Origin of the sequence: Xanthomonas indica (genome assembly GCF_040529045.1) — a bacterium.
Taxonomy (GTDB): Bacteria; Pseudomonadota; Gammaproteobacteria; order Xanthomonadales; family Xanthomonadaceae; genus Xanthomonas_A; species Xanthomonas_A indica.
In genome coordinates this window covers 3,904,922-3,962,087 of record NZ_CP131914.1, presented here as the reverse complement: position 1 = coordinate 3,962,087, position 57,166 = coordinate 3,904,922, and the positions used below count along the sequence as shown (strand labels likewise).

Sequence of the window (57,166 nt, the reverse complement as noted above, 5' to 3'; positions counted from 1 at the left end):
TGCGCGCGCTCTGCAGGTTGTCCAGGTACATCCAGCCGGCCGGCGCCAGCACCACGTCGTGGCCTTGCTTGGCGGCGGCGACTGCGCCGTCCACACCGCGCCAGGACATCACCGACGCGCTGGCCGGCAGCCCGCCTTCCAGGATCTCGTCCCAGCCGATCAGGCGCCGCTGGTGCTGGGTCAGGTAGTCGGCCAGCTGCTGGTTGAACCAACCCTGCAGCGCGTGCGCATCCTTGATGCCGAGCTTGCGCATCTGCGCGCGCACCGCCGGCGAGCGTTCCCACTGGTCCTTGACCGCTTCGTCGCCGCCGATGTGGATGTACGGCGAGGGGAACAGCTGCAGCACTTCGTCCAGCACGCCGCGGATGAAGGTCATGCTCTTGTCGTTGGTGTTGAACAGGTACGGATTGACGCCCCAGTCCACCGACACCTTGGGCCGCTGCCGGGTCACCCCGACCAGTTCCGGGTACGCGGCCACCGCGGCCTGCGCGTGCCCGGGCATGTCCAGCTCCGGCACGATGGTGATATGGCGCTCGGCGGCGTAGGCCACCAGGTCGCGGATCTGGTCTTGGGTGTAGAAGCCGCCGTAGCGATCGGGCAGGCCATGGGTGCCGGCGCCGGGCGGGGTGCGCCAGGCGCCGATCTCGGTGAGCTTGGGATAGCGCTTGATCTCGATGCGCCAGCCCTGGTCGTCGGTCAGGTGCAGATGCAGCACGTTGAGCTTGTGCTGGGCCATCGCGTCGAGCAGGCGCTTGACCGTGTCAGGGCCATGGAAGTGCCGCGCCACGTCGAGCAGCACGCCACGCCAGCCGAAGCGCGGCCAGTCGCGGATGTGCACCTGCGGCACGTCCACCTCGCCCTTGCCGGCATCGGGGGTCATCAGCTGCCAGGCGCTGATCGCGCCGTAGAACAGGCCGCGTTCCTCGCGCGCCTGGATCAGCATGGTGCGCGGGTCCACGTCCAGCGTGTAGCCCTCGGCCTGCGCCACCTCGGTATTGGGATTGAGCTGCAGGCGGATGCTGCCGTCGGCGGGGATGGTCTCCGCACGCACTTCCAGCGACAGCCCGCGGGTCTTGCTCAGCAATTGCGACAGTTGCTCGGCCACGCGCTGCGCGCCGGGGTCGTCGAGGGGCACCGACAGCACGGCGCCGGTGCCGATGGTCAGGGTGCCGCCGTCGCGCTCGGCCTTGGCCGGCGCCGGGATCAGCGGCAGCGGCGTCTTGTCGTCGTCGTCATCGTGTTTGGGAGCCGGCGGCGGCGCCGCGGCGGGCTTGGCCGCGGGCGCAGGCGCCGGCGGCGGCGCGCGGTCGCAGCCGCCGAGCAGGCTGCCACAGGCGAGCAGGGACAACCCCAGCCAGGCGTTGCGGGAGGCCGCCGCGATGCGCGCGGCGGCGAGCATCGGGCGGTGCGGCAATCGGGGGTGTGCACCCACTGCAGTCATCGGTCTACCTCAAGCGATCGAGATGCGTATCGTAGAGGCTGCGGGGTAGCCTGAGGTGAGCGCGGCGCGTTCGGCGCGCGCCGCATGCCTCCTGTGTCGCATCGCGATCGTGCGACCGCTCAGCGCGCCGCGGTCGGCAGTTCGTCCCAGACCTTGGGATCTTCGGCGCCCAGCACCCAGCAACTGAAGCCTTCCAGGCCGTACTGTTTGACCAGGTCGTAGCGGGCGCGGAAGCTGCGCGCGTCCGGGCGGAACACCCATTCGCGCATGTCGTCGCGGTAGAAATAGAACCACGACTCCTGCTCCACCGGATCCCATTGCACGGTGGCGTTCTGCTCCACCGCCAGCGGGAACGACTCGTCGGCGTCGATGTAGTCGGCGGTGATGTTGGAGGCTTCGGTGCCGTCGGGCTTGACCGGATTGCCGGTGTACCAGCGGTAGCCATAGGTGGCGATGCCCAGCGACAGCTTGTCCTTCGGCACCTGGGTCAGCGCGTAGTCCAGGTGCTTCTTCATCCACACCATGCCGTCCACCGGGCCGGGCGTGGTCCAGCGGGTGTGCTGGTCGTAGGTCATCAGGCTGATCAGGTCGGCCGAGGCGCTCAGCGCCTTGAGGTCGTAGGCGCCGCGCCAGTACTCCCACATCCACTTGGCGAATGCGCCGCCCTCGGCATAGCCCGGTGCGTTCGGCACCACCGCCACCGACAGCTTGAAACCGGCCTTGTGCAGCGCCTCGGCGGTCTGCTTGACCATCAGCGAGTAGGCGTCGCGGTCGGTCCAGGCGATGCTCTCGAAATCGAACTGGAAGCCGTAATAGCCGTGCTTGCGGCCGTGGATCAGCAGCGCGGCGATCATGCGCTGCTTGGCGTCCTCGTCGTGCAGCAGCTTGTGGAAGCCGTCGCGGCCGGCGGTCATCGACAGGATCGGCATCACCCGCAGCTTGTGCTGCTTGGCGATCTCGTACAGGTACAGGTTCGGGGTGCCGTTGACCAGGCCGCTCTGGTCCACGCCGTACCAGGTCGGCACCACCACATCGATCTTGTCGAGGTGGGCCAGGAACGAATTGGTCGATTTCTGCGTGTTCATCAGATAGAACAGCGCAGTCGGGTTCTTGGCCATGGCCGGGGCGCAGGCCAGGGCGAGGGCGAACAGCAGCCCTGCGAAACGCTTCATCATCGGGAGGGATCCGTTGGCGGGGTGGGGGAGGACAGGTCGATGCGGAACACGTAGGCGTGTTCGCCTGCCGGCTTGGCCGGCAGGCGCAGGTGCAGGCCGTCGGCGCGCTGCTCGAACGGCACCGGCTTGCCGCTGGCGAGCAGGGTGACGCCACGCACGCCGTCGGCCGGCTTGAGCGAGCGGATAACGGCCTGGCCGTCGGCCGGCCAGCCCAGCTCGATCGCATACAGCGCGCCGTGGCCGGTGGTGAAGCGGAAATCCTCGGGCGTGTAGGGCTTGGTCTTGGTGTCCTGGAAGGTGCCGCCGACCACTTCGGTGGGGCCTTCGCCGTAGGTGCGCCACGGCGTGCTGTCGTAGATCGCCTCGCCGTTGGTCTTGAGCCACGTGCCGATCGACAGCAGGATCGCGCGTTCGGTGTCCGGGATCGAACCGTCGGCGCGCGGCCCGATGTTGAGCATCAGGTTGCCGTTCTTGCTGACCACGTCCACCAGCATGTGGATGATGAAGGTCGGCGTCTTGTAGGTGTCGTTCTCGACATAGCCCCACGAGGCGTTGCTGACCGAGGTATCGGTCTGCCAGTGGGTGGGATGGATGCCGGTGAGCTGGCCGCGCTCGATATCGAGCGTGCCGGCACCTTCGGGGAAGGCACCGAGCTTGTAGTTCACCACCACGCCGCCCTTGGCGGCGCCATGGTTGTAGTAGTACGAGAGCATGGTCGGCAGCGTGCCGCGGAAGGTCGGGTGCGCGATCCACCAGTCGAAATAGATCAGGTCCGGGTCGTAGCGGTCGATCAGCTCGGTGGTGCGCGCCAGCCAGTCGTCCAGCCAGGCCTGCGACACCGGCGTCCAGTCGTTGGTGACGTCGGCGTCGTCCTTGCCCGGCAGGCGGACCTGTGCCGGGCCGTACAGGCCGGCGTAGCGCGGGTCGTTGACGTCGGAGTCGAACTGGCGACCGCCGTCGAAGAACCAGTCGTGCTCGGCGCGGTGCGAGGACAGGCCGAAATGCAGGCCCTGCGCGCGGATCGCCTTGGACAGCTCGCCGATCACGTCGCGCTTGGGACCCATCTTGACCGCGGTCCAGTCCGACAGCTGCGAGTCGTACATCGCGAAGCCGTCGTGGTGCTCGGCCACCGGCACCACGTAACGGGCGCCGGATTCGCGGAACAGCGTGGCCCAGGCCTGCGGATCGAACTTGGGCGCGGTGAACAGCGGGATCAGGTCCTTGTAGCCGAAGCGCGACTGCGGGCCGTAGGTCTCGCGGTGATGCAGGTAGTCCTTGCTGCCCTGCTGGTACATGTTGCGCGAGTACCACTCGTTGCCGAAGGCCGGCACCGAGAACACGCCCCAATGGATGAAGATGCCGAACTTGGCGTTGTCGTACCAGGACGGCGAGCGGTACTGCTTGAGCGAGGTCCAGTCGGGTCGGAACGGTCCGCCGCGCGCGCCATCGTTGGCTTCGCGCACCAGGCGCGCGCGTTCGGGCGCGTACTTGGCGGTGGCCTGCAGCCACTGCTGGTCGATCTGTTCCGGACTGAGGGTGGTGGCGGTGGGCGCGGTTGGCGACGGCGCGTCCGCGGCGCCGGCGGGCAGGGCCGTCAGCGCAAGAATGAGGGCCAGCGCGCTGGCCAGGGTCTGGCGTGCGGCTCCGGCGTGGCGGGGTCGGTCCGCACGGGGGCGGGTCTCGGTCGTCATGGAACGGCACTCCTTGTTGCAGAAGACGATGCCGGCGCCGCCGCGCCGGACACGAAACAGCGCGCCACCGTGGAGGGACGGTGGCGCGCCGGTGCTACATCAGAACTTGAAGTTCAGCTGCGCCTGGTAGCCGCGGCCGTTCTTGTACATGCCGATCGGCGCGTACTTGACCTCGTTGTACCAGTAGTAGGTCGAGTCGAGCAGGTTGGTCGCGCTGAAGCTCACGCTCATCCAGTCGTTGACCTCGTACGAGGCGGTCAGATCCAACTGCTTGTACTCGTCGGTGAACACCTGCGAGTTCAGGCGGCCGACCTGGGTGAAGTACTTGGAGCGGTAGCTGTAGTTCAGGCGCACCATCCACGGACCGTTTTCCCAGTAGGGGATCACGTTGTAGGTGTTCTTCGACAGGTACGGCAGGTTCAGGCCGGTGCTGGCGTCGGCGGTGGCGTAGGTGTAGTTCGCCTGCAGGCCGAAGCCGTAGCCGAACGCCTGCTGGTAGTTCAGCGAGGCGCCCTTGACCTTGGCGTCGGAAGCGTTGATCGGCGAGCTCACCGAGTACAGGCCGCTCACCCCGGACACCGCGTCGGTCAGCTGCTGCTGCGTGGTGGTGGTGACGATGTACGAGCTGATGTCGCGGTAGAACAGTTCCGCCGACAGCATGCTGGACGGCGCGAAGTACCACTCGGCGGCCAGATCGTAGTTGGTCGACTCGTAGGGCTTCAGGTCCGGATTGCCGCCGCTGGCGGTCAGGTTGCCGTTGCTGCTGTTGATGGTGAACGAACCGGCCAGGTCGCCGTAGCGCGGACGTGCCATCACCTTGGCCACGGAGAAGCGCAGCACCTTGTCGGTGTCCAGATCGTAGGCCAGGTTGAAGCTCGGCAGCGGCTTGTAGTACTGCTTGGTCACCTGCGTCTGATTGTAGGTGGCGCCGCCGTCATTGCTCTGCCAGTACAGCGACTTGTCCTTGGTGTCCACATAGCGCACACCCAGGTTGCCGCGCCACGCGCCCGACTCGAAGTTCAACTGCGCGTACAGGTCGCTGGTGATTTCCTTGACGTCGAACGAGGAGCCGTAGTCGATCTTGTATGGACCCTGCGGCTGGCCGCGCAGGTAGCTGATCACCGAGTTGAGGTTGGCGGTCGACCAGTTGGTCAGGTCGCCGCTGGCACCCAGACCGTCGTACAGGCCGCTCGGGGTGGTGCCGGGGCTGAAGTCGGTCAGCGAGATCGCATCGGTGGTGTTGATGCGGTTGCCGCGGGCGTCGACGCCGTTGTCGTGGTTGATGTACTTGTAGCCGACCTGCAGCTTGTTCAGCGGACCCCAGTCCAGATCGCGCGCGGCATCGAACTGGAAGTACTTCTCCTTGTCCGTGCTCTTGGCGTAATAGATGCCGCCGGCCTGCATCGCCGACGCATCGGTGGAGCCGGCGTCCAGGCCGGCCGGCGAACCGACCAGGCCCCAGTTGGCGGCGCTGCCGTTGTCGTAGTTGACGTCGGTGTGGCTGCCGTCGTAACCGAAGTTGTAGCCACCGTCCTTCAGCAGGAACTTCATCAGGTACTCGGGGTTCTTGCCGCCGGTGGCCTCGGTGGTGCCGGCCTGGGTGGTGAACACCCACTTGTCGCCATAGAAGTCGTGGCGCAGGTTCAGGCTCTTGGTGGTGACGGTGCTTTCGCGGTAGTTGGTATCCAGCTGCGCATACGGCTGCTTGCCGTTGCCGGCGCCATCGGTGACCGTGGCCTGGGTGATGTAGCCGTTCTGCACCGTGGCGCTGGTGATCTTGTCCTGATCGCCGCAGCCCGGGCAGACGTAGCGCGATTCGCTGAAGTTGTTGTACTTGCCCTTGATGTAGATGCCGGTCAGGTTGAACTCGTTCTGATCGTTCGGCTTCCACTGCAGCGCGCCCTGCAGGCCGTTGCGCTCGCGGGTCTGCTGGAAGAAGGCGCTGTTGATGCCGACCGGGATCTTGGCGGTCGCGACGTTACCACCGTCGCCGGAGATGTTGGCGGTCGGCGAGATGCCCGAGCCGGTGTTGTAGCCGAAGAACTCGATGCCGGCGCGCGACAGGTCCTGCTTGTCGTGGGTGGCGGAGATCAACGCGCCGAAGGTCTCGTCGTCGTTCTTCCAGCTCCACAGCGCCGAGCCGCGCGGATTGCCTTCTTCCGAACGGTCGTTGTAGTTGTAGCCGATCGAGCCGCGGATGGTGTTCTTCGGCAGGTCCAGCGGCTTGCGGGTGTGCACGATCACGGTGCCGCCGATCGAGCCTTCGTCGATGCGCGCTTCCGGGGTCTTGTAGACCTCCATCAGGCCGATGATTTCCGGCGACAGCAGGGTGTAGTTGAAGGTACGGCCGCTGGTGTCGGTCGGGTTGCCGCCCCAGTCGCCCGAGGCGATGGTCTGGCCATTGAGCAGCACGCGGTTCAGCGCCGGGTCGGTGCCGTTGATGCTGACCTTCTCGCCTTCGCCGAACTGGCGGTCCACGCTGATGCCCGGCAGGTGCGCCAGCGACTCGGCGGCGTTGGTGTCCGGGAACTTGCCGATGTCTTCGGCGCTGATCGCATCGACGATGGAGTTGGCCGAGCGCTTCACCGACTGGCTCTTCTCCAGCGAGGCGCGGTAGCCGGTGACGGTGATGGCATCCAACTGCTGGACGTTCTTGGAATCCGCGTTGGCGGGAGCGGGCGCTTCCTGCGCGGCGGCGTTACCGGACAGGTACAGCGCGGCCATGATGCTGATGGCTAAGGTCGTGGTGCGGCTATTCATTGGCTAAACCTCTGGGTGAGTACTTGGGCATGAGGTGCCAACCGATGTTCCGGCGTGCTGGCCGCTGCCCGGCCTTGTGGATGGGCGCCGCGCCTGGTGGCGCTGCGCGGATCGCATCTCGATGCGCGTCGTCCGGTCGCTGACGCGGAAGTAGCCAACCGGCGGCATCGAGGGCGCCGGTTCTTCCTGTGTTCCTGCAGGTAACAACCAAGTCCAGCAATGAAGCAGTGCACCTGCTGCCTGGTCCGGGCGCGGCTGCGTCCGTGCCCGGCGCGGGCGTGGTCTCGCGATTCGGGGGATGCCGATTGCGGCGTCAGCGCGCGTCCTGCCACTTGGCGCGGGAGGAGCGGCGATGCGTCGCTGTATCTGAATCCCCTGAACGTGGCATGTCTTGAAGTTGTAAAACTTGTGTGAGCCGAGTCTGTCGTAGCGCTGACAGCGTTGTCAACACCCGTTTCACGCGGTTTTGACGATTGCAAGCAAGGCTCGCCGCGGCATCTTTCTGCTGGCTTTCACAGGGTGTCCGCGGGCTGGTCTAGGTGCTTGTCTACAAAAGAAAACATGCCGGAAGCTGGTGGCGCCACCGTCGTTGTGGCCGACAGGCCCCGGCGCGGCGAGGTCTGCGGGCTTGCCCCGCATGTGGCAAAAATTTGTGCGATGCGGCGAAATTTTGCGACGGATGTTCACCCATGCAACGGGCAACGCGACCGACCCTCCGGAGCGCCAGGCGATCACCCACAAGAAAGCGACGTGGTGAAGACAAAACGACGAACCGGTGAATTTCACCTTGACAACGTTGTCAAGGTGGTCGGACACTCGATCGATCAATCGGCCGAATCGGCGCGCGCCTGCTCTGGCGCAACGGGAGAAGACGTGTCCGCAAGCAGTTCATCAGTGGCAGCGGCCGTGCCGCGCGCCGAGCCTTTCATTGCTGCCGATGTCGGCGGAACCCATGTCCGGATCGGCCTGGTCGCACGCGCTGCCGGCGCCGACTCTGCGCCGGCCGTCGATGTACTGGACTACCGCAAATACCGCTGCGCCGACTATCCCGGTCTGGCCGAGATCATTGGCGAATTCCTCGATCAGGTGCAGGGGCCGAAGCCGACCCGCGGCGTGATCGCCAGCGCCGGTTATGCACTCGAGGACGGGCGCGTCATCACCACCAATTTGCCGTGGACGCTGTCGCCGCCGGAGATTCGTGAACGCCTGGGACTGACGGCGCTGCCCCTGGTCAACGATTTCGAAGCGGTGGCGTATGCGGCGGCGTCGATGGACGCCAGCGAAGTGCTGCATCTGGCCGGGCCGCGCAAGGCGCAGCGTGGGCCGGCCTTGGTGATCGGCCCGGGCACCGGCCTCGGTGCCGCGGTGTGGATTCCGACCCACGGCGGCGCGGTGGTGCTGGCCACCGAGGCCGGCCATGCCGCGCTGCCGGTCGGCAACGATCTGGAACTGGCGTTGGCGCAGCGCTTGTTGCGCGACCGTTCCTATGTGCCGGTGGAGCATTTCCTGTCCGGCCCCGGTCTGCTCAATCTGTATCGCGTGCTGTGCGACCTGCGTGGTGCCACGCCCACGCATGCCGCGCCGAGCGACATCACCGCGGCGGCGCTGGCCGGCGACGATCCGCTCGCGCACGAGGCGCTGTCGGCGTTCTGCGGCCTGCTTGGCAGCGTGGTCGGCGACATGGCGCTGCTGTACGGCGTGCAGGGCGGCATCTACCTGGCCGGCGGCTTCCTGCCGCAGATCGGCGCGTTCCTGTCCGCGAGCAGTTTCGTCGAGCGCTACTTGAACAAGGGTGCGATGCGGCCGGCGCTGGAGCAGATCCCGGTGAAGCTGGTCGAACACGGCCAGCTTGGGGTGATCGGCGCGGCGAACTGGTTCCTGCAGCAGCGCGACTGAGGCGCTGGGTCCGGTCGCGCCGGCACAGGCCGCGTCCTGCGGTCGGCGTGCGTGCGAGTGCATCCCGCAGGCTTTGATCTCTAGTGCATGCCGGCGCTTGCGCTGCCGCATCGCGCCTACAGGGCGTGCCTGGCAGCAACGGGAAGTGTCCTGTAGGAGCGGCTTCAGCCGCGGCGGACTTCCTGGGAAGCCTGGTCGCGGCTGAAGCCGCTCCTACGTGTGTGCGCTGGCCGTGGTGATGAAAGGCGCCCGACGCATCGCCCCGCAGGGCAGGCTAGCTTCGGCATGAGCCGATGATTCGCCGTTCTTGACTGGGTGGGCTGCAGTCCAGGTGGGCGGCTGCGCCCGTGTCGCTACATATAAGAAGGAAGGACGCCGACGGAGGTCCGATGGCATCGCGTCGCGTCCGGTGGCACGCCAATGCCTGTGGCGCCTCCGGCGCGGCGTCGCCGCCTACATTGCGGCGTGCGCGAACTCACAAGTCGCCGTGATGCGCCTGCAGCGCCGCGATCGCGGCCAGGCCGGCGGTTTCGGTGCGCAGGATGCGCGGCCCCAGGCGCAGGCCGACGAAGCCGGCCGCCTCCAGCGTGGCGCGGTCGCGCGGCGACCAGCCGCCTTCCGGGCCGATCGCGATCGTTGCCGCGTCGCCGCTGATCTCCAGCGTGCGCAGGCGGTGTTCGCCCTGCGGGTCGAGGGTCAGCCGGCATGGGCTGTGCGCGGCGGCGCGCGCGGCGTCGGCCAGGGCCAGCGGCGCGCTCAGTTGCGGCACGCGCGCGCGACCGGACTGTTCGCAGGCCGCGATCACCACGCTGCGCCAGTGCGCCACGCGCTTGTCCACTCGCGCCGCGTCCAGCTTTACTTCGGTGCGCTCGGCCCACACCGGCACGATCGCGGCGACGCCGAGCTCGGTGGCCTTCTGCAGGATCAGGTCCATCTTCTCGCCGCGCGCGACGCCCTGCAGCAAGGTGATCGCCAGCGGCGACTCGTTGTCGGCCGGCCGCGCCGCACCGATGCGCACGCTGGCGTTGCGCTTGCCGGCCTGCAGCAGTTCGGCGTGGTAATCGCTGCCGTCGCCGTTGAACAGCACGCAGGGGTCGCCTTCGCGCAGCCGCAGCACGCGCAGCAGATGGTTGGCGACGTCCTCCGGCAGGCTCAGCTCGGCGCCGGCATGCAGCGGCAGGTCCACATGGCAGCGGGTCAGGCGCATGCCACCGCCTCGTCGATCGCCGCCAGCGTGGTCTCGGCCAGCAGCGCCAGCTGCGCGGCATCCACGCAGTAGGGCGGCATCCAGTACAGCACGTCGCCCAGCGGGCGCAGCACCACGCCGCGCGCCAGCGCGGCACGGTAGGCATGCAGGCCCACGCGCGCCGCCGCCGGGAAGGGCGTGCGCTTGTCGCCGTTACGGGTGAGTTCGAACGCCACCACCATGCCGGCTTGGCGCACGTCGGCCACGTGCGCATGCTCGGCGAATGGCGCCGACAGCGCACGCATGGTTTCGGCGGTGCTGCGGTTGCGCGCGATCACATCGTCCTCCTGCAGGATCCGCAGCGACGCCAGCGCCGCCGCGCAGGCCAGCGGGTTGCCGGTGTAGCTGTGCGAATGCAGGAAGGCGCGCTCGCGGCTGTCGTCGAGGAAGGCGTCATAGAGATGCTGGGTGGCCAGCACCGCCGACAGCGGCAGGAAGCCGCCGGTCAGGCCCTTGGACAGGCACAGCAGGTCCGGCATCACCCCGGCCTGCTCGCAGGCGAACAGGGTGCCGGTGCGGCCGAAGCCGGTGGCGATCTCGTCGGCGATCAGGAAGGCGCCGTTGGCGTCGCACAGTTCGCGCGCCCGGCGCAGATAGGCCGGGTCGTGCATGCGCATGCCACCGGCGCACTGCAGGCGCGGCTCCAGGATCACCGCGCAGATCTCGCCGGGATGGCGGTCGAACAGGTCGGCCAGCGCATCGGCGGCGGCATCGGCGCGTTCGCGCGCGCTCTGCCCGGGCGCGGCCTGGTAGGCGTCGGGCGAGGGCGCGAACAGCGCCTCGGCCAGCAGCGGCGCATACACCCGCCGGTACAGCGGGATGTCGCCGACCGCCAGTGCGCCGATGGTCTCGCCGTGGTAGCCGTTCTCCAGCGCGACGAAGCGGGTGCGCCCGGGTTCGCCGCGGTTCTGGAAATAATGGAAGGCCATCTTCAGCGCCACTTCCACGCCGGCCGAGCCGTTGTCGGCATAGAACACCTTGGCCAGCGGCGCGCGGCCCTCCTGGCGCGGCGCCAGTGCCAGCAACTGTTCGGCCAGCAGCACCGCCGGTTCGTGGCTGAAACCGGCCAGCATCACCTGTTCCAGCTGCGTGGCCTGGGCGGCGATGGCCGCGGCGATGCGCGGTTCGCCGTGGCCGAACAGGTTGGTCCACCAGCTGCTCACCGCATCCAGGTAGCGGCGGCCGCCGTGGTCGATCAGCCAGGCGCCTTCACCGCGTGTGATCGGGATCAGGGGCAGGGTGTCGGGGTGCTCGCGCATCTGCGTGCACGGGTGCCAGAGCACGGCCAGGTCGCGCTGGCGCCACGCGTCGGCCATCTGTGCTGCGGTCAGGTCTGATAGCATTTCGCGCTCATGAACAGGTTCTTCGCTCCGCGCATTCTATCGATCGACGCCGCCCGGCGCCGCAGGGTGCCGGCGTGACCCGTCCGTTGCCGGTCATCCATGCCGTGCGCGAGCGCAGCGAATCGGCCACCGAGCGCCGGGTCGAGGAACTGGACCTGGAGTTCAGCAACGGCGAACGCCGCGTGTTCCACCGGCTCAAGGCGCCGGGCCACGGCGCGGTGGTGGTGGTGCCGATGCTGGATGCGCAGACCGTGCTGCTGGTGCGCGAGTACGCCGCCGGCGTGCACCGCTACGAGCTAGGCCTGGTCAAGGGCCGTATCGACGCCGGCGAGACGCCGCTGCAGGCGGCCGACCGCGAGCTCAAGGAAGAGGCCGGTTATGGTGCGCGGCAACTGCGCGTGCTGCGCGCGATGACCCTGGCGCCGACCTACATGAGCCACCAGTCGTGGCTGGTGCTGGCGCAAGATCTCTATCCCGAACGACTAGCCGGCGACGAGCCGGAGGAATTGGAAGTGGTGCCCTGGAAACTGGCTGAACTGGATCAACTGATGTTGCGTGAGGATTTTTCCGAGGGGCGTTCGCTGGCGGCGCTGTTCATCGCCCGCGAGTGGCTGGGTCGCGCCGAATGATCCGTCTGACCAGTGATTTGCGCGAAACCGTGATCGCCATCGCCATCGATGCCGCCGCGGCGATCATGTCCGTCTACGCCACCGGCTTCGAGGTGGAGCACAAGGCCGATACCAGTCCGTTGACCCAGGCCGACCTGGCCGCGCACCAGATCATCGTCGAAGGCCTGGAACGGCTGACCCCGGACCTGCCCGTGCTGTCCGAGGAATCGGCACAGATTCCGTGGGAGGTGCGCCAGCACTGGACCACCTACTGGCTGGTCGACCCGCTCGACGGCACCCGCGAGTTCGTCAAGCGCAATGGCGAGTTCAGCGTCAACATCGCCCTCATCCACCAGGGCGCGCCGGTGTTCGGCGTGGTCCAGGCGCCGGTCGATGGCCGCGTCTGGCACGCGGTGCGCGGCGAGCAGGCGTACCGCCGCGAAGGCTTTCGCGATACCGCGTTGAACACCCGACGGCCGGCCACCGCGCCGCTGCGGGTGGCGGCGAGCCGCTCGCACCGCGACGCGCGCACCGACGCGCTGCTGCAGCGCATGGGCGAGATCGAACTGGTCGCGCAGGGCTCCTCGCTGAAGTTCTGCCGCATCGCCGACGGCGACCTGGACGTGTATCCGCGCTTCGGCCCGACCTCCGAGTGGGATACCGCCGCCGGGCAGTGCGTGCTGCAATCCGCCGGCGGTGCGCTGCTGGCCGCCGCGACCGGCAAGCCGTTCCGCTACAACCGCCGCGAATCGCTGCTCAATGGCGACTTCGTGGCGCTCGGCGATCCGGCGCAGCCCTGGCGCGACTGGCTGGGCTGAGCCGCACCGCACGCGCGCGCCGCATGGCGCGCGCTCTGCCACACTAGGGGGCAGGCGGCAGCGGTGCCGTCGCACCGGAACCCGCCCGTGACCCCAGCCCGCTACGACCTTCCCGCCCTGCTCGACATCATGGCGCGCCTGCGCGATCCCGCGCAGGGCTGCCCCTGGGACCTCGAGCAGGACTTCGCCAGCATCGCCGCCTACACGGTCGAAGAGGCCTACGAAGTGGCCGACGCGATCGACCGCCAGGACCTGGCCGGGCTGAAGGACGAACTCGGCGATCTGCTGCTGCAGGTGGTGTTCCATGCGCAGATGGCGCGCGAGCAGGGCGCGTTCGGCTTCGACGACGTGGTCGCGGCGATCTGCGACAAGATGGTGCGCCGCCACCCGCACGTGTTCGGCGACAGCCAGGTGGCCGATGCCCAGCAGCAGACGCTGAAGTGGGAAGAGATCAAGCGCGCCGAGCGTGCCGCCGCCGGCGAGCGCGACGGCTCGGCGCTGGCCGGCATCGCCCGTGGCCTGCCGGAATGGCAGCGCGCGCTGAAGCTGCAGTCGCGCGCGGCGCGGGTCGGCTTCGACTGGCCCGGCCCGGCGCCGGTGCTGGACAAGGTGCAGGAAGAACTGGAAGAAGTGCGCGCGGAACTGGCGCATGGCGCCGCGGCCGACCCGGCCCGCCTGCAGGACGAGATCGGCGACCTGCTGTTCGTCTGTGCCAACCTGGCGCGGCATGCCAAGGTCGACGTCGGCGCCGCGCTGCGCCATGCCAACCTCAAGTTCGAGCGCCGCTTCCGCGCCATGGAACGGCTGGCGCAGCAGGACGGCGGCGCGCTGGACGGTCTGGCCCTGGTGGAGCAGGAGGCGTACTGGCAGCGCGCCAAGGACGAAGAGCGCGCCGCGGCCGGATGAAGACGCTGCTGCTGTTCGTGCTGACCGCCGTCGCGGAAATCGTCGGCTGCTACCTTCCTTATCTCTGGCTGCGCGAACAACGCAGCGCCTGGCTGCTGGTGCCGGCCGCAGGCAGCCTGGCGGTCTTCGTCTGGCTGCTGACCCTGCACCCGGCCGCCAGCGGCCGCGTCTATGCGGCCTACGGCGGCGTCTATGTCGCTGTCGCCTTGCTGTGGCTATGGGCGGTGCAGGGCATGCGCCCCACGCGCTGGGACCTGCTCGGTGCCGGCCTGTGTCTGGCCGGCATGGCCGTGATCATGTTCGCGCCGCGGCAGGGTTGAGGCCGCTCCCGCAGGAGCTTGCGACGAACTCGGCGGATGCACAGTGGCAGGGACGTCAGTCCCGACGCATTGCGTCATCTGAAAGCGCGCCACGTTGCGCGTCGTGGCCGTATGACAGCTGAGCCCCCACAGGACTCGTCCCGGCGTGATGGGCGGTGCCTTGAGGCCGCGAGACATGGCTTCGTCGCACCGCGGCGGGGCTGAGGCAGCTCCCATAGGGACTTGCGGCGAACTCGGCCTGTGCACTGTGGGAGGGACTTCAGTCCCGACGCATTGCGTCATCGGAAGCGCGCCACGTTGCGCGTCGTGGCCGCATGACAGCTGAGCCCCGCAGGACTCGTCCCGGCGTGATGGGCGGTGCCTTGAGGCCGCGAGACATGGCCTCGTCGCACCGCGGCGGGGCTGAGGCAGCTCCCATAGGGACTTGCGGCGAACTCGGCCTGTGCACTGTGGGAGGGACTTCAGTCCCGATGCATTGCGTCATAGGAAAGCACGCCACGTTGCGTGTTTTGGCCGGATGACACCTGCGCGTCGCGTCCGTGCGCAGTGCGCCACGCCCGCGCGCACGCGTATGCTGGTGTCCTGCGTCGCCTCGGGAGGGCCATCGCATGCGCCGCTTCGCCAGTTTCCGCGAGTTCTATCCGTTCTATCTGAGCGAGCACCGCCATCCGCTGTCGCGTCGGCTGCATTTCGTCGGCAGTGTCGGCGTACTGGCGAGCGTGTTGCTGGCGCTGTGCACCGGCCAGCCGCGCTGGTTGTGGGCGGCGCCGCTGTGCGGCTACGGCTGTGCCTGGATCGGCCATTTCGTGTTCGAGAAGAACCGGCCGGCGACCTTCAAACACCCGCTGTACTCGCTGGCCGGCGACTGGGTGATGTTCAAGGACATGCTGCTGGGCCGCATCCGCTGGTGACCGGCATGTGCGCGTGCGCTGGCTATACTGCGGATTCGATTCCTTTTCTGGTTAATGGAGCAACCTGATGCCGTCCACTTTTTTCTTCGCGGTGGTGCTGCTGGCCGCCGGCGTGATCATTCTGTTCAAGACCGTGCGCATGGTGCCGCAGGGATTCCAGTGGACGGTGGAGCGCTTCGGCCGCTACACCCACACCCTGTCGCCCGGCCTGCATTTCCTGATTCCGGTGGTGTACGGGGTAGGCCGCAAGGTCAACATGATGGAGCAGGTGCTGGACGTGCCCAGCCAGGACGTCATTACCAAGGACAACGCGGTGGTGCGCGTGGACGGGGTGGTGTTCTTCCAGGTGCTGGATGCGGCCAAGGCTGCCTATGAAGTGTCCAATCTGGAGATCGCCACCATCGCCCTGGTACAGACCAACATCCGTACCGTGATCGGCTCGATGGACCTGGACGAATCGCTGAGCCAGCGCGAGACCATCAACGCGCAGCTGTTGAACGTGGTCGACCATGCCACCAATCCGTGGGGCATCAAGGTCACCCGCATCGAGATCCGCGACATCCAGCCGCCGCGCGACCTGGTCGATGCGATGGCCCGGCAGATGAAGGCCGAGCGCGAGAAGCGCGCGCAGATCCTCGAGGCGGAGGGTTCGCGGCAGTCGGAGATCCTGCGCGCCGATGGCGAGAAGCAGGCCGCGGTGCTGGAGGCCGAAGGCCGCAAGGAGGCCGCGTTCCGCGACGCCGAGGCGCGCGAGCGCCTGGCCGAGGCCGAAGCGCGGGCGACGGCGATGGTGTCCAAGGCCATCGCCGAAGGCGACGTGCAGGCGATCAACTACTTCATCGCGCAGAAGTACGTGGAGGCGTTCAAGGAGCTGGCCACCGCGCCGAACCAGAAGTTCGTGCTGATGCCGATGGAGTCCAGCGGCATCATCGGCTCGATCGCCGGCATCGCCGAACTGGCGCGCGAGGCGCTGAACAAGCAGGCCACCCCGCCGGCAGTGCCGCGCGTGCCGCCGCGCAGCGGAGTCTGAGCCATGCGCATTGAGGTAGTGGCCTGGGGTGCCCTGACCTTGTTGCTGTTCGCTGCCGAGTCGCTCGCGCCGGGCGCCTTCATGCTGTGGATGGGCTTTGCCGCGGCGGCGGTGTTCCTCGCGGTGCTGGTGCTGCCGGACATCTCCCTGCTGCTGCAGGTCGGCGCGTTCGTGGTGCTGAGTTTCGTCTCGATCCAGGTGTACCGCACCTGGTTCCGCAACCGCGGCCGGACCAGCGACCAGCCGCTGCTCAACCGCCGTGCCGAGCAACTGATCGGCCGCGTGGTGACCCTGGACCAGCCGATCCACGGCGGCCGCGGCCGCGCCAAGGTCGACGACGCCTTCTGGGTCGTCGGCGGCCCCGACCTGCCGGCCGGCAGCACCGTGCGCATCGTCGGCGTGGACGGGATGACGCTGCTGGTCCAGGCGGCTTGAAAGCGGGGATTGGGGATTCGGGATTGGGGATTCGTAGGAGCGGCTTCAGCCGCGACCTGAGACCGGTGACGGGTCGCGGCTGAAGCCGCTCCTACGGCGCTGCGCGATCAAGCGCCAACGTTCCGGCTCAAGGCGGCCGCTCCTGCGAATCCCCAATCCCGACTCCCCAATCCTGGCTCACAGCCAGCGATAATGGGGGACTTTTCTCACGGACCCGCGCCATGACCCAGAAGACCATCCTCAACGACAGCCACCGCGCCCTCGGCGCCAAGATGGTCGACTTCGGCGGCTGGGACATGCCGATCCACTACGGCTCGCAGATCGACGAGCACCACCAGGTGCGCCGCGACGCCGGCATGTTCGACGTCAGCCACATGACCGTGGTCGATCTGCACGGCGAGCAGGTCCGCGCGTTCCTGCGCCACCTGCTGGCCAATTCGGTGGACAAGCTGAAGGTGCCGGGCAAGGCGCTGTACACCTGCATGCTCAACCCGCAGGGCGGGGTGATCGACGATCTGATCGTCTATTACATGTCCGATGCGTTCTTCCGCCTGGTGGTCAACGCCGCCACCCGCGCCAAGGACCTGGCCTGGATCGGCGAGCAGGCGCAGGCGTTCGGCGTGCAAGTGCGCGAGCGCGACGACTTCGCGATGATCGCGGTGCAGGGGCCGAACGCGCGCGCCAAGGCGATCGGCCTGCTGCGCGAGCAGGACCGTGCCGCCGCCCAGAAGCTCGGCCGTTTCGCCGCGCTCGAGGCGACCTCGGTCGACGGCGTGCCGCTGTTCGTCGCGCGCACCGGCTACACCGGCGAGGACGGCTTCGAGATCGTGCTGCCGCAGCAGCAGGCGCCGGCGTTCTGGGAGGCGTTGATCGGCGCCGGGGTCAAGCCGGCCGGCCTGGGCGCGCGCGACACGCTGCGCCTGGAGGCGGGCATGAACCTGTACGGCCAGGACATGGACGACAGCGTGTCGCCCTACGAGGCCGCGCTGGCCTGGACCGTAACCCTCGACGAGGGCCGCGACTTCATCGGCCGCGCCGTGCTCGAGGCGCAGAAGGCCGGCGGCGCGCCGCGGCAGATGATCGGCCTGGTGATGGACGAGAAGGGCGTGCTGCGCCACGGGCAGAAGGTGCTGACCGCGAACGGCGACGGCGAGATCCTGTCCGGCACCTTCTCGCCGACGCTGGGCAAGGCGATCGCCTTCGCGCGGGTGCCGGCCGGCGAGCCGGGCGCGGTGCGCGTGGACATCCGCGGCAAGGAGGTACCGGTGCGCGTGGTCAAGTTCCCGTTCGTGCGCGAAGGCCAGGTCCAGCCCGGCGTGCTCGGCTGAGTCCCGTCCGCCGCGCGCGCGACTTCTTCCCCACGCGCGCGGTTCGCTACACTAGCCTCCCATCCTCGATACCGTCTTCTTCCGGAGCAGCCCCATGAGCGAGATCCCTGGCGACCTCAAATTCCTCAAGTCCCACGAGTGGGCCCGCGTCGAGGGCAACGGTCGCGTGACCATCGGCATCTCCGACCACGCCCAGGGCCTGCTCGGCGACCTGGTCTACGTCGAGCTGCCGAACGTCGGCGATCACGTCGAAGCCGGCAACGGCGTGGCCGTGGTCGAGTCGGTCAAGGCCGCCTCGGACGTGTACAGCCCGCTGAGCGGCAAGGTGGTCGAGGTCAACACCGCGCTGAGCGACAAGCCGGAAACGATCAACGAAGACGCCTACGGCGAAGGCTGGATCCTGGTGCTGGAAGCGGACGATGCCGAGCAGTTGAACGAGCTGCTGTCGCCGGACGAGTACGCCGAACTGCTCGAGGACGACGGCCACTGAGCCGACCACCCGTCGCGACACCCGAACCGGCCGCCTCATGCGGCCGGTTTCTTTTTGGGCGGCGCGCAGCGGCCACGTCGTCCGCATCGGTGTCGCCCTCCTCGGCATGGCCGTCGCGGCAACCCGTGGCGCTGGCGTCGCGGCGTGCGCGATGCGAAGACGGCGTGAGGTTGTGGACGGGCTGCACCGCGAGTGCAGCGCGGTTGCCGCGCGTGGCCGCGTCCGCTGCATGCGACCCGCGCGCCGCGCGGCGCCGGTTTTCCGACGCGGCACGGTGTGGATCAGGGGGGAACAGGCAGCGGCGACGTGGAGTGCGTCTCGCATGTCGTCGCTGCGCGCAGGCGAGGTGCACGCCGGCGCCAGTCGGCGACCTGGGCGATCGGTGTCGCTCGACGCACCCGCGCGAAGGTGTCTGCGATGGCATGGCGTGGAGGTGGGCGAGGGTGGTCGCCTGCGTTGTGGCATGGCGGCGACGTGCGTGCAGGTCGCGTCGCAGTGGCGCGACGCGCCACGTCTCTGCGGCGCCTCGCGCGACGCATCGCGTGCGTCGCGACCGGCGCACGACGCAAAAAAGTTTGCGCACTTTTGCGCATTTGCACTTGTGCGATGCCGGAACCGCACGCGGTCGCGAAATTTTTTTTCAGCTAGCGGACAGCCTGGCGTCTACTCCCGCGATTGCTGCCGACGCGTCGTCGCGCCCCGTCCGCAATGCGATGGCGGCGTCGTGTCGTTACAGAAAACACGGAAATTTCCCTGCTTTTTTTGCACGCGCCGTTTTCCTTGTGGTGCCGGCATCGGCGATCGGTGGCGTCGGCAAGGCGGCTGGCGCGGCATGCGGCGGTCGCGGCGCGCGCGCCAGCGAAAAAAAAATTGCGCGGAAGTGTTGACAGTAAAAAAAACCGTGATTAGGTTTCGCCCAGCAGACGTTGCTGCGCAAGCGAGTGAATCGGATCGACATCAAAACGCGAAGCACAACTTGGACATCCGCCAGGAACCCGAAGATGGTGGGGTTGGAGTCGCTTCCCTCCGAGAAACGCAACGTCTCCCCTGGCATCGCACCCGTATCGACATCCGGTACGGGTGTTTCTGTATCCGATCCGGCCCGCAGCGCGCGCCGGCGGTTCCCGCAGGCGGAGCATCGCCGCGAGGTTGCTTTAACTGGGCATTTTCAATCCATAGTTCACTGACGAGGAGCCATCCCATGGCCACGAAAAAAGCTGCGAAAAAGCCGGCCGCTAAGAAGGCGGTCAAGAAGACTGCCGCCAAGAAGCCGGCAGCGAAGAAGGTTTCGGTAAAGAAGGCGGTCAAGAAGGTCGCCAAGAAGGTGGCCAAGAAGGTCGCCAAGGTGAAGAAGGCGGTCAAGAAGGCCGTTGCCAAGAAGGCAGTGAAGAAGACGGCGAAGAAGGCCGCCACCAAGAAGACCGCGAGGAAGGCCGTCGCCAAGAAGGCGGTGAAGAAGACCGCGAAGAAGGCTGCGACCAAGAAGACCGCGGCGAAGAAGACGGTGAAGAAGTCGGCTGCCAAGAAGCCGGCCGCGAAGAAGGCCACCGCCAAGAAGACCGTGGCGAAGAAGAAGCCGGCCGCTCGCAAGAAGAAGGCCGCTCCGGTCGCGCTGCCGGCCACGCCCGCGCCGCTGATCTGATCCATCCCGATCGCTGTTCCTAGACTCTCTCCCCGGTGCCCAGCGGGGAGGGAGTTTTTTATTTGCGGCGTCCTGCCGTGCGCGATTGCATCGCGCTTCTCTGCCCGACGTTGCCGGCGGCGTCCGCCTTCTAGATCCTCGAAGACTGCTCGCTGCGTGCGGCTGGCCAGGTGGCGACGTGGTCATCGTGCCCCTGTGTCTCGCACCGCCGATCAGCGGCCGCCTGCCGCGTCCGCCCGTTCCAACCACCTCGACCGTTCTCCGTGCCCTGATCGCCAGATCGGCAGGTGGGGATCTGCCTGTGGGTCTCGCATGGGGACGCGGCTGCATGTCGGGACGACCGCTGCGCGATCGGGTGCCTGCGACGGCTGCGCATCCATCAGGTCGTCCAGAGTGCGTGTGCCGCCTCGGCGATCACGTGCGCACCGCGCGTGAGCACGCGGGTGCGGCGACGGGCCTGCGCGAAAGCGGCAGGTCAGGCACCACGCGGCGGTGGCGGCAGTGGAGGGGATCGCATTGAATGCACCGACCGACCATGGATCGGCTGGTCGTCGGATCGGGGCCGCTGCGGCTACCGAGGCGCGCCTGACATCCGGCGGCTCAGCCAGGCAGCGTGCACCACGCATGCAGCGCGTCAGCGCGCCTTGCCCGACGGTGGGCAGCACATCGCTGCTTCCGCGCATTGCGTGGATTGCAGTGGATCTCTGAGCACCTGTTTTCGCCACCTTGAGCCGGAGAGGGCTTCCCCTGTTGGAGCAGCGGCTTCAGCCGCGACTGGCGTTCCGGGTAAAGCCCGTCGTGCAAACTACTTCTCGTCGTGGAGAGAGTGGCCAGCAGGCGAGATCTGCGTGTGCGTGCTGCCCAGCGCTCGCGCGGCGGTGCACCACGCCGCCAGCACGCCAGCGGCAGCGTGCGGCGATGCGGGGTGCCTTGCCCATCCGACGTGGTACCGCGGAGGACGCCAAGAGGGCGCGGTGCACGCCCTGCGCGTGATCGTGGAGGTCAGGGCCCGCCATTGCCGTGGCTTTAACCGTGCGCTCCGACCGCCGCTGCCGTCGGGCTGACGCAGTCGCTGGGCGTTCGTCGTGCAAGGTCGTCGGCTGTTGCTTCCGCGCCCGCGCCTTGGCGATGTGGCCCTGCCGCCGCATCGCCACATCACCGCAAGCGGGGCAAGGCTGCGTCTCTGCAACGGAGCAGGGTGTATTGCAACGCAGCGCAGTCAGCGCTGCAGACAGCAGAAAGGCGGCTTGCGCCGCCTTTCTGCGAGGATGCTGCGGGAGGCCGCGCTCAGTGCGGCGAGGCCACCGACTTGGACGAGGACGCGCCCTTCTTGTCCTTCGGGTCCGGGCGCTCGGCCATCAGGTTGTCGCTGCCGAAGTCGGTGTCCACGTCCAGCCAGCGCTGCGCCGGCAGGCCGATCGCGCGGTCGAGGACGGTCGGCAGCAGGCCCGAGGGCAGGCCGCTTTCGCCGTTCCACAGAATTGCCACAGCGAAGTCGCGTTCCGGCACCAGCGCGATCAGGCCGCGGTAGCCCTGCACCGCACCGGCATGGAAGATCACCTGGTGGCCGGAGTAGTCGAACACGCGCCAGCCCAGCGCGTAACTGGCCGAGTTGACGCGTGCGCGGCGCCAGCCCGAGCGCATCTCGCCCGGGGTCAGGATCAGCGGCGCATGCAGGGTCGCCAGCAGCGGCTCCGGCAGCACGTCCGGGCGATGCCCGGTCTGCGCGATCAGCCACTGCGCCATGTCGCTGATGCTGGCGTTGACGCCGGCGGCCGGCGCCAGGCGGTAGTAGGTGGGCTTGGGCGTCAGCGAGACCCAGCCGTTGCGGCTGCGCACGTGCGGGCGCGCCCAGCGCGGGCTGGCCTGGATGCCGGCCAGGCCCATGCTGGCGTCGTTCATGCCCAGCGGCTTGAAGATGCGGCGTTCCACCGACTGCTCGTAGAAGCTGCCGGACGCGGCGAACACCACGTCGCCGATCAGGCTGAAGGCGACGTTCTGGTAGGCGTAGCACTCGCCCGGCGCGCACTTCAGCGGCGCATAGGCCAGCTTGTGGCTGAGCGTGTAGTAATCGAGGTTGGATTCGACGTCGCGGTCGTAGGCGTTGTAGGTGAGGCCGACGCGGTGGCTGAGCAGGTCGGCCACGTTCAACTGGCGCGTGGCCACCGGGTCGCTGAGCTGGAAGCCGGGCACGTAGTCGACCACCTTGCTGTCCCAGCGCAGGGTGCCGTCGGTGACCAGCAGGCCGGCCATGGTGCCGGCGAAGGCCTTGGACAGCGAGGCCAGGCGGAACACGGTGTGCGCATCGACCGGTTCGGGACGGTTGACGTCGGTCACGCCGTAGCCGCGCGCGCTGAGCACCTGGCCGTTGTGCACGATGGCCATCGCCAGGCCGGGCACGCGCTCGCCATAGGTCAATTGTTCGGCGACCGACTCCAGCGCGGCCACGTCGAAGTCCTTGGCCAGCGGCAGTACCTGGCTCTGGGTCAGCGACGCGCGGTAGGGCAGCGGCTGGGTCGGCGAGGTATAGCGGGTGGCTTCGGTGTGCAGCGGCGGCGGCAGCGGTTGGGCGGGCGCCGGCGTCTGTGCGGTGGAGGACATCGCAAAGGGCAACAATGCCCCGAGCAACCCGGTTGCCACCGGTCGAAGGAGCCGGTGCCTGCTGTTCTGTGTCATTGCGCCTGAGGCCTGTGAGGTGCTGCCGGCACCGATTCTAGCGCCGGATTTCTCGAATGCACAAACTGGGAGAAGATGAATAGGCATCGCCTTGATCCTGCTGGGGATTTCCCGCGTCGGACGGGGGTGTGCAGGCCTGCCGGCGGAGCGGTGGCGGGGACTGCGGCGGATGCCCACGGACATGCAATCGTCGTGCCGCGCAAGCCCGCCTTAGCCCCTCTCCCCCGGGAGAGGGGTTGGGGTGAGGGTGCGTCAGCCCGCACCAGCGAAACCGCCCTAGCGCCGATCGGCAATCGCCCCCCACGAAGCAGACCTCCTGCATCGTCCCGCCGCCGTCTCAGCCCTCCCGCAGAACGGCACGCCCACGGATCAGGTCGGCAGCGCGCTCGGCGATCATCATCGTCGGGCCGTTGGTATTGCCGCTGACCAGGCGCGGCATCACTGAGGCATCGACCACGCGCAGGCCGTCGAGACCGCGCAGGCGCAGCTGCGGGTCGACCACCGCCTGCGCGTCGCTGCCCATCCGGCAGGTGCCGATCGGGTGATAGATGGTTTCCGCCTTGGCGCGGATGAAGGCGATCAGCCCGGCTTCGTCCAGGTCCTCGCGCGCCGGCAGCAGCGGCGCGCCGCGCCACGCATCGAACGCCGGCTGCCGCAGGATGTGCCGCGCCAGGTGCGCGCATTCGACCAGCATGCGCAGGTCGAAGCCGTCGGGATCGCTCAGGTAGTTGGCCTGGATCCGGGCGGGCGTGCGCGGGTCGGCGTCGTTGAGCGCGATGCGGCCGCGGCTGCGCGGCTGCAGGTGGCAGGCGTGCAGAGTGAAGCCGTCGCCGGGCAGGCGGTTGCGGCCATGGTCGTCGAGCATGGCCGGCACGAAGTGCAACTGGATGTCGGCGCGCGCGTCCAGCGCCAACGGCGAGCGGATGAAGCCGCCGGCCTCGGCGATGTTGCTGCTGCCGGCGCCACGGTGCCCGCGCAGGAAATAGTCGAAGGCGATCTTGGCCTGGTTGCGGCGGTCGTAGCTGATGCCCGGGCGGGTGCGGTACAGCGTGCAGACGTCCAGATGATCCTGCAGGTTGGCGCCGACCTGCGGCTGGTCCAACTGCACCGTGATGCCGTGGCGGCGCAGCGCGTCGGCCGGGCCGATGCCCGAGAGCATCAGCACCTGCGGCGAGTTCACCGCGCCGGCGCTGAGCAGCACCTCGCGCGCCGCGCGCGCCTGCACCTCGCGGCCGCCCTGGGCATAGGCGACGCCGACCACGCGCCCGCCCTCGATCAACAGGCGCAGCACCAGCGCGTCGGTGACCACCTGCAGGTTCTCCCGCGCGCGCGCCGGCGCCAGGTAGGCGACCGCGGCCGAACAGCGCGCGCCGTCCTTCTGGGTGACCTGGTACAGGCCCACGCCCTGTTGCTGCGGGCCGTTGAAATCGGAGTTGTGCGGGAAGCCCGCCTCCTGCGCCGCGGCCACGAACACGTCCGAGAGCGGGTTGTGGTAGCGCAGGTCGGAGACGTGCAGCGGGCCGTCGCCGCCATGCAGCGCATCGCCGCCGCGGCTGTTGCATTCGCTGCGGCGGAAATAGGGCAGCACGCCGCGCCAGTCCCAGCCATCGGCGCCGTCGGCCGCCCAGTCGTCGTAGTCGGCGGGCACGCCGCGCACGTAGCACATCGCGTTGATCGAACTGGAGCCGCCCAGCACCTTGCCGCGCGGCCACCACAGCCGCCGATCGTTCAAGGCCGGCTCGGCCTCGGTGAGATAGTTCCAGTTGATGCGGCGGTTGTTGGCCAGGCGCGCCAGGCCGGCAGGCATGTGGATGAAGGGATTGCGGTCGCGCGGGCCGGCCTCGATCAGCAGCACCTTGCAGTCGCGGTCCTCGCTCAGGCGGTTGGCGAGCACGCAGCCGGCCGAGCCTGCGCCGATGATGATGTAGTCGTACACCCGCGGTGTCCCCTGAGTTTCTGGCGCCGACGCTAGTCGCCGAGGATAGAGCATATGCTCGGCGTGGATCGCCGCCGGGCGCAGCGCGCGTGGGGCGCGGGTGGCGGAGGGCGCGCACGCTGGCGGTGTTGCGGTGCATCAGCTACCGTGCGCGTTTTCCGCCCCCGAAAATCGCCGATGTCCCGTTCCTGCGCCAGGGTCCGCCGCCGATGAGCGCCACCCCGCATGCTCCCGGCGCGCTGGCGCGGCTGCGCGGCGCCCTGCGCGATTCGCCGCCGCTGGCGTGGGCGTTCCTGTACTTCTTCTCGCTGCTCAGCGGCTACTACGTGCTGCGGCCGGTGCGCGAGGCGATGGGGGCCTCCGCCGACGTGGCCGCGGTGTTCCCGCCGGCGATGATCGCGTTCTTCGCGGCGCACGGCATGCCGCTGAAGGAGTTCGCGCTGCAGGTGCTGTTCACCTGCACCTTCCTGATCATGCTGTTGCTGCAGCCGGTCTACGGTGCGTTGGTCAGCCGCTATCCGCGGCGGGTGTTCCTGCCGGTGGTGTACGGCTTCTTCATCGCCACGTTGCTGCTGTTCTACGTGCTGTTCGACAGTGGCGTGCCCGGGCGCGGCATGGCCTTCTTCCTGTGGATCTCGGTATTCAACCTGTTCGCGGTGGCGGTGTTCTGGAGCTTCATGGCCGATGTCTTCAGCAACGCCGAAGCGCGCGCCTGCTATGGCTACATCGGCGCCGCCGGCACGCTCGGCGCGTTCCTGGGGCCGGTGATCGCCAGCAGCCTGGTCGAGCGCATCGGCATCGCCAACCTGATGCTGGTATCGGCCGGCTTCCTGGTGGTCAGCGTGATCTGCCTGCTGCGCCTGCGGCTGTGGGCGGTCGCCCGCGAACGCGAGCGCGGCGTGGTCGGCGGCGAGGCCCCGATGGGCGGCGACGTGCTGGCCGGGCTGAAGCTGATCGCGCGCGAACCGCTGCTGCGCTGGCTGGCCCTGATGTCGGTGTTCGGCGTTGGCGTGGGCACCCTGCTGTACAACGAACAGGCGGCGATCGTGCGCCGCCTGTACACCGATGCGGCGGCCAGTACCGCCTTCTACGCCAGCATCGACCTGGCGGTGAACGCGCTGACCCTGGTTCTGCAACTGCTGGTCACCCGCGCGCTGCTGTCGCGCTTCGGCATCGGGCCGGCGCTGCTGATCCCCGGCTGCGCGATCCTGATTGGCTATTCGGTGCTGGCAGTCTCACCGCTGCCGATGCTGGTGGCGGTGGTGCAGGTGATGACCCGCGCCGGCGAGTTCTCCCTGGCCAAGCCGGCCCGCGAGACCCTGTACACCCGGGTCGGCCGCGAATGGCGCTACAAGGCCGGCGCGGCGATCGATACGGTGATCTACCGCGGCAGCGACCTCAGCTTCGCCTGGCTGTACAAACTGCTGTCGGGATTCGGCTCGCAGGCGGTGTTCGTCGCGGGCCTGCTGGCCGCCTCCGGCATGACCCTGGGCGCGTGGCGGCTGCTGCGCGAGGCGGCCAAGCTGCCGCCGGAACGCACGCCGCCGACGCGCTGAGCCGGCACCGCGCGGCAGGGGACTGGCCGCCCATCGGGACGCTGGCTATGCTGGCGCCCTGTTTCCTGTGCCGGATAGCACGATGATCCTGTTGGCTTCGATTCTGGTGGGCGCGGTCGCGCTGCTGCACCTGTACATCCTGGTGCTGGAGATGGTCCTGTGGACGCGTCCGCTGGGCATGAAGGTGTTCCGCAACAGCCCGGAGAAGGCGCAGGCCACGCGCGTGCTGGCGGCCAACCAGGGGCTCTACAACGGCTTCCTCGCCGCCGGCCTGGGCTGGGGCCTGGTTGCGCAGCGGGTCGACGTGATGCTGTTCTTCCTCGGCTGCGTGGTCGTGGCCGGCCTGTACGGCGGCTGGAGCGTCAGCCGCCGCATCGTGTTCGTGCAGGCGCTGCCGGCGGCGCTGGCCATCGCCGCGGTGCTGCTGGCCTACTGAGCCGCACACCGCACACCGCACACCGCACACGCGGCGCAGCGATCAGGCCGAGGTCGACGCGCGTGGCGACACCCACATCGCGATGCGTGCGAAGCACACCACCTGTTCGCGTGCGTCGCGGATCTCCACGCTGACCGGCAGGTCGTAGCCGCGCTCGGCGGCGACGATCGCCACGTCCGGCGTGGCCACCGCATGCATCGGGCCGAGCGCCTTGCTGCGGTATTCCACCTGCATGCCCTTGGGGATCCAGCGCATCGACGGCGGCAGGCTGGCGTCGACCATGAGGCCGCCGGCCAGTTCCGCCAGGTTGCACAGCGCGATCGCGTGCACGGTGCCGATGTGGTTGCTGACCCGCCGCCGATGCGCGATGCGCGCCTCGCAGCGGCCCGGCTGCAGGACGGTGATGCGCGGCGCGATGCTGGCGAAGTAGGGTGCCTTGAAGCAGACCGCGCGCGCGAACAGCCAGGAACCGGCTGGCCAGCGTTGCATGCGGCGATAGAGCGAAAGCAGTTGGCTCATGGCTGTCTCCTCAAACGCACGACGGCGGACCGAAGTCCGCCGTCGTGGGAGTCGCATGGCCGGGACGATCAGGCCGCTTCGCGCGAATGCCCGTCGTCGGCCGCCGCAGCGGCGCGCTGGTAATAGCTCGCCGAACGCAGCTCGTCGGTGTCGAAGTCGTCGACGCTGATCGTGTCCATGGTGATCTCGCGCAGTTCCTCCAGCTGACGGCGCTCGTCGGCAGACAGCACGCCTTCGCGCACCGCCTCGTCCAGCTGCGAGGCGAAGTCCAGCGACTCGATGCCCTTGCTCTTGAGCGCCTTCAGGAACTTGCGCTCCACCGGCTCGGCCAGCACCGCCTTGGTCAGGTAGCTGGCGATACGGCCGCCGGGGTTGTTCTCGCACGGGGTCAGGAACACGCCCTGGCCCAGGCGATCGCGGGCTTCGTTCGGGGTCATCAGCAGCGCGGCGACGCGGTGGCCCAGGCGGTCGCCCGGCGCTTCGGCACGGCGGCCCCACGGGAAGATCAGCGCCCACATCAGCCAGCCGACCGGACGGATCGGGAAGTTGCGCAGCGCCGCCGACAGCGCCAGCTCGATCTTGTGCACGCTGTCGTGGAAGGCCCAGGCCAGCAGCGGCTGATCGGTGGCCGGCGCGCCGTCGTCGTGGTAGCGCTTGAGCATGGCGCTGGTCATGTAGATATGGCTCAGCACGTCGCCCAGGCGCCCGGACAGCGACTCCTTGAACTTCAGCTTGCCGCCGAGCATCAGCATCGACACGTCGGCCATCAGCGCCAGGTTCGCCGAATAGCGGTCCAGCTTGCGGAAGTAGCGGCGGGTGTAGGCATCGCCCGGCGCGGCACCGATGCGCGCGGCGGTCAGGCCGAACCACAGCGAACGCACCGCATTGGAGATGGCGAAGCCGATGTGGCCGAACAGGTTGCGGTCGAACTCGTCGACGCCGGCCTTGTGGTCCGGGTTGCCGGCGGCCTTCATTTCCTTCATCACCCACGGATGGCACAGGATCGCGCCCTGGCCGAAGATCAGCAGGCTGCGGGTCATGATGTTGGCGCCTTCCACGGTGATCGCGATCGGCGCAGCCTGCCAGCTGCGGCCGGCGAAGTTGCGCGGGCCGAGGATGATGCCCTTGCCGCCGACCACGTCCATCACGTCGCTGATGACCTCGCGGCTCATCGTGGTGCAGTGGTACTTGGCGATCGCCGACGGCACCGACGGCACGTCGCCGCGGTCCACCGCCGCGGCGGTGGCCTGCGACAGCGCGCTGATCGCATAGGCCTTGCCGCCGATCCGCGCCAGCGCCTCTTCCACGCCTTCGAAGCGGCCGACCGACAGGCCGAACTGCTTGCGGATGCGCGCATACGCACCGGTGACGACCGCGCCGAACTTGGCGCCGCCGCTGGCGGTGGAGGGCAGGGTGATCGAGCGGCCCACGGCCAGGCACTCGTTGAGCATGTTCCAGCCCTTGCCGACCATCTCCACGCCGCCGATCAGCTGGCTCAGCGGGATGAATACCTCGCGGCCGTGGATCGGGCCGTTCTGGAACGGCGAGTTCAGCGGGAAGTGGCGGCGGCCGATCTCGACCCCGGGGGTCTCGCGCGGCAGCAGCGCCAGGGTGATGCCGATGTCCTTGGTGTCGCCGATCAGGCCTTCCGGGTCGTACATGCGGAACGCCAGGCCGACCAGGGTCGCCACCGGGGCCAGGGTGATGTAGCGCTTGTCGAAGGTCAGCTTGACGCCGAGCACGTTGGCGCCGTTCCACTCGCCCTTGCAGACGATGCCGTAGTCGGGGATCGAGGTGGCGTCGGAGCCGGCGAACGGGCCGGTCAGGCCGAAGCAGGGCACTTCCTGGCCCACCGCCAGACGCGGCAGGTAGTAGTCCTTCTGCTCCTTGGAGCCGTAGTGCAGCAGCAGTTCGCCCGGGCCCAGCGAGTTGGGCACGCCGACGGTGGAGCTGACCACGCTGGAGACCGAGGCGATCTTCTGGATCACCTTGTGGTGCGCCAGCGCGGAGAAGCCGAGGCCGCCGTACTCCTTCGGAATGATCATGCCGAAGAACTTGTTCTTCTTGATGAAGCTCCAGATCTCCGGCGGCAGGTCGGCGTGGACGTGGGTGATTTCCCAGTCGTTGGTCATCCGGCACAGCTCTTCGACCGGGCCATCGAGGAAGGCCTGCTCTTCGGCGGTCAGCTGCGGCTTGGGATAGTTCAGCAGCTTCTGCCAATCCGGATCGCCGGTGAACAGTTCGCCTTCGAAACCGACCGAACCGGTTTCCAGGGCGATGCGCTCGGTCTGCGACAGCGGCGGCAGCACCTTGCGGAACACCTTCAGCATCGGTGCGGTGAGCAGCGGCTTGCGCACGAACGGCAACAGCAGCGGCACCGCGATCACCGCCAGCACGACGGCCGCGACGATGGTGGCGACGTGGCTGGCGCCGAGCAGCCAGCACGCGACCAGCAGCGTGGCGCTCAACGCGGCCCAGACGGCGAGCCGCATGCGGTGATAGGCGGCGAACGCGCCGGCCAGCAACAACACGAGGAAGGGGGCAATGATGCTCATGGGCGTGCTCCGGGGAGGTACTCGGTGACGGCGGACGATGCGCCGGCGCAGGCCGGTGGCAGGGCGTCCAGGTAGTGCAACACAGTGGCGGTAAATGCGGCGTTGTCGTCGCCGGCCAGCATATGCGTGGCCTCGGGCAGATGCGCATGCTGCGCATGCGGCACCAGCGACAGGAATTCTTCGATGGTCTGCGGCGTGACCAGGTCGCTGCGGCCGCCGCTGATCAGCAGCAGCGGGCACTGCACGTGCGCGGCGGCCTGCGCGATCGCGCACTGGTGCTGGTCGCTATCGCGCGCCAGCTCTTCGACCAGGCGCGGATCCCAGTGCCAGTACCAGCGGCCGTCGGCGTGCTGGCGCAGCACGCTGCGCAGCGCCTCCGGCGATTTGCGCGCGCGCTGCGGCAGGTAGGCGGCAATGGCGTCGCCAGCGTCGTCCAGGCTGGCGAAGCCCTGCGGATGCGCGGTCATGAAGGCGAGGATGCGCTCGACCCCGGCCGGCTGCCAGCGCGGGGTGATGTCCACCAGCACCATCGCGCGGAACAGGCCGGGCCAGCGCGATTCGGCGATCAGCCCGAACAGCCCGCCCATCGAGGCGGCGACCAGCACCGGCGGCGGCGACATCTCGCCGGCGACCACGATCAGGTCGTCGGTGAACTGCTCGCCGCGATAAGGAAGGTCCGCCGGGTTGCGTGCGGAATCGCCATGGCCGCGCGCATCGTAGGCAACGCTGCGGTAGCCGTGCGCCTGCAGCGCCGCGGCGGTCGCCGCCCAGGCGTGCCGGGTCTGGCCGAAGCCATGCGCGAACAACACCGAACCGGCCTCGCCGGGACCGGTGACGGTCGCGGCCAGCGCCAACTCGCCGGCACCCGAGAGGGTGGCCGAGGCGGCATGCGGGACGGTGGCGGGTGCGGAAACCATACGAGATAGTATGGTCGCCCTGCGCGGCATGTCAATACGATGCAGTATGGGTGCGAAAAGCCAATGCTGCCGGGCATTTGCGCCCGCCCCGCGGAGGCCACATACTGCAACCGACGTCCCCGTATGGTTAAATCCACGGATGAATACCGCGCCCGCTCCTTCCTCCGACGACGGCGCCGCTTCCGGCGGTGGCCGCAACAACCGGCTCAGTGCCGAAGACTGGGCGCAGGCTGCCCTGGACCTGATCGCCGAACAGGGCGTGAGCGCGGTGGCGGTGGAGCCGCTGGCGCGGCGCCTGGGCGTCACCAAGGGCAGCTTCTACTGGCACTTCCCCTCGCGCGATGCGCTGCTGCAGGCCGCGCTGGAACGCTGGGAACTGGTCGAGCAGCAGCAGGTGTTCGGCAGCCTGGAAGAGGTGCCGGATCCGCGTACGCGCCTGCGCGCGCTGTTCCAGTTGGTCGCGCACGAGGTCAAGCCGCATGTCATCTACAGTGAACTGTTGAAGGCGCTCGACCATCCCGCGGTGCGGCCGGTGATCGACCGGGTCTCGCAGCGGCGTATGGAGTATCTGATCGCCTCGTTCCGCCAGGCCGGGCTCAGCCGGACCGACGCGCAACACCGCGCACGGCTGGCCTATGCCGCCTACGTCGGCTTCCTGCAGCTGTCGCTGCAGTTGCACCAGCCCAAGCAGGCGCGCGAGGACTTCGAGGCCTACGTCGAGCACGTCATCGTGACCTTGATTCCCGGCTGATGGCGCACGGTCCGGTTGCTGCCGACGTGCTGGAGGCCGTGCATCGGCACGTGGCCGAGGGCGACTACCGGGCCGCCGATGCGCTGTGCGAGCGGGCCTTGGACACTGCGCCCGCGGATCTGGCGCTGCGCCGTGCGCATGCGCTGCTGCTGATGGACAGCGGCGCGTTCGCGCGTGCCGCCGAGGCCTGGGCGCTGGTGGCGGCGGCCGAACCCAGTGCGGAGGCCTGGAGCCGGAGCGCGATCTGCCTGGCCCGGCTCGGCGAGCATGCGCAGGCCGTGCCCGCGTTCGAGCACGCCTTGCGGCTGGCTGCCGACGCCTTCCTGGTGCGGCTGTGGTATGCCGAAAGCCTGGAGGCGCTCGGGCGCCACGACGATGCGCTGCCGATGTACTTCGCGGCGGTGCGCACGGCGCAGGCCAGGGGACGCTGGCTGGATCAGGCCAGTACCGCGCCCGAGTTGCGGACGCGCGTGGTCGCCGCGATGCAGCGGATCGATCAGGGGCGGCATGCGTTGTTCGTCGCGGCGATCCAGCCGTTGCTCGATCGCTTCGGCGAGACCGCGCTGCGCCGGGTAATGGCGGCATTGCGCATCTATCTCGGGCTGCAGCCGCGCCCGGCGGACGATGGTCAGCACCCGACCTTCCTGTACATCCCGGAGCTGGATCCGTCGCCCTACCTGGGGGCCGCGCGGTTCCCCTGGTACGACCGGCTGCAGGATGCCGCCGCCGGAATCGTCGAGGAGGCGCATCAGGTCCTGGCGTCGCGGCAGTCGGTGCAACCGTTCCTGGATTTCAGCAACGGCACCTCGCCGCAGGACTATCTCGCCGGCCAGCGGGGCGACGGTGCCTGGGATGCGTATTTCTTCTACCGGCACGGGCAGGCCTACCCGGAGAACCAGCAGCGCTGCCCGCGGACGGCGGCCGCGTTGGCGCAGGTGCCGTTGACCCGGATCGATGGGCACGCGCCGGAGGTCTTGTTCTCGATCCTGGCGCCCGGCACCACGATCAAGCCGCATTACGGCGTGACCAACGCGCGCGTCGTGACCCACCTGCCGTTGATCGTGCCGCCGGACTGCGCGCTCGAGGTGGCCGGCATCGCCCATGCCTGGGAGGTCGGACGCCTGGTGACGTTCAACGACACCTGCCTGCACCAGGCCTGGAACCACAGCGATCGGGTGCGGGTGGTGACGATCCTCGACACCTGGCACCCGGATCTGGACGAAGCCGAGACGCTGGCCCTGCGGCAACTGGTGGAGACGATCGGCGCGTTCAACCTGCGCGCCGGCGTGTGAGCCGTGCCTGCCGCGTCGCGTACCGTTTAGTTCGTGGCGACGCTCAGCGCTTGAACATGAGGTAGGTCGACAGGATGTACTTGTCGTTGGACACCGGCGGCTCGCCGACGTGCTGGTACATCCAGTAGGGCGGGAACATCAGCAGCCTGCCTGCGCGGGGCGTGGTTTCCACGTCGAGGTCGCAGAAGCGTGTGGTTCCTCCCTCGCGGACGTCGTTGAGGTACCACAGGAACACCAGGTAGCGTTCCGAGACCGCGTCGACCGCGTCGAAGTGCGGCTGGAAACGATCGGTGCCGCCGACCTGGTACTTCTTCAGGATCAGCCGGTCGATGGTCGGCCGGTACGGGATGGGCAGGGTCAGGCCCAGCTCCTGGTTATAGCGGGCCAGGTAGCGCTCGATCCTGTCCAGGAAGAAGCCCAGGAAGGCCGGATCGGCCAGTTTGCCGATGTCCAGTTCGGTCCAGTTGCTCTCGCCGAGCGCGGCGTGGAGCGTGCTGCCGTTGCGCAGGTGATGCGCCCGGGAGGATTCGAATCCGTCGATCAACTGCTGGCAGAACGGGAGGGGCAGCGCGTCGTCGTAGGTGCGGATGTAGTCGCTCAGCGCTTTCATTGGGCAGCGGTTTCCAGGTCGTAGCCCCAGTGCGCGGCCACCGGCTGCAGGATCGGCAGCGCGCCGGCCAGCCAGGGGGCGTAGGGGTGCCAGCGTCCCACCGCGCGCTGGTTCACCGGCTCCACCACCTGTGCGTAACTGGGAGTGCTGATGTAGCCCTTGCGCGCGGCATGCTGCGCGAAATCGGCCAGGAAGCCGGCCTGGTCGATGCCCAGGAAATCGCCGATGCGTTGCACTTGCGCAGGGAAATCGGTCACCGTTTCCTCGTACTTGAGGACCAGCAGCTGCGGCTGCAGCAGCGCCTGATGGTGGATCCAGAAGCGCATTGCGTTCACGTAGCTCTTGGCCAGGCGCTCGAGCGTGGAGCACAGCACCATGAAGGCGGGCGAGCGGAAGTTCTGCATGTAGCAGCTCAACAGCACGTCGCAGGGATGGCGCAGGGCGAGAATGATCTTCGCGGTAGGGAACATGCGCAGGATGACCGGTAGGCGCAACATGTTCAGCGGATTCTTGTCGACCAGTTGCTGGCCTGGGGCCAGGACCACGACCTTGGCGACTTCCGCCCAGTACACCTGGCGCATTGCCTCGACCTGGGTGTGGTCCAAGGCATCCAGGTCGTACGGATAGCGCTTGCCCTGCGCTTCCATCCATTCGATGCAGCGCTGCAGGATCGCGCGCTCGTCCATCGACGCGTAGCGCGGATGCGCATCGAGCATCTGTTCCAGCATGGTGGTGCCCGAGCGGGGGAAGCCGACGATGAACACCGGCGAGGCGTCGCTGTGCGGTGCCGTGTCATGCGTGTCGGTCGCGAACGGGGTCTGCAGCCACTGGCTGGAGATCTGCAGCGGTTCTTCGCCGGAGTGGGCGATGTCCGGCACGGTCTCTGCGGCGAGCTTGAACTGGAGCGCATGCGCCTTCTCCAGCATGGCCATCGCCGCGGCGGGTTCGCCCTGCTTGTCGTCGATGCCGGCCAGCGCAAAGTACGCATTGGCCTCGATCTGCACCTGCGGCCGCAGGTCTAGCAATTCGACATTGGCGCCGCGTGCAGCGGCGTAGTCCTTGCGGCGCAGCGCCAGCGCCGCCTGCAGTTGCAGCAGGTCGATGCGGGTCTGCCGGTCGTCCTGCACGGCGATGGCGCTCGCCTGCTGCCACAGCGCCTCGGCCTCGGGGATGCGATTGGTGCGTTCGTGCAGTTGCGCCAGGCGGATCAGGTTGGAGAGCGACGGCGCCTGGCCGTGCGGCGTCTGTGACAGCAGTGCCTCGGCTTCGTCGGTTCTGCCGACCTGGATCAGTGCACCGGCCAGGTCCTCGCGCAGGTCGTCGGGCAGGTGTGGCCACAGCGCTGGTGGCGGGAGCAGGGCGGCGGCGCGTTGCGCGTCGCCGCATTCGAAGCAGGCGATGGCGGCGTGGATGCGTGCTTCCGGTTGCGCCGGATCCAGATCGACCGCATCCAGCAGGCGGTGCCGTGCACGCGCGATGTCGCCCATGTCCAGCAACAGCAGGCCGTGGTCGACCAGGTAGTGATAGGTCTGCGGCGCCAGCGCAAGCGCCTGGCGGTAGGCCTGGTCGGCGTTGGCATGCTCGCCAAGGGTGCGCAGCGCCATGCCGAGATTGGCCCAGTGCGCCGACTCGTGCGGCTGCAGACGGGTCAGGGTGCCGTAGTGCGTGGCGGCTCCGGCCATGTCGCCGCTCTGTTGGAGCGCCATTGCCAGCAGCGTGAGCCAGCCGGCGTCGTGCGGCATTGTGGCCAGCGCTTGCCGGCACAGGTCTGCTGCGATGTCGGCCCGGCCTTGTTCGATGAGATGGATCGCGTGTTGCAGCTGTGGTGCGTTCATTCCGGTCTGCCAAAAAAGAGGGCCGCGCGAATGCGTCGCGCGGCCCTCGTCGTCACGTCAGGAGCGGACTGAGCGAACTCAGAAGCTCATGCTGTAGCGAGCCCACAGGTAGCGGCCAACGGTGTCGAAGCTGTTCACGTCCGTGTTGGCGTTCAGCACGTTGTTCTGATACAGCATGGGCGGCTGCTTGTCGAACACGTTGTCCAGGCCCACTTCCACCTTCGAATTGAACCACGGCAGCGCGTAGTTCACGCTGACGCTGTGCAGGAAGTAGGAACCGTAGGGGACCACCACGTTCGGATAGCCGGCGTCGGCGCTGCGGTTCTGCGCCGGATCGGCGCTGCCGACGTCGAACGGACCGACGTAGCGGATGCGCCAGCTGGCGCCGAGGTCGCCCTTCTGCCAGTTCACGAACAGGCGGCCGCGGACACGCGAGTACAGGCCGTAGCTCTTGTTGTACGTGCCAGCCACGTGGGTGACCACGCCCGCCGGATCGTCCGGGTTGGTCTTGTTGTCGTAGCGCGCGATGTAGGTGCCGTCCAGGCCGAAGGTGTAGCTACCCCAGGCGGTGTCGGGCAGGCGATAGCGCAGCGCCAGGTCCCAGCCCTTGGTGTCCAGGCGACCCAGGTTGACGATCGGCTCGCGGATGAAGTTCACCTGGCCGTCGGTATAGCGGTTGATGAAGCCGCAGAACGGGCTGTTGTTGTCGCTGTAGCAGATGTCGGCCACGGTCTGCGCATCGGCGCGGTTGATCGTGTCGTTCAGGTACAGGCGCCAGTAGTCCAGGCTGGCCGAGAAGCCCGGCAGCCATTCCGGGTCATAGACCACGCCCCAGTCGAACGACTTGCCCTGTTCCGGCTTCAGGTCGAAGCCCGCAGCGACCGAACCCGACCACACGCCGGTGGTCTGCGACATGCCGCTCGGGGTGATGCCGGTGGCGCCCGGAATGGCGGTTGCGCCGGCGCCGGCGCCGCACGCCGCTTCATGGTCGCGCGGGGTGCCGGTGCGGCCGTAACCGATGCAGGGATCGGCGAAGTTCGGCGCATCGCCGCTGGCGCCGGAGTACAGGTTCTCGATCGTCGGAGCGCGGAACACCTCGGCGACCGTGCCGCGCAGCAGCAGGTTCTGGATCGGACGCCATTCCAGCTGGACCTTGCTGTTGGTGGTGTTGCCGAAGGTGTTGTAGTCCGAATAGCGCGAGCCCAGGGTCAGCGCCAGCAGGTGCGCGAACGGGACCTCGGACAGCAGCGGGACGTACAGTTCGGCGTACAGCTCCTTCACGTTGTACTTGCCGCTCAGCGGGGTGCCGCAGGCTTCCTGCGAGATGAAGCAATTGCCGTTGGCGTTGGCGATGGCGATGTAGTCGACCGCGTTCTTCTGGTACTCCTCGCGCCAGGACACGCCCACCGCCAGCTGCGAAGCGCCGGCCGGCAGCGTGAACAGCTCGCCGTTGGCGTTGGCTTCGAAGCTGCGCATCTGGTAGGTGTTGGAGTAGGTCGGACGCGCTTCGTACTTGCCGAGCGTCGCGATCGTCTGCGGGTCGTTGATGTTGAAGATGTTCAACGGGGTGCAGCCGGCGATCACCGCACCGGCGCTGCCGCACTTGATCACGCCGTCGGTGTCGCGGAACGACGGGCCCAGCGCATCGCGCAGGCCGGCGTAATACACGTAGCCGTAGCTGGTGTTCTCGCGGGTGTAGTGGCCGTAGTTCATGGCCGCGTCCCACTTCCAGGTGCTTTCGCCGACGAAGCCTTCCAGGCCCGCCACGACCTGGTCGGTCACGGTGCTGTAGTAGGAACGGCGCTGGCCCAGCGAGGTGAAGCGGGTCAGCAACTGGTTGTACTGGTTGCCGGCTTCATCGGCGCCGAAGTTGGTGCCGAACGGGTTGTAGAAGTTGTTGGCGGAGATCACCACCTTGTCGCCACGGGCATCGAACGGCAGCGGCGCGATCGCGAAGTTGGAGCTGGTCTTGTTGTGGTAGACCTGGGCGAAGGCGTTGATGCTGTCGGTGATCTGATAGTTGGCCAGGAAGAACGCGTTGGTGCGCTCCTGCGGCGTCATGATCAGGTTGGTGGCCTGGTAGTTGAAGGAGTCGGTCGCGCCGGAGTAGCAGCGATAATCGCCCTGCGAGGCGCCGGTCGCGCCGGGCTTCAGGGTGACGGTGGAGCAGCCGCCGTACTGGGGACGCAGGGCGGTCGGCACGGTGATGCGGCCGCGCGGGTTGCGGCTGGAGCCGAGCACGGTGACCGCGCCGCTGTACAGGTAGGTCGCGTCCTTGGAGTACTTGCGGTCGGCGGAGGAGATGCCATCGAATTTGTTGTAGTTCAGGCCGACCATGATGTTGCCGCGATCGCCGACCTGACCGAAGGTCAGCGAGCCGCCGCTACGCGCGCCGTCGCTCAGGTGGGTCGCCTGACCGTAGTCGACGCTGACCGCCAGGCCTTCGAAGTCCTTGCGCAGGATGAAGTTGACCACGCCGGCCACGGCGTCGGAGCCGTACACGGCCGAGGCGCCGCTGGTCAGCACTTCGATGCGCTCCACGGCGCTGGCGGGGATCGAGTTGACGTCGTTGTTGACGACGCGCCGGCCGTTGACCAGCAGCAGGGTGCGCTCGTCGCCGAGGCCACGCAGGTCGACCGAGGACTTGCCGTCGCCACCGCCGTTGTTGACCGCCGGGGTGGAGGGGGCGCCGGACATCGCCGGCAGTTCCTGCACCAGGTCGCCGAGGGTCAGCTTGCCGGTCTGCTCGATCGCGGCGCGATCGATCACCACCACCGGGCTGGCGGTCTCGGTTTCGACGCGGGCCACGCGCGAGCCGGTGACCTGGATGGTGTCCAGGGTCTTGGACGCATCGTTGGACGCGGTGTCCTGGGCCGCGGCAGCGCCGGTGCTGAGCAACGCGGTGGTGCCGGCAGCGAGTGCGAACGCGATCGCGTCGCGCAAGCGATGGGTCTTGCAATTCATTGGCTCTCTCTCCGAAAGGTGTATGTCAGCTGAGTTCTCCTGCGGAGGCGCCGAAAATGCGATGCCAAAAACCGCGGGGTGAGCCGATGTTAACTTTGTCTTCAGAGAAATTAAAGAGTCGTTAATGAGGGTGCAATTTAAGTGATGTGCATCACGTAAACTCAGGCAACAAAAAAGCCTCCGCGAGGAGGCTTTTTCTTCGCGGAACAACGTGTTGCGACCGTTCGCTAGAGGTCCTGCTCGTAGCGCACATAGGGGATGGTCCCCTCTTCGGTGCTGATGTTGTTCGGCGAGAACGGGTTCTTGCCGCGGGTGATGACGTTCTCGGCGCCGACGGTCAGCTGGCCGCTCCACGGGGTGCGCCAGGTCAGGCCCACGCCCAGGCCGGTCCACTTGCCCGGCTGGCCGGGGGCGTCGACCACGCGGCCGATGACGTTGGCGCTGAACGAGCCGTAGCCGCCGCCGATGCTCAGGCTCTTGCTGTCCCAGCGGTCGAGCATGGCCGGGGTGGCGTCGGCGATCGGCACCAGGCGCGCCTTGGCGTAGGTGCCGCCGATCGAGACGAAGCCCTCGCGGCCGATGTTCTGCTGCGCGAAGACGGTCAGATCGTTCTGCTCCATCCGCATCGACGGCGTCTTGTTGGCGCCGGCCAGCCAGGCGGGGAGGTTCTCGCGGCCGGTACCGGCCGACAGCGACAGACGCCCGCCGGGGCGGTTGAAGGTGGTGGTGGCGGCGACATGGTGGCCGCTGGTGCCGTCGTCGTCGCCCAGGCTGGCCAGCATGCAGTGGCTCGCCAGCCCGCTGATGCTGCTGCCGCTGGCGCTGTTGCACAACAGGCCCAGCGAGTCGCCGGAGGACAGGCCGAACGCGGCATCCAGGGAGTTGCGGCCGAAGTGCCAGCGCGCGCCGACCGCCTGTTCGCCGGTGGGCTCCAGGTACAGCAGCGCCTCGACCTTGCCGCTGCCTTTGTTCCAGACCGGCAGCACGGTGCGGTCCTGGCCGTTGGCGGGCTTGCTCTGCGCGTGCGCGCCCGTGCTCGCCGCGAGGGCGATCAGCAGGGCGAGCGGTAGGCGCAGGAAGGGTCGCATCAGCAGTCTGAGACTTGGGGCGGGCACGAAAGTTCCCGCCGGACAGGGTGGTTGATGCTAGTGGGTTTATGTTTCTTTAACAAGTCGGACTCCCCGGTCGCGACGCGCATTTCCGCTAGTGCAAGCGCTCCGAGGACGTCGGTTCAGCCTGCGTTACGGCAAACAATACTCCGAATTCCGTCAAGGGGAAGTCATAGTGCCGGCCGCAGAATTCGCAGCGGATCTCAACTTGGCCGGTGGCCTCGGCCGCGGCCCGGGCTTCCTCCTCTCCGAGGGAGCGCAGCATCGCGGCCACCCGTTCGCGCGAGCAGGAGCAGCCGAAGCGCAGCGGACGGTCGCCGAGCAGTTCCGGGGTCTCCTCATGGAACAGCCGGTGCAGCAGGGTCTCGGCCGGCGTCGCCAGCAGTTCGGCCTCGCCGACGGTCTCGAACAGCGCACCGGCGCGGTTCCAGCCGTCCTCGTCGCCGGCGTCGCCGGGCAGCTTCTGCAGCAGCAGGCCGGCGGCGTGGCTGCCGTCGGCGGCCAGGATCAGCCGCGTCGGCAACTGTTCGGACTGGCGGAAGTAGTCCTCGAAGGCTTCGTCCAGCTCGGCCGAGGACATCGCCACCAGGCTCTGGTAGCGCTGCGGTTCGCGCGGGTCCAGGCCGGGGTTCTCGATGGTGATCGCCAGCAGGGCGTCGTCGCCGAGCGCGCGCAGGTCGCGCGGCGCGTCCTGGCCTTCGCTCAACTGGACGATGCCGCGCAGCGTGCCGGCCGCGGTACACTCGGCGAACAGGGTGCGCAGCGCGCCCTGGCTGCGCAACTGCACCGACAGGCGACCGTCGACCTTGGTGTGGCCGGTGAACAGGGCTGCGGCGACGCAGGCCTCGCCCAGCAGTTCGGTGGCCGCGGCGGGGTAGCTGGCCGGCGCCAGGATCTCGCGCCAGGTGTCGTGCAGGCGCACGTGCACACCGCGCACACCGGCGCCGGGCAGCAGGAAGCGGGTCAGACGATCGTCGGAAGAATGCATTGCGGCCTCGCTGCGCATGGGAAGATGGCGACCGCACGAGAGTGGATCGTCACGGTGGACCAGATCGAAGAGAGCATAGGAATGGGGGCGGCGCGCCGCGATGCAAGTGGCGCTGCGCCGGCGCGTCCGCGGGCCAGGCGCTGGCGGCGCTGGCTGCTGCTGGCGCCGTTGGTCTTCGTGCTGGCGAGCGTGTCGCAGGTGCTGCTGCTGCGCTTCGTCGACCCGCCGTTCTCGGCGATGATGCTGGAGCGCCAGCTCGGCGCCTGGGCCGGCGGCGACTGGTCGTACCGCATCGCCTACGACTGGCGCGATACCGCGCAGATCGCGCCGAGCCTGCCGATCTCGCTGGTCGCCGCGGAGGACCAGCGCTTTCCCAGCCACCATGGCTTCGACCTGGACGCGATCGAGAAGGCGCGCGACCACAACGCGCGTGGCGGCCGCCTGCGCGGCGCCAGCACGATCAGCCAGCAGGTCGCCAAGAACCTGTTCCTGTGGCAGGGCCGGAGTTGGCTGCGTAAGGGGCTGGAGGCCTGGTACACGGTGCTGATCGAGGCGCTGTGGTCGAAGCAGCGCATTCTCGAGGTGTACGCCAACGTGGCCGAGTTCGGCAACGGCGTGTACGGCGCGCAGGCGGCGGCGCGCAGCTTCTGGAACAAGGACGCGGCGCAGCTGACCCCGGCGCAGAGTGCGCTGCTGGCGGCGGTGCTGCCGGCGCCGCAGCGCTACAACGCCACGCGCCCCGGCCTCTATGTGCAGGGGCGGGCCAACTGGATCCAGCGCCAGACCCGGCAACTGGGCGGCCCGGCCTACCTGCAGGCGCCGTAGGCCTGAAGCCCTCTCCCCTCGGGAGAGGGGTTGGGGTGAGGGTGCGGCCGCACGTGCGCATTGGGGTTCGGCGGCAGGCGGACCCTCATCCGCCCCTTCGGGGCACCTTCTCCCAGTGGGAGAAGGGAAGAGCTCCCGCTTTTGCCGAGCGAAGCGCCCGCCGCTGGTGAACGCGCAGGCCGCTCCGTACCATCCGCCGATGGAATCCGAACGCCTCACCGTCGTCGTCACTGCGTTCAACGAGGCGCAGACCCTGCCGCTGTTGCACCCCCGCATCCTTGCCGCGCTCGACGCCGTGCCTGGGCTGGAGGGGCGCGTGCTGTACGTGGACGACGGCAGCCGTGACGCCACCTGGGACACGATCCAGGCCCTGGCCGCGTCCGATCCGCGGGTCGGCGCGCTGCGCCTGTCGCGCAACTTCGGCAAGGAACTGGCGCTGACTGCGGGCCTGGACTGTGTCGAGCGCGGCGCGGCGATGCTGCTAGATGCCGATGGGCAGGATCCGCCGGAACTGATCGGGCAGTTCGTGGCGCATTGGCGCGCCGGCTACGACGACATCTACGGCACGCGCCTGGTGCGCGAAGGCGAGGGCTGGCTCAAGCGCGGCACCGCGGCGCTGTTCTACCGGGTGATCGGGCGCCTGTCGAAGACGCCGATCCCCGCCGATACCGGCGATTTCCGCCTGCTGTCGCCGCGCGCGCTGGCCGCGCTGCGGCAGTTGCGCGAGCGCCACCGCTTCATGAAGGGGCTGTTCGGCTGGATCGGCTTCCGCCGCCTGGCGGTGCCGTACCGGCGCGCGCCGCGGCTGGCCGGGCGCAGCAAGTTCAGTCTGTGGCGGCTGTGGAATTTCGCCCTGGACGGCATCACCGGGTTCTCCACCGCGCCGTTGCGGGTGGCGACCTACCTGGGGCTGGCGACGGCGGTCGGTGCCTTCCTGTTCGCGATCTGGGTGGTGGTCAAGGCGGCGCTGTGGGGCGATCCGGTGGCCGGCTGGCCGACGATGATGGCGGTCATCCTGTTCCTGGGCGGCGTGCAGCTGATCGCGCTGGGCCTGATCGGCGAATACCTGGGTCGGCTGTACGAGGAATCCAAGCAACGTCCGCTGTACCTGGTGGAGACCTGGCGTGCACCGGGCGAAGGAGTATGCTCGGCCGTGCGATCCAGCGAACCGGGAGGCAGCGATGCGCACGGTACGGCAGGTCTTGAGCGAAAAGGGCAATGAGATCCACGCGGTCGCGCCGGACACGGCGGTGATCGAGGCGCTGCGGCTGATGGCCGCCAAGGGCATCGGCGCGGTGCTGGTGCTGCAGGACGGACAGCTGTCCGGCATCCTGTCCGAGCGCGACTACGCGCGCAAGGTGGTGCTGCAGGACCGCTCCTCGGCGACCACGCCGGTGCGCGACATCATGAGCAGCAAGGTGCACACCGTGGATTCCGCACAGAGCGTGCAGCAGTGCATGGAACTGATGACCGGGCACCGCATCCGCCACCTGCCGGTGGTGGACGCCGGCCGCGTGATCGGCGTGATCTCGATCGGCGACCTGGTCAAGGCGGTGATCGAGGAGCAGCGCCAGGAGCTGGATCAGTTGCAGGAGTACATCAGGAGCTGAGGGACTGGGAATCGGGAGTTGGGAATCGGGAACAGGAAATCAAAAGCGCCGATCTCCTTAATCCACCTTGAGATATCGGTGGCCCGACAAGATGGATGCGCGGAATCCGCTTTTGATCCTGCGACTCCCTATTCCCGATTCCCCATTCCCGGCTTCAATGCCCGCACTGAATATCCTTGCCCGGCCCGGTCTCGATGGTGGCCAGCAGCGCGGCGGGCGGGGCGATGCTGCCCAGGGCGACGGCGATCGCGCCGCGGACGCCCAGGGCCTTGAAGTCGGGGCGGAAGCTGGGGTCCTTGAAGGTGCCGCCGACGCGCAGCGGCGAGCGCAGGGCGAGGATGCTGTGGTCCTTCGGTTGCGCCTTCAGCAGCAGGTCCAGGCGTTCCTGGCTCAGGTCGATGGTGCCGCTGCCGACCAGCAGGGTGTCGGTGCTGTCGAAGGCCAGGCCGCGCGAGGTCATCAATCCGTGCTGGACGCCGAAGTCGCCGAACGCGCAGCGCACCGGGATCTCGCGGTCCTTGGTCACCAGGTACTTCAGCGATTCGGCGATATCCAGGCCGGCCAGTTCCATCACCAGGTTGCTGATGCGGCCCTTGCCCATGCCGACGGCGACGTTGCCGTCGGCGCTGCCGAGCATCTGCGCGATCGAGTTGCCGCTGCCGGCCAGCGCGATCTCGCCGCCGATCGCGCCGGCCGCTTCCTTGGCCAGTTTGCCGTCGGGGAACAGCTTGCCCAACTGCACGCCGCGGATCGACACCTGCGCGCGGGTGAACAGCGTGGGTTTGCGCGCATCCATGCGGATGTCCGAGCGCAGGTCGCCGCCGGCCACGCCGAAGTTCAGCGGTTGCAGCAAGAGCACGCCATCATCGAGCTTCAGGTGCGCGTCCATGTCGTCCAGCGGCAGCGACGGCGCATTGATGCGCTGCGCCTTCCAGCGCACGTCGGCATCCATCGCGCGCAGCTTGCCGAGGTCGTACGGCGTGGACGGCAGCACCTTGTCGGTGGCGGCAAGCTTGGCTGCTTGCGCCTTCTGCTCGGCGTTGGCGGTCTCGCCGGCGCCGGTGCGCGGCGGCGCGCCGACGAAGCCGGCCAGATCGTCGAAATCCAGCCGCTGCGAACGCAGGTCGGCGCGCAGGAACGGGCGTTGCCCGGCGGTGTCGATCTGCACCGTGCCGGCCAGGTCGCTGTCACCGGCGCGGCCGCGGAAGTCCTGGTAGCGCCAGCGCTCGCCGTCGCGCTGCAGGCGCCCGTCGAGTTGGTAGGGCGGCGTGGAGGGAATGGCGATGCCCAGCAGCGGATACAGGTGGGCCATGTCGGTGCCGGCCAGTTGCAGTTGCAGGTCGAACACACGCAACTGGAACGGATTGGTCAGCGTGCCGCGCATGTGCGCGCGGGTGCTGCCGGCGCTGCCGCGCAGGTCGACGCGGAACGGATGGTCGCTCTCGCTCAGTTCCAGCGGCGAGGCGGTATTGCCTTTCAGGGTGAAGGGATTGCCGCGCCAGCGGCCGTCGCCGCTGACCGCGATCGGTGGTGCGGCATCGCCACGGCGGCGCTGCCCGACCTGGCTGTCGACGGCGATATCGATCTCGGTGCGCCCGACCGGATCCTGGAAACGAAGATGTCCCCGCTGCACCAGCAAGGCGCCCAGGACCACCGGCCTGCCGCCGTCGTCGGACTGGCCGAATGCCCAGTTGCCGGGCTGTCCGGCCGGGCCGGTCTCCAGCAGCAAATCGGGCTTGGTCAGGCGGATCTCGGGAATGCGCACGCGGCCGCGCAGCAGCGGCCACAGCGCGATATCCAGTTCGGCGCGGTCGGCGCTGGCCATCTGCGGCTGCTTCGACCAGTCCGCATTGGCGAAGCGCAGGCGATCGCCGCGCACGGTGATGATGCGGCCCAGGTCCACGTCGAGGTTGCCGTCGATATGGAAGGCGCGGCCGGTGCGTGCCTGCACCGCGCGTTCCACCGGCGCCTTGAACCAGTTCCAGTCGAAGATCAGGATGATGACGAGCAGGAGCAGCACCAGCGCGCCGAGCACGAACGGCCAACGCCGCAGGCGGCCGTCGTTACGCCGCCAGGGCCAGGAGCGGCGACGTGCGCCGGATGCGGAAGCAGGGTCGGGTGCCATGCGGCCATCCTAGGCAGCCGCCGTGCACGGGGTGCGAAAGCGAGCGACCGCCTCAGAGCACCTGGCCGGTCACCGCCACGAAGTGGCAGACGCTGCCGGCGAGCACGAACAGATGCCAGATGGCGTGGAAGTAGCGCACGGTGTCGCGCTGATAGAAATACGTGCCCAGGGTGTAGAACAGGCCGCCGGCCAGCAGCCAGCCCAGCGTCCAGGCGTCGATGGAGCGCAGCAGCGGTTCGATCGCCACCACGATCAGCCAGCCCATGGCGATGTACAGGATGGTGGAGAGCAGGCGGAAGCGGCCGGTGAAGAACAGTTTGAAGATCACGCCGGCCACGGCGATGGTCCAGATCGCCGCGAACAGGCCCCAGCCCCACGGGCCGCGCAGGCCGATCAGGGTGAACGGGGTGTAGGTGCCGGCGATCAGCAGGTAGATCGCGCAGTGGTCGAAGATCTGCAGTCGCGCCTTGGCGCCGGGATGCGGAATGGCGTGGTACAGGGTGGACGCCACGTACAGCAGCAGCAAGGTGACGCTGAACACGATGGCGGTGGCGAGCTGCCAGCCGTCGCCGTAGATGGCGGCGAGGGTGATCAGCACCGAGCCGCCGGCCAGCGCGGCGATCGCGCCGAGGCCGTGGGTCAGCGCACTGGCGAGTTCATCGCGCCAGTCCGTGGAAGGCTGCGCGTCGGCGTTCGAGTAAGCGGGCGACCGGTCTGCATCCATGGGTCCGCACGGTAGCGCAATTGCGAGCGGTTCGCATCCGCTGCGGCGCAGGACTGCGACGCCGTTGGGCGTGCGCTCAGCCGGCGCACGCCCGCGGTCACATGGCGGTCATTCCACCGCCACGCTGTGCGCGTGTTCGCGGGTGGCGGCGAAGCGCACGTCCGGCGCACGTTCCTGCGCCAGTTGCAGGTTGACCCGGGTCGGCGCCAGGTAGACCAGTTCGCCGGCGGCGTCGATGCCCAGGTTCATCGCGTTCTTCTCGCGGAACTCTTCCAGCTTCTTGGGGTTGTCGCAGTGCACCCAGCGCGCGGTGACCACGCCGACCGGCTCGAAGCTGGCGTCCACGCCGTACTCGTCCTTGAGCCGGTAGGCGACCACGTCGAACTGCAGGGTGCCGATCGCGCCCAGGATCAGGTCGTTGCTCATCAACGGGCGGAAGAACTGGGTGGCGCCTTCCTCGGACAGCTGCGCCAGCCCCTTCTGCAACTGCTTGAGCTTGAGCGGATCGCGCAAGCGCGCGCGGCGGAACAGTTCCGGGGCGAAGTTGGGAATGCCGGTGAACGACAGCGACTCGCCTTCGGTGAAGGTGTCGCCGATGGAGATGGTGCCGTGGTTGTGGATGCCGATGACATCGCCGGGGTAGGCCTCGGCGGCGATTTCGCGGTCGCTGGCCATGAAGGTCAGTGCGTTGGCCAGCTTGACCTCCTTGCCGGTGCGCACGTGCAGGGTCTTCATGCCGGCGGCGAAGCGGCCCGAGCAGATGCGCATGAAGGCGACGCGGTCGCGGTGCTGCGGATCCATGTTGGCCTGGATCTTGAACACGAAGCCGGTGAGCTTGTCCTCGCCGGCCTGCACCTGGCGGCCGGTGGTGGCGCGCGGCTGCGGCGGCGGCGCGTGCTCGGCGAAGAAGTCCAGCAGCGGCTGCACGCCGAAGTTGTTGACGCCGGAGCCGAAGAACACCGGGGTCTGCTTGCCGGCGCGGTAGGCCGCCAGATCGAAGGCGTGGCTGGCGCCCTGTACCAGTTCCAGTTCCTCGCGCAGTTCGGCCAGCATCTGCTCGCCGATCTTCTCGGCCAGACCAGGCGCGTCCAGCGACGGGAAGATGGTCGAATCCTGGCGGGTGAAGTTGCGGCCGGGCTCGTACAGGTGCACTTCGCCGGTCACCAGATGCACCACGCCCTTCAGGCGCTGGCCCATGCCGATCGGCCAGGTCACCGGGGCGCACTCGATGCCCAGCACCGTCTCCACCTCGTCGAGCAGGTCGATCGGATCCTTGCCCTCGCGGTCGAGCTTGTTGATGAAGGTCATGATCGGCGTGTCGCGCAGCCGGCAGACTTCCATCAGCTTGATGGTGCGCTCTTCCACGCCCTTGGCCACGTCGATCACCATCAGCGCCGAGTCCACCGCGGTGAGCACGCGGTAGGTGTCCTCGCCGAAGTCGGCGTGGCCGGGGGTGTCGAGCAGATTGATGATCTTGCCTTCGTACGGGAACTGCATCACCGACGAGGTCACCGAGATGCCGCGCTCCTTTTCCAGCGCCATCCAGTCCGAGGTGGCGTGGCGCGCGGCCTTGCGGCCCTTCACCGAGCCGGCCATCTGGATCGCCCCGCCGAACAGCAGCAGCTTTTCGGTCAGCGTGGTCTTGCCGGCGTCGGGGTGGGAAATGATGGCGAAGGTGCGGCGGCGCGCAGCTTCGGTGGCGACTTCGGACATGGGCGGCACGCCCGCAAGGGGCGTCATCGGCAACGGAGGAAGCCGGCGATTATAGCGGGCTTCCCGTATGGGCCGTTCAGTTGAGCAGCCAGGGATGCGGGCGCTTGCTGGACTGGCGCGCCACCAGGTTGTAGGCGATGACCATGCCGAGCAGCAGCAGGCTCCAGGCTGGTGCCAGCCAGTGCGGCGGCATGGCGCCGGGCAGGCCGACCTGGCCGATGCTGATCCCGCCCAGCATGGCCAGGACGAACTGGACCGCGCTCAGCGCCAGCGCGCCACGCGGCCAGCGCATGCAGGCCAGCAGCAGGCTGCTGGCTGCCAGGGTCGCGGACAGGGTGATCGACACGGTCAGCGGGTAATAGGCCGGTGGCGCATGCTTGAGCACGCCAAGTAGCCAGGACATGCCCAGCCAGGGCAGCATCGCCGCGATCGCGCGCTTCAGGATTACCTGGTTGAACAGCTTGCCGGCCTGCCCGGGGGCGCCCAGGCCGGGCAGCAGCGCGCTTTCCATCAGCCCCAGGTTGCCGTGCTTGCGCCACAGCCACAACCGTTGCAGGAACTTCACGCTGGACAGGTTGGCCATGACGTTGGCCATGACCAGCGGCAGCGTCGGCGATTGCGTGCGCAGCAACAGGGGCGTCCACAACACCAGCAGCAGCGCCGGCGTGACCAGCGCGGCCAGGAGGGTGTTGGCCGCGTTGCCGGGAGCGAAGCCGGGGCCGAGCGCATAGCGCATGGCGCGTTCTGGTTGATGGCGCAGATCGGAGGGAAAGGCGGGGCGTGCGATGCCCTGGATCCAGCCCAGGCGCCCACCCTGCGACTCGACCGCCTGCTTGGTGGTGCCGTCGCCGGGTTGGCGCTGCTGCAGGCCGATCCACATCGGGCGCGTCCATGCCGACAGCGCATCGGCCGGGCGACCACGCAGGTACCGGTACGACCACATGCTGGTCAGGCCGCAGGCGAGCGCGGCGAGCAGCATGCTGGCGCGCGGATGCGTGGCCAGTGGCGCGAAACTGGCCTCGGGGAACAGGCCGCCGAACGTCCCCGGCAAGATGCCGATCAAGGGTGCACACCACGCCGGCAGGGTGGCGACCAACATGCCGAAGCTTGCGCTGAGCAGCAGGACAGAGAGGGAGAGGCCAGGGTCGACGGAACGCGCGGCCAACAGCAGCGTCGGCAGCAACACCGTCATGATCAGCGCGGCGCCGAACAGGCTGGCGCAGCGCGTTGCCACGCCGGGCAGGCGGAGTTGGCGCCCCTGCTCGAGCAGGCTCAGCAGACGAGCGCCCAGCAGCATCCATACGAACATCGCCAGGATCGCCGTGAGGATCGGCGGCAGGATGTGAGCGGCTTTTTCAGGCAGCCAGGTGCAGGCGAAGGCGGCGGCCAGGGCTGGCGGGTACAGCCACCCGGTCACGCCCGATGCCCTGTAGAGCAGTCGCAGATCTGCAGGAAGACGGCTCATCCGACCACCTCGATGAACAGGTCTTCCAGGTTCAGCCGGTCGATGCGGATGCCGGGGACGGTCAACAGCGCGGACGGCAGCTCGGTGGCATGCAGCACCACCACGATGCCGCCGTCGGCGCCTTGGCGGCGTGCGAGTTCGCCGCGCAGCGGTGCCTCCAGCATCGCGGCCGCCGACGCGGGGATGCCGATGCGCAGTACGCGGTCCTTGAGTTCGTCCAGCGGCTGGTCCAGCAACAGCCGGCCCTGGTGCAGGAACGCCACGCGCGAGGCCACGCGTTCCAGGTCGCTGACGATGTGGCTGGAGAACAGCACGGTGGTGCCGGCGTCGCAGGTTTCGGTGACGATCTCGCGCATCAGATCGCGGCGTGCGACCGGATCCAGCGCCGAGGCGGGTTCGTCCAGGATCAGCAGTGCCGGCCGTGCGGCCAGCGCGCGCACCAGGGCCAGACGCTGGGCCTGGCCGGGCGAGAGCTTGCCGATGCTCTGGGTACGGTCAAGTTCCCAGCGGCGCAGCAGCGTGTCCGCGCGCTGCGCGTCCCAGTGCGGGTAGAGCTGTGCGGCGAAGGCGAGCAGTTCCTCCACGCGCATCCAGCCGAAGGCCTGCGGCTGCTGCGGCACGAAGCCCAACTGCGCCTTGCGCGCATCGTCCAGGCGCAAGGCCGGGCCGCCGAACACCCGCGCCTGGCCGCGTTGCGGCTGCAGCAGGCCGAGCAGGCAGGCCAGCAGGGTGCTCTTGCCGGCGCCGTTGCAGCCGATCAGCCCGACCACCTCGCCGCGCGCCACCTGCAGGTCCACGCCCTGCAGCACCGTGCTGGCACCGAAGGCCAGGTGCAGGTCGTGCGCCGCCAGCGGCAGGTCCATGTCCAGGTCGGTCTGGATTGCGCTCTGCATCACCACGCTACTCATCGCCAGGTTCTCCAAACAACTGTTCAAGACGTTCGATCACGGGATGCGCCGGCAGGCCCAGTTCGCGGCAATGCCGGACCAGTTCCTGCAGGCGCGGTTCGATCAGCTCCAGGCGCTGCCCTTGCCGCTGCGGCGCGGTGGCGGTCGCGGCGATGGCCATGCCGCGGCCGCGCAGGCGTTCCAGCACGCCCTCGGCCTCGAGCTGGCTGTAGGCGCGCGACACCGTCATCGGGTTCACCGCGTGGGCGGCGGCGACCTCGCGCACCGAGGGCAGGCCGTCGCCCGGGCGCAGTTGCCCGGCGGCGACCAGGCGCCGGATCTGCTCGGCGATCTGCCGGTAGATCGGCTCGGGGGCGCTGGGTTGCACGTGCAGGTGGGTTGCATCCATGTGTATTAATACATCAATACACTTGGCGTATGTCAAGGCGTCTGCCGACGAACGGTAGGCGGTGCGCTCAGGGTGGGGTGGGATGGGCGAAGCGCAGTTCGCCCAGTGGGCCGGCCATCCGGAACGGCACCGATTCCAGGCGCAGGCCGCGGTTGAGCTGGAGGGCGAAATGCAGGTGCGGGCCGCTGCTCAGGCCGGTATTGCCGGACAGGCCGAGACGCTCGCCGCGCCGCACCGCCTGGCCGACCCGCACCTGCACGCCACCGGCCGCCAGGTGCGCATAGATCGCCATGCTGCCGTCGGCGTGCACCACCCGCACCAGGTTGGCGGCCTGGCCCAGGCGTGGATCGGTACCGGACTCGCGGAAGTCGTCGCGCACCTCCATCACCACGCCCTCGCGCGCGGCCAGCACCGGCGTGCCTTCGGGCAGGGCGAAGTCCAGCGCATAGGCATTGGCCGGATCGCGGTGGCTGAACGCACCGCCGAAGCCTTGATCGATGCGCACCGGGCGATCGGCGAAGGGCAGGGCGTACAGCACCGCGTCGGCATGGGCGCGCGGCGAACCGGGCACCGCCTCGATGCGCAGCCGTGCGCCGTCGCCGCCCGTTTCGGCGAGGTCGCCGGGCGGATACAGGCGTGCGACCACGCGGCGCTCGCCGGCAGCCAGCTCCACGGTCAGCGGCAGCGCGGGCACGGCGGTGAAGTCGGCGTTATCGCCCAGCAGGCGGATCTGCACCGGGCCGCCGAGCGGATTGCCCAGCACCACCTCGCGCAGGCCGCTGTCGCGGGCCTGCACCTCCAGCCATGCCGGGGGCGGTGGCGGCACGGGCCGCGGGGCATTCCAGCGCAGCAGCGGCTGTGCGGACGCACCGGTCGCTGCCGCCAGCGACAGGACCACGGCAAGCCAGCGGCGGGGGCGGCGTCGGCGCACGGACAGGGGGCAGCGATGGGGGAAGCGGAGTATGGCCGAGGCCAGGGATCGAAAAATCATATCGCTTCATCCGAATAAAGAGATTGACATTGCGAAAAATCGCTGGCATCGTGGCTCCACCATCGAGACCGGCGGAGGGACAGGCCCTTTGATGCCGGGGCAGCCAGCGGACGCGCAAGCGCCCGTGTAGGTGCCAAATCCTGCGGGGACCCACGCGTCCGCCGAAAGATGGTTCGATCCATGCCCTCTGCATGGCGAACGCGAGCTCCGCGAAGCTCGATGGCCGTTCCTCCCTGGATACCGCCATGCGCCTCGTGAACTCGCCTGACCGCCCCACCTCCGCCATTCCGTCCCACGACCGCGTTGCCGCGCCGGCCGACGGCGTGCACGCGATGCGTGGCGAGATCGCGGTCGCGTTGCCGCTGCGCCATGCCGGCGTGCAACTGCTGCGCCTGCGCTACGAACTGAGCGGCCCGGCCGCCGCACCGGTGGTGTTCGTCGCCGGCGGCATCTCCGCGCACCGTCATCTGGCCGCCAACGCCAGCTTCCCCGAGAAGGGCTGGGCCGAAGGCCTGGTCGGGCCAGGGCGGGCGCTGGATCCCACCCAGCGGCGGCTGCTGGCGTTCGATTTCGTCGGCGCCGACGGCAGCCTGGATGCGCCGATCGACAGCGCCGACCAGGCCGATGCCATCGCCGCGCTGCTGGACGCGCTGGACATCGCGCAACTGCAGGGGTTCGTCGGCTACTCCTACGGCGCGCTGGTCGGCCTGCAACTGGCGGTGCGGCATCCGCAGCGCGTGCAGAAGCTGATCGCGGTCAGCGGCGCGCACCGCGCGCATCCGTATGCCGCGGCTTGGCGCGCGCTGCAGCGTCGCGCGGTGGCGCTGGGTCAGCTGCAGTGCGCCGAGAGCCACGGGCTGTCGCTGGCGCGGCAGTTCGCCATGCTCAGCTACCGCACCCCCGAGGAATTCGGCGAGCGCTTCGACGCGGCGCCGGAAGTGATCAACGGCCGCGTCCGCGTCGCCGCCGAAGACTACCTGGACGCCGCCGGCGCGCAGTACGTGGCGCGCACCCAGGTCAACGCCTACCTGCGCCTGTCCGAATCCATCGACCTGCACCGCATCGACCCGGCCGCCGTCGCCGTGCCCACCGTGGTGGTGGCGGTCGAAGGCGACCGCCTGGTGCCGCTGTCGGACCTGGTGACACTGGTCGAAGGCCTGGGTCCGCGCGGCAGCCTGCGCGTGCTGCGCTCGCCCTACGGCCATGACGCCTTCCTGAAAGAAACCGATCGCATCGACGCGATTCTCGCCACCGCCCTTCGCCCCACCGGAGTTGCCGCATGAGCACTGCCCACGACACCGATCTGCCCTGTAGTGCCGCCACCGCCGCGGTCCGCGCCGGCATCGACCGCGATACCGCCTACGGTGCGGTGACCCCGCCGATCGTGCTGTCGTCGAACTTCAGCTTCGACGGCTTCGGCAACAAGCGCCAGTACGACTACACCCGCAGCGGCAATCCCACCCGCGACCTGCTCGGCGAAGCGCTGGCGGAACTGGAGGGCGGCGCCGGCGGCGTGATCACCGCCACCGGCATGGGCGCGATCAACCTGGTGCTCAACGCGCTGCTGCAGCCCGGCGACAAGCTGGTGGTGCCGCACGACGCATACGGCGGCAGCTGGCGGCTGTTCAACGCGCTGGCCAAGAAGGGCCACTTCGAGCTGATCACCGCCGACCTGACCGATCCGCGCTCGCTGGCCGATGCGCTGGCGCAGGCGCCGAAGCTGGTGCTGATCGAGACCCCGTCCAACCCGCTGCTGCGCATCACCGACCTGCGCTTCGTCATCGACGCCACGCACAAGGCCGGCGCGCTGGCGGTGGTCGACAACACCTTCCTGTCGCCGGCGCTGCAGACCCCGATCGCGTTCGGCGCCGACCTGGTGATCCACTCCACCACCAAGTACGTCAACGGCCACAGCGACGTGGTCGGCGGAGCGGTGATCGCCGCCGATCCCGAGCTGCACCAGCAACTGGTGTGGTGGGCCAATGCGCTGGGCCTGACCGGCTCGCCGTTCGATGCGTTCCTGACCCTGCGCGGCCTGCGCACGCTGGACGCGCGCCTGCGCGCGCACCAGGAAAACGCGCAGGCGGTGGTGGAGCTGCTGACCACGCACGACGCGGTGCGCCAGGTGTACTACCCCGGCCTGGCCTCGCATCCGGGCCACGCGGTGGCGGCGCGGCAGCAGCGCGGCTTCGGCGCGATGATCAGTTTCGAACTGGCCGGCGGCGAGGCCGAGGTGCGCGCCTTCGTCGACGGCCTGCGCTACTTCACCCTGGCCGAATCGCTGGGCGGCGTGGAGAGCCTGATCGCGCATCCGGCGACCATGACGCATGCGGCGATGACCGCCGAGGCGCGCGCCAAGGCCGGCATTTCCGACGGCCTGCTGCGCCTGTCGGTGGGCATCGAATCCAGCGCGGACCTGGTCGCCGACCTGCAGGCCGGCCTGCAGCGCGCGCAGCGCGCCGGCGAGGCGCTGGCACGCAAACGGGTGGACGCGTGAGCAGCGGGTTGGCCGATGCACCGGCGGCGCCGCGGCGTGCGGCGCCCGCCACCGCAACTGCGCGGCTGGGCCTGCTCGGCACTGGCACGGTCGGCCGCGCCTTCGTCGCGCGTTACCAGGCGCTGCAGCAGCGCCGGCCCGGCTTGCCGGCCTTCGCCTGGCTGGCCAATTCGCGCACCGTCGCCGACTGCGCGCTGGCGCCGGCGCAGGCGCTGGCCGCGGCCAATGCCGCCGCGCGCACGGCGCAGGCGGTGACGCTGCCGGACGACCTGGGCCGCGGCGACATCGTGGTCGACGCCACCGCCAGCGAAGCGGTGGCGCAGCGCCATGCCGAGTGGCTGCGGCGCGGCGTGCACGTGGTCACCGCCAACAAGCTCGGCCAGGGCGCCGCGTTGGCGCGTGCCGAACAGATCCATGCCGCGCAGCATGCCGCCAGCACCCACTACGGCGACAGCGCCACGGTGGGCGCCGGGCTGCCGTTGCTGAGCAGCCTGCGCGCGCTGGTCGCCGGCGGCGACCACATCCACGCGGTGGAAGGCGTGCTGTCCGGCTCGCTGGCCTGGCTGCTGCACCGCTACGACGGCCGTCGTTCCTTTTCCGAGTGCGTGCGCGAGGCCGCGGCCGCCGGCTACACCGAACCCGATCCGCGCGAGGACCTGTCCGGCGAGGACGTGCGGCGCAAGCTGCTGATCCTGGCCCGTGCCGCCGGCCTGCCGTTGCGCGCCGAGCAGGTGCAGGTGGCGTCGCTGGTGCCGGCCGCGCTGGCCGCGGTGCCGCTGGCGCAGTTGGATGCCGCGTTGGAACTACTGGACGCGCCGTTGGCGGCGCGCCTGGCGCAGGCACAGGCCGACGGTGCCTGCCTGCGCTTCGTCGGCCGCTTCGATGCGCACGGCGCCTCGGTGGGCCTGCGCGCGCTGCCGCTGACGCATCCGCTGGCCAGCGGCGCCGGCACCGACAACCGCGTCGCCATCCACAGCGACCGCTACCTGCAGCAGCCGCTGCTGATCCAGGGGCCGGGCGCCGGTGCCGACGTCACCGCGGCGGCCTTGCTCGACGACGTGCTGCGGATCGCGGTGCGCTGAAGGAAGTGAACGACGCCCGCAGTCAGCTGCGGGCGTCGCGATTGGGCTTGGCTGGCGATGACCGCCAGCCGGCAGTTGTCGGCATGGCCCGCAACGGCTGCGGTGCGGGCCCCGTGGTGCGGCCGTCGCGCGTCGCGCGGCGGCCGGCGCCTCAGCTCATTGCAGACCCTGGCCCATGGTCTTCAGCAACTCGCCCTGGTAGTCGCCGCTGAATTCCCAGAAGAACGCGCCGCCCAGGCCCTGGGCCTTGACGTAGTTCATCTTCTCGGTGACCAGCGCCGGGTTGTCGTAGCTCCAGAAGGTGCTGCCGTCGTACTTCCAGTGCGCGTGCGCCTGCGGGTCGACGTAGCTGGTGCCGGCGCGGCCGCGCAACACCTTGTAGTCCTCGATGCCGGCCTCGTAGGTGCCCGCCGCGGCGCTGCCGCTCTGGTACAGACCGTGGTTGACGTTGGGCACGTTGGTCCAGCCGCGCCCGTAGAAACCGATGCCGAGATTGAGCTTGGCGGCGGGCACGCCACGGTCGAGGAAGGCCTGGATGGCGTCGTTGCTGTTGTAGTAGCGCTGGTCGCCGCTGGAGGGATCGGCCGGCGATTCGAACAGCGCCGAGTGGTGGTTGGTCTGCGGATCCCAGGCGCCGTGGAAGTCGTAGGTCATCACGTTGAGGTAGTCCAGGTATTGCGCGTACAGGTTCGGGTCGGTGACGCGGATCTTGTCGATGCCGGCGCCGACCGCCACGGTCAGCAGCAGCCCCGGCCGCACCTGGTCGAGCTGGCGGCGGAGCTCGGCCAGCAACGCGGTGAAGTTCTGCCGGTCCTCGGGACTGCCGCAGGCGATGCCACAGGCCACCGGGTATTCCCAGTCGATGTCGATGCCGTCGAACACGCCAGCCGCGGCCGCGTTGCCGCCGGCGCCGTCGGTGACGGGCAGGTTGCCGCGGATGTAGGCGTCGATGCAGGAGGCGACGAAGGCTTGGCGGTTCTCGGCGCGCGCGGCGCTGGAGAAGCCGCGCGACCAGGTCCAGCCGCCCAGGGAGATCAGCACCTTCAGCCCGGGGTGCGCGGCCTTGAGCTTCTTCAACTGGTTCCAGTTGCCGCGCAGCGGCTGGTCCCAGGTGTCGCCCACGCCGTCCACGCTCTGCGCGGCGGAGAACGCCTTGGTGTAGTCGGCGAAGGCGTCGCCGCCGGCGCCGGTGCTGCTGTCGGAGGGCTGGGTCACGCCGACTTCGCAGCGGTTGTTGCGGACGTTGCCGAAGGCGTAGTTGATATGGGTCAGGTAGCCGGCCGCGCCGCTGGTCTGGATGTCGCGCACCTGGTAGTTGCGGCCGTAGATGCCCCATTGGGTGAAGTAGCCGATCACGCGCTTGCCGCCGCCGGCGCTGGCGGGCAGGGTGCGCACGCTCAGCGTGGCGCTGCTGGCGGAGACGTTGCCGGCGTTGTCGCGGGCGCGGACCGCGTAGGCGTATGCGGTGTCGGCGGTCAGCGCCGAATCGGTGTAGGCGGTGGTGGTGGAGGTGCCCACGCGGTTGCCGTCGCGGAGGATGTCGTAGCCGGCCAGGCCACTGCCGCCGGCATTGTCGGCGGCGGCATTCCAGCTCAGGGTGATGGCGTTGCTGGCGCGCGTGGCCGCGGCCAGGCCGGTCGGCACGCTGGGTGCGGTGGTGTCGGTCGATGGCGCCGCGACGGTGATCGCGACCGCCGCGGACGTGCTGCGCGCGCCGGCGTTGTCGGTGGCCACGGCAGTGAGGCTGTAGCTGCCGGCTGCGGCGTCGCTCCAGGCGAGTGTGTAGGGCGCGCCGCTCACGCTGCCCAGCGAGGTGGCGCCGCGGAAGAATTCGACCCGCGCCACGCTGCCGTCCGCATCGCTGGCCGAGGCCTGCAGGGTGATGGTGTTGCCGACCACGAAGCGGGTGCCGGCGGTGGGCGCGGTCAGGGCCACGCTCGGCGGCTGGTTGGCCGAACTGCCGTCGCAGGTGCCCAGATCCTGGTACCAGCCGCAACTGGTGCAGTAGGTCGGCGCGGTGTTCCAGATCGGACCGTTGGCGCGGTACAGGTGACCGGCGTAGGTCAGGGTATCGCCGGCGGCGTAGATCGTGGCCGGATTCCAGGCGGCGACGCCGCTGCACGCGGCAGCCCAGGCCTGGCTCGGCACGAGGCCGGCCAGGACGAAACAGCAGAACAGCAACCACGATCCAGCGGATTTCGTGTGCATGGTGACGCCTCCGATGCGGTAGGTAACGCGACTGAGGAGCGGTGGTGAGCCGCTGTCTGGTTCCTTGAATCCGACCACCCGGGAGCGTTTGGCGCCGACGTCGTGTGGCGTTCGTGCGCGGACCGGGCAAGCGCAGGGTTCTCGCCGGAAGACAACGTTGTCAACAGACAATTCAGGCGAATGCGAGATGTATCCAGAATCACTGGGATGACAACGTTTTCATGGAAGTCCGATGCTGCAGCGCAATGGCTGCATATCGGGTGCATCTGCGTATGCGTAGCGCAGGGGCTGGCACGGTGCATGGCCGCCAGGTTCGTGCAGCGTCTCAGGCGGCGTGCTGTCGCCGCCGGCACGCCGCCACGATCCCCCAAGCGACGCGACAACACGCGTTCGTGCCGCCGTGCCGACACCAATTGCGTGGCGAATGTGGGGTCAGGGTGCCTTGC

General features: G+C 68.8%; 47 protein-coding genes, 1 pseudogene and 1 riboswitch (2 of these 49 cut by a window edge). Of the genes and pseudogenes, 22 read left to right on the top strand and 26 right to left on the bottom strand.

Annotated features, from left to right (window positions below; all coding sequences use genetic code 11):
* From Q7W82_RS17185 to Q7W82_RS17170, 4 genes are all read right to left on the bottom strand, one after another.
* Positions 1-1,441, bottom strand: the 5' portion of a protein-coding gene (locus Q7W82_RS17185; protein WP_242161073.1) for a family 20 glycosylhydrolase. Its footprint begins 1,052 nt before the window's first position; 1,441 of the gene's 2,493 nt are visible here — the first part of the coding sequence; the start codon lies at positions 1,439-1,441; the stop codon falls past the left edge of the window.
* A gap of 119 nt (positions 1,442-1,560) precedes the next feature.
* A complete protein-coding gene (locus Q7W82_RS17180; RefSeq protein ID WP_160946462.1) occupies positions 1,561-2,616 on the bottom strand; it encodes a glycosyl hydrolase family 18 protein in 1,056 nt (351 codons plus the stop codon).
* Positions 2,613-4,307 (bottom strand): alpha-L-fucosidase, encoded by a 1,695-nt coding sequence (locus tag Q7W82_RS17175; protein ID WP_242161072.1) that lies wholly within the window; start codon positions 4,305-4,307, stop codon positions 2,613-2,615. The genes Q7W82_RS17180 and Q7W82_RS17175 overlap by 4 nt, the downstream gene beginning before the upstream one ends.
* Positions 4,308-4,406: 99 nt before the next feature.
* A complete protein-coding gene (locus tag Q7W82_RS17170; RefSeq protein WP_242161071.1) occupies positions 4,407-7,067 on the bottom strand; it encodes a TonB-dependent receptor in 2,661 nt (886 codons plus the stop codon).
* Positions 7,068-7,940: 873 nt separating this feature from the next.
* Here Q7W82_RS17170 and Q7W82_RS17165 point away from each other — a divergent pair.
* Positions 7,941-8,963: a glucokinase family protein gene (locus Q7W82_RS17165; RefSeq protein WP_242161154.1), complete on the top strand. Its 1,023-nt coding sequence runs from the start codon at positions 7,941-7,943 to the stop codon at positions 8,961-8,963.
* A gap of 475 nt (positions 8,964-9,438) precedes the next feature.
* On the opposite strand, the gene Q7W82_RS17160 is transcribed toward Q7W82_RS17165, so the two are convergent.
* Together Q7W82_RS17160 and bioA are read right to left on the bottom strand one after the other, a co-directional pair.
* Positions 9,439-10,170: a 16S rRNA (uracil(1498)-N(3))-methyltransferase gene (locus tag Q7W82_RS17160; protein ID WP_242161070.1), complete on the bottom strand. Its 732-nt coding sequence runs from the start codon at positions 10,168-10,170 to the stop codon at positions 9,439-9,441.
* Positions 10,161-11,552, bottom strand: a complete 1,392-nt coding sequence (bioA, locus tag Q7W82_RS17155; protein ID WP_242161069.1) for an adenosylmethionine--8-amino-7-oxononanoate transaminase — start codon at positions 11,550-11,552, stop codon at positions 10,161-10,163. The genes Q7W82_RS17160 and bioA overlap by 10 nt, the downstream gene beginning before the upstream one ends.
* Positions 11,553-11,638: 86 nt before the next feature.
* Between bioA and nudE the strand changes: the two genes are divergently transcribed.
* From nudE to Q7W82_RS17100, 11 genes are all read left to right on the top strand, one after another.
* Positions 11,639-12,181, top strand: a complete 543-nt coding sequence (gene nudE, locus Q7W82_RS17150) for an ADP compounds hydrolase NudE (RefSeq protein ID WP_202406913.1) — start codon at positions 11,639-11,641, stop codon at positions 12,179-12,181.
* Complete coding sequence (gene cysQ / locus Q7W82_RS17145; RefSeq protein WP_242161068.1) at positions 12,178-12,978, top strand: 3'(2'),5'-bisphosphate nucleotidase CysQ; 801 nt, start codon at positions 12,178-12,180, stop codon at positions 12,976-12,978. The genes nudE and cysQ overlap by 4 nt, the downstream gene beginning before the upstream one ends.
* Before the next feature lie 129 nt (positions 12,979-13,107).
* Complete coding sequence (gene mazG, locus Q7W82_RS17140; protein WP_242161153.1) at positions 13,108-13,884, top strand: nucleoside triphosphate pyrophosphohydrolase; 777 nt, start codon at positions 13,108-13,110, stop codon at positions 13,882-13,884.
* Positions 13,881-14,204: a YnfA family protein gene (locus Q7W82_RS17135; RefSeq protein WP_242161067.1), complete on the top strand. Its 324-nt coding sequence runs from the start codon at positions 13,881-13,883 to the stop codon at positions 14,202-14,204. Before mazG ends, Q7W82_RS17135 begins: the two co-directional genes overlap by 4 nt.
* A 608-nt stretch (positions 14,205-14,812) precedes the next feature.
* A complete protein-coding gene (locus Q7W82_RS17130) occupies positions 14,813-15,115 on the top strand; it encodes a DUF962 domain-containing protein (RefSeq protein ID WP_242159484.1) in 303 nt (100 codons plus the stop codon).
* A gap of 67 nt (positions 15,116-15,182) precedes the next feature.
* Positions 15,183-16,145: an SPFH domain-containing protein gene (locus tag Q7W82_RS17125; protein WP_160946453.1), complete on the top strand. Its 963-nt coding sequence runs from the start codon at positions 15,183-15,185 to the stop codon at positions 16,143-16,145.
* 3 nt (positions 16,146-16,148) lie between these two features.
* Positions 16,149-16,580: an NfeD family protein gene (locus tag Q7W82_RS17120; protein WP_242159483.1), complete on the top strand. Its 432-nt coding sequence runs from the start codon at positions 16,149-16,151 to the stop codon at positions 16,578-16,580.
* A gap of 221 nt (positions 16,581-16,801) precedes the next feature.
* The gene (gene gcvT / locus Q7W82_RS17115) at positions 16,802-17,908 is read left to right on the top strand and encodes a glycine cleavage system aminomethyltransferase GcvT (protein WP_242159482.1); all 1,107 of its coding nucleotides are present in this window, start codon (positions 16,802-16,804) and stop codon (positions 17,906-17,908) included.
* Between the two features lie 94 nt (positions 17,909-18,002).
* Positions 18,003-18,398: a glycine cleavage system protein GcvH gene (gene gcvH, locus Q7W82_RS17110; protein WP_017910465.1), complete on the top strand. Its 396-nt coding sequence runs from the start codon at positions 18,003-18,005 to the stop codon at positions 18,396-18,398.
* Positions 18,399-18,940: 542 nt separating this feature from the next.
* Complete coding sequence (locus tag Q7W82_RS17105) at positions 18,941-19,285, top strand: hypothetical protein (RefSeq protein ID WP_242159481.1); 345 nt, start codon at positions 18,941-18,943, stop codon at positions 19,283-19,285.
* Positions 19,286-19,599: 314 nt separating this feature from the next.
* Positions 19,600-20,040, top strand: coding sequence for a hypothetical protein (locus Q7W82_RS17100; protein WP_242159480.1), 441 nt, complete (start codon positions 19,600-19,602; stop codon positions 20,038-20,040).
* Between the two features lie 1,287 nt (positions 20,041-21,327).
* Here Q7W82_RS17100 and Q7W82_RS17095 read toward each other — a convergent pair.
* Entirely contained in the window at positions 21,328-22,680 is a 1,353-nt protein-coding gene (locus Q7W82_RS17095) for a serine hydrolase domain-containing protein (protein WP_184502665.1), read from the bottom strand.
* Positions 22,681-23,053: 373 nt separating this feature from the next.
* Complete coding sequence (locus Q7W82_RS17090; RefSeq protein ID WP_242159478.1) at positions 23,054-24,652, bottom strand: choline dehydrogenase; 1,599 nt, start codon at positions 24,650-24,652, stop codon at positions 23,054-23,056.
* A 209-nt stretch (positions 24,653-24,861) separates the two neighbouring features.
* Between Q7W82_RS17090 and Q7W82_RS17085 the strand changes: the two genes are divergently transcribed.
* The gene (locus tag Q7W82_RS17085; RefSeq protein WP_242159477.1) at positions 24,862-26,208 is read left to right on the top strand and encodes an MFS transporter; all 1,347 of its coding nucleotides are present in this window, start codon (positions 24,862-24,864) and stop codon (positions 26,206-26,208) included.
* A gap of 82 nt (positions 26,209-26,290) precedes the next feature.
* On the top strand, positions 26,291-26,644 hold the full coding sequence (locus Q7W82_RS17080) for a DUF1304 domain-containing protein (protein WP_160946447.1): 354 nt from the start codon (positions 26,291-26,293) through the stop codon (positions 26,642-26,644).
* A 42-nt stretch (positions 26,645-26,686) separates the two neighbouring features.
* Here the strand turns inward: Q7W82_RS17080 and Q7W82_RS17075 are convergent, their stop codons facing one another.
* From Q7W82_RS17075 to Q7W82_RS17065, 3 genes are all read right to left on the bottom strand, one after another.
* Positions 26,687-27,163, bottom strand: coding sequence for a hotdog fold domain-containing protein (locus Q7W82_RS17075; protein ID WP_242159473.1), 477 nt, complete (start codon positions 27,161-27,163; stop codon positions 26,687-26,689).
* A gap of 68 nt (positions 27,164-27,231) precedes the next feature.
* A complete protein-coding gene (locus tag Q7W82_RS17070) occupies positions 27,232-29,718 on the bottom strand; it encodes an acyl-CoA dehydrogenase (RefSeq protein WP_160946445.1) in 2,487 nt (828 codons plus the stop codon).
* Entirely contained in the window at positions 29,715-30,635 is a 921-nt protein-coding gene (locus Q7W82_RS17065) for an alpha/beta hydrolase (RefSeq protein ID WP_242159472.1), read from the bottom strand. Before Q7W82_RS17065 ends, Q7W82_RS17070 begins: the two co-directional genes overlap by 4 nt.
* A gap of 139 nt (positions 30,636-30,774) precedes the next feature.
* On the opposite strand from Q7W82_RS17065, the gene Q7W82_RS17060 reads away from it, so the two are divergent.
* Positions 30,775-31,386, top strand: a complete 612-nt coding sequence (locus tag Q7W82_RS17060; protein ID WP_209029670.1) for a TetR/AcrR family transcriptional regulator — start codon at positions 30,775-30,777, stop codon at positions 31,384-31,386.
* Positions 31,386-32,678 carry an aspartyl/asparaginyl beta-hydroxylase domain-containing protein gene (locus Q7W82_RS17055; RefSeq protein ID WP_242159471.1) on the top strand — a complete coding sequence of 431 codons (1,293 nt, stop codon included), beginning with the start codon at positions 31,386-31,388 and terminating at the stop codon, positions 32,676-32,678. The genes Q7W82_RS17060 and Q7W82_RS17055 overlap by 1 nt, the downstream gene beginning before the upstream one ends.
* A 43-nt stretch (positions 32,679-32,721) precedes the next feature.
* Here the strand turns inward: Q7W82_RS17055 and Q7W82_RS17050 are convergent, their stop codons facing one another.
* The 5 genes from Q7W82_RS17050 to Q7W82_RS17030 all read right to left on the bottom strand — a co-directional run bounded on the left by Q7W82_RS17050 (position 32,722) and on the right by Q7W82_RS17030 (position 40,184).
* Positions 32,722-33,288, bottom strand: a complete 567-nt coding sequence (locus Q7W82_RS17050) for a 2OG-Fe(II) oxygenase (protein ID WP_242159470.1) — start codon at positions 33,286-33,288, stop codon at positions 32,722-32,724.
* Entirely contained in the window at positions 33,285-35,123 is a 1,839-nt protein-coding gene (locus Q7W82_RS17045; protein ID WP_242159469.1) for a sulfotransferase family protein, read from the bottom strand. The genes Q7W82_RS17050 and Q7W82_RS17045 overlap by 4 nt, the downstream gene beginning before the upstream one ends.
* Before the next feature lie 78 nt (positions 35,124-35,201).
* A complete protein-coding gene (locus tag Q7W82_RS17040; protein ID WP_242159467.1) occupies positions 35,202-38,087 on the bottom strand; it encodes a TonB-dependent receptor in 2,886 nt (961 codons plus the stop codon).
* A 227-nt stretch (positions 38,088-38,314) separates the two neighbouring features.
* Positions 38,315-39,175, bottom strand: coding sequence for a hypothetical protein (locus Q7W82_RS17035; RefSeq protein ID WP_242159466.1), 861 nt, complete (start codon positions 39,173-39,175; stop codon positions 38,315-38,317).
* Positions 39,176-39,290: 115 nt separating this feature from the next.
* Positions 39,291-40,184, bottom strand: a complete 894-nt coding sequence (locus Q7W82_RS17030) for an Hsp33 family molecular chaperone HslO (protein ID WP_160946440.1) — start codon at positions 40,182-40,184, stop codon at positions 39,291-39,293.
* 81 nt (positions 40,185-40,265) lie between these two features.
* Here Q7W82_RS17030 and mtgA point away from each other — a divergent pair, with 81 nt between their 5' ends.
* The 3 genes from mtgA to Q7W82_RS17015 all read left to right on the top strand — a co-directional run bounded on the left by mtgA (position 40,266) and on the right by Q7W82_RS17015 (position 42,619).
* Positions 40,266-41,009, top strand: a complete 744-nt coding sequence (gene mtgA, locus Q7W82_RS17025) for a monofunctional biosynthetic peptidoglycan transglycosylase (RefSeq protein WP_242159506.1) — start codon at positions 40,266-40,268, stop codon at positions 41,007-41,009.
* A gap of 199 nt (positions 41,010-41,208) precedes the next feature.
* Entirely contained in the window at positions 41,209-42,231 is a 1,023-nt protein-coding gene (locus Q7W82_RS17020) for a glycosyltransferase family 2 protein (protein ID WP_242159465.1), read from the top strand.
* A complete protein-coding gene (locus tag Q7W82_RS17015) occupies positions 42,191-42,619 on the top strand; it encodes a CBS domain-containing protein (RefSeq protein WP_242159464.1) in 429 nt (142 codons plus the stop codon). The genes Q7W82_RS17020 and Q7W82_RS17015 overlap by 41 nt, the downstream gene beginning before the upstream one ends.
* Before the next feature lie 154 nt (positions 42,620-42,773).
* Here Q7W82_RS17015 and Q7W82_RS17010 read toward each other — a convergent pair whose 3' ends face one another.
* The 7 genes from Q7W82_RS17010 to Q7W82_RS16980 all read right to left on the bottom strand — a co-directional run bounded on the left by Q7W82_RS17010 (position 42,774) and on the right by Q7W82_RS16980 (position 50,744).
* The gene (locus Q7W82_RS17010; RefSeq protein ID WP_242159463.1) at positions 42,774-44,744 is read right to left on the bottom strand and encodes an AsmA family protein; all 1,971 of its coding nucleotides are present in this window, start codon (positions 44,742-44,744) and stop codon (positions 42,774-42,776) included.
* A 52-nt stretch (positions 44,745-44,796) separates the two neighbouring features.
* A complete protein-coding gene (locus Q7W82_RS17005) occupies positions 44,797-45,468 on the bottom strand; it encodes a hemolysin III family protein (protein WP_010344180.1) in 672 nt (223 codons plus the stop codon).
* Positions 45,469-45,576: 108 nt separating this feature from the next.
* A complete protein-coding gene (locus tag Q7W82_RS17000; RefSeq protein WP_242159462.1) occupies positions 45,577-47,181 on the bottom strand; it encodes a peptide chain release factor 3 in 1,605 nt (534 codons plus the stop codon).
* Positions 47,182-47,257: 76 nt separating this feature from the next.
* Positions 47,258-48,598, bottom strand: coding sequence for a hypothetical protein (locus Q7W82_RS16995; RefSeq protein WP_242159461.1), 1,341 nt, complete (start codon positions 48,596-48,598; stop codon positions 47,258-47,260).
* Between the two features lie 44 nt (positions 48,599-48,642).
* Positions 48,643-49,581 carry an ABC transporter ATP-binding protein gene (locus Q7W82_RS16990; RefSeq protein ID WP_242159460.1) on the bottom strand — a complete coding sequence of 313 codons (939 nt, stop codon included), beginning with the start codon at positions 49,579-49,581 and terminating at the stop codon, positions 48,643-48,645.
* Positions 49,547-49,942 (bottom strand): GntR family transcriptional regulator, encoded by a 396-nt coding sequence (locus Q7W82_RS16985; protein WP_242159459.1) that lies wholly within the window; start codon positions 49,940-49,942, stop codon positions 49,547-49,549. The genes Q7W82_RS16990 and Q7W82_RS16985 overlap by 35 nt, the downstream gene beginning before the upstream one ends.
* 67 nt (positions 49,943-50,009) lie before the next feature.
* Positions 50,010-50,744 (bottom strand): M23 family metallopeptidase, encoded by a 735-nt coding sequence (locus tag Q7W82_RS16980; RefSeq protein WP_242159505.1) that lies wholly within the window; start codon positions 50,742-50,744, stop codon positions 50,010-50,012.
* Between the two features lie 245 nt (positions 50,745-50,989).
* A riboswitch (SAM riboswitch) is annotated at positions 50,990-51,108 on the top strand.
* 70 nt (positions 51,109-51,178) lie between these two features.
* On the opposite strand from Q7W82_RS16980, the gene Q7W82_RS16975 reads away from it, so the two are divergent.
* From Q7W82_RS16975 to Q7W82_RS16965, 3 genes are read left to right on the top strand one after another with little or no spacing between them, the layout of a single operon-like run.
* A complete protein-coding gene (locus tag Q7W82_RS16975; protein WP_242159457.1) occupies positions 51,179-52,216 on the top strand; it encodes a homoserine O-succinyltransferase in 1,038 nt (345 codons plus the stop codon).
* Positions 52,213-53,430: an O-succinylhomoserine (thiol)-lyase gene (locus tag Q7W82_RS16970; protein ID WP_242159456.1), complete on the top strand. Its 1,218-nt coding sequence runs from the start codon at positions 52,213-52,215 to the stop codon at positions 53,428-53,430. The genes Q7W82_RS16975 and Q7W82_RS16970 overlap by 4 nt, the downstream gene beginning before the upstream one ends.
* An 8-nt stretch (positions 53,431-53,438) precedes the next feature.
* Positions 53,439-54,512, top strand: coding sequence for a homoserine dehydrogenase (locus Q7W82_RS16965; protein ID WP_242159502.1), 1,074 nt, complete (start codon positions 53,439-53,441; stop codon positions 54,510-54,512).
* A 156-nt stretch (positions 54,513-54,668) separates the two neighbouring features.
* Here Q7W82_RS16965 and Q7W82_RS16960 read toward each other — a convergent pair whose 3' ends face one another.
* From Q7W82_RS16960 to Q7W82_RS16950, 3 genes and pseudogenes are all read right to left on the bottom strand, one after another.
* The gene (locus Q7W82_RS16960; protein WP_242159501.1) at positions 54,669-55,913 is read right to left on the bottom strand and encodes a glycoside hydrolase family 18 protein; all 1,245 of its coding nucleotides are present in this window, start codon (positions 55,911-55,913) and stop codon (positions 54,669-54,671) included.
* A gap of 393 nt (positions 55,914-56,306) precedes the next feature.
* Positions 56,307-56,720 (bottom strand): annotated as a pseudogene (locus Q7W82_RS16955) (Ig-like domain-containing protein); the annotation flags it as partial.
* A gap of 432 nt (positions 56,721-57,152) precedes the next feature.
* Positions 57,153-57,166 carry the end of an alpha/beta hydrolase gene (locus tag Q7W82_RS16950; protein WP_242159455.1) on the bottom strand. It continues 997 nt past the right edge of the window, so the window shows 14 of its 1,011 coding nt (coding positions 998-1,011); the start codon falls outside the window, past its right edge; its stop codon occupies positions 57,153-57,155.

Excerpts from the sequence above, each read along its gene's own strand:
- Q7W82_RS17055 (WP_242159471.1), top strand. The coding sequence starts at position 31,386 with ATGGCGCACGGTCCGGTTGCTGCCGACGTGCTGGAGGCCGTGCATCGG.
- Q7W82_RS17045 (WP_242159469.1), bottom strand. The coding sequence starts at position 35,123 with ATGAACGCACCACAGCTGCAACACGCGATCCATCTCATCGAACAAGGC.
- Q7W82_RS17005 (WP_010344180.1), bottom strand. The coding sequence starts at position 45,468 with ATGGATGCAGACCGGTCGCCCGCTTACTCGAACGCCGACGCGCAGCCT.
- Q7W82_RS17040 (WP_242159467.1), bottom strand. The coding sequence starts at position 38,087 with ATGAATTGCAAGACCCATCGCTTGCGCGACGCGATCGCGTTCGCACTC.
- Q7W82_RS16975 (WP_242159457.1), top strand. The coding sequence starts at position 51,179 with ATGCGCCTCGTGAACTCGCCTGACCGCCCCACCTCCGCCATTCCGTCC.
- Q7W82_RS17070 (WP_160946445.1), bottom strand. The coding sequence starts at position 29,718 with ATGAGCATCATTGCCCCCTTCCTCGTGTTGTTGCTGGCCGGCGCGTTC.
- Q7W82_RS17125 (WP_160946453.1), top strand. The coding sequence starts at position 15,183 with ATGCCGTCCACTTTTTTCTTCGCGGTGGTGCTGCTGGCCGCCGGCGTG.
- mtgA (WP_242159506.1), top strand. The coding sequence starts at position 40,266 with ATGGGGGCGGCGCGCCGCGATGCAAGTGGCGCTGCGCCGGCGCGTCCG.
- Q7W82_RS17020 (WP_242159465.1), top strand. The coding sequence starts at position 41,209 with ATGGAATCCGAACGCCTCACCGTCGTCGTCACTGCGTTCAACGAGGCG.
- Q7W82_RS17010 (WP_242159463.1), bottom strand. The coding sequence starts at position 44,744 with ATGGCACCCGACCCTGCTTCCGCATCCGGCGCACGTCGCCGCTCCTGG.
- cysQ (WP_242161068.1), top strand. The coding sequence starts at position 12,178 with ATGATCCGTCTGACCAGTGATTTGCGCGAAACCGTGATCGCCATCGCC.
- bioA (WP_242161069.1), bottom strand. The coding sequence starts at position 11,552 with ATGCTATCAGACCTGACCGCAGCACAGATGGCCGACGCGTGGCGCCAG.
- Q7W82_RS17050 (WP_242159470.1), bottom strand. The coding sequence starts at position 33,288 with ATGAAAGCGCTGAGCGACTACATCCGCACCTACGACGACGCGCTGCCC.
- Q7W82_RS17075 (WP_242159473.1), bottom strand. The coding sequence starts at position 27,163 with ATGAGCCAACTGCTTTCGCTCTATCGCCGCATGCAACGCTGGCCAGCC.
- Q7W82_RS16985 (WP_242159459.1), bottom strand. The coding sequence starts at position 49,942 with ATGGATGCAACCCACCTGCACGTGCAACCCAGCGCCCCCGAGCCGATC.
- Q7W82_RS17015 (WP_242159464.1), top strand. The coding sequence starts at position 42,191 with ATGCGCACGGTACGGCAGGTCTTGAGCGAAAAGGGCAATGAGATCCAC.
- Q7W82_RS17170 (WP_242161071.1), bottom strand. The coding sequence starts at position 7,067 with ATGAATAGCCGCACCACGACCTTAGCCATCAGCATCATGGCCGCGCTG.
- Q7W82_RS17100 (WP_242159480.1), top strand. The coding sequence starts at position 19,600 with ATGGCCACGAAAAAAGCTGCGAAAAAGCCGGCCGCTAAGAAGGCGGTC.
- Q7W82_RS17080 (WP_160946447.1), top strand. The coding sequence starts at position 26,291 with ATGATCCTGTTGGCTTCGATTCTGGTGGGCGCGGTCGCGCTGCTGCAC.
- Q7W82_RS17175 (WP_242161072.1), bottom strand. The coding sequence starts at position 4,307 with ATGACGACCGAGACCCGCCCCCGTGCGGACCGACCCCGCCACGCCGGA.
- Q7W82_RS17085 (WP_242159477.1), top strand. The coding sequence starts at position 24,862 with ATGAGCGCCACCCCGCATGCTCCCGGCGCGCTGGCGCGGCTGCGCGGC.
- Q7W82_RS17120 (WP_242159483.1), top strand. The coding sequence starts at position 16,149 with ATGCGCATTGAGGTAGTGGCCTGGGGTGCCCTGACCTTGTTGCTGTTC.
- Q7W82_RS17035 (WP_242159466.1), bottom strand. The coding sequence starts at position 39,175 with ATGCGACCCTTCCTGCGCCTACCGCTCGCCCTGCTGATCGCCCTCGCG.
- Q7W82_RS17160 (WP_242161070.1), bottom strand. The coding sequence starts at position 10,170 with ATGCGCCTGACCCGCTGCCATGTGGACCTGCCGCTGCATGCCGGCGCC.
- gcvT (WP_242159482.1), top strand. The coding sequence starts at position 16,802 with ATGACCCAGAAGACCATCCTCAACGACAGCCACCGCGCCCTCGGCGCC.
- Q7W82_RS17135 (WP_242161067.1), top strand. The coding sequence starts at position 13,881 with ATGAAGACGCTGCTGCTGTTCGTGCTGACCGCCGTCGCGGAAATCGTC.
- Q7W82_RS17130 (WP_242159484.1), top strand. The coding sequence starts at position 14,813 with ATGCGCCGCTTCGCCAGTTTCCGCGAGTTCTATCCGTTCTATCTGAGC.
- Q7W82_RS17030 (WP_160946440.1), bottom strand. The coding sequence starts at position 40,184 with ATGCATTCTTCCGACGATCGTCTGACCCGCTTCCTGCTGCCCGGCGCC.
- Q7W82_RS17065 (WP_242159472.1), bottom strand. The coding sequence starts at position 30,635 with ATGGTTTCCGCACCCGCCACCGTCCCGCATGCCGCCTCGGCCACCCTC.
- gcvH (WP_017910465.1), top strand. The coding sequence starts at position 18,003 with ATGAGCGAGATCCCTGGCGACCTCAAATTCCTCAAGTCCCACGAGTGG.
- Q7W82_RS17060 (WP_209029670.1), top strand. The coding sequence starts at position 30,775 with ATGAATACCGCGCCCGCTCCTTCCTCCGACGACGGCGCCGCTTCCGGC.
- mazG (WP_242161153.1), top strand. The coding sequence starts at position 13,108 with ATGGCGCGCCTGCGCGATCCCGCGCAGGGCTGCCCCTGGGACCTCGAG.
- Q7W82_RS17000 (WP_242159462.1), bottom strand. The coding sequence starts at position 47,181 with ATGTCCGAAGTCGCCACCGAAGCTGCGCGCCGCCGCACCTTCGCCATC.
- Q7W82_RS16970 (WP_242159456.1), top strand. The coding sequence starts at position 52,213 with ATGAGCACTGCCCACGACACCGATCTGCCCTGTAGTGCCGCCACCGCC.
- Q7W82_RS17180 (WP_160946462.1), bottom strand. The coding sequence starts at position 2,616 with ATGATGAAGCGTTTCGCAGGGCTGCTGTTCGCCCTCGCCCTGGCCTGC.